General features: G+C 60.0%; 55 protein-coding genes and 1 tRNA gene. 36 read left to right on the forward strand and 20 right to left on the reverse strand.

The genetic code is table 11. From position 1 onward, the window contains the following. The first annotated feature begins 352 nt into the window (after positions 1-352). Together rpsN and NW804_RS03550 are read left to right on the forward strand one after the other, a co-directional pair. Positions 353-658 carry a 30S ribosomal protein S14 gene (gene rpsN / locus NW804_RS03545; RefSeq protein WP_414406312.1) on the forward strand — a complete coding sequence of 102 codons (306 nt, stop codon included), beginning with the start codon at positions 353-355 and terminating at the stop codon, positions 656-658. A gap of 74 nt (positions 659-732) precedes the next feature. After that, positions 733-1,365 (forward strand): ribonuclease D, encoded by a 633-nt coding sequence (locus tag NW804_RS03550; RefSeq protein WP_414422879.1) that lies wholly within the window; start codon positions 733-735, stop codon positions 1,363-1,365. Positions 1,366-1,380: 15 nt separating this feature from the next. Here NW804_RS03550 and ald read toward each other — a convergent pair whose 3' ends face one another. Then, positions 1,381-2,472, reverse strand: coding sequence for an alanine dehydrogenase (gene ald, locus NW804_RS03555; RefSeq protein WP_414420828.1), 1,092 nt, complete (start codon positions 2,470-2,472; stop codon positions 1,381-1,383). A gap of 75 nt (positions 2,473-2,547) precedes the next feature. Between ald and NW804_RS03560 the strand changes: the two genes are divergently transcribed. Next, the gene (locus NW804_RS03560; protein ID WP_414422880.1) at positions 2,548-4,434 is read left to right on the forward strand and encodes an AMP-dependent synthetase/ligase; all 1,887 of its coding nucleotides are present in this window, start codon (positions 2,548-2,550) and stop codon (positions 4,432-4,434) included. A 10-nt stretch (positions 4,435-4,444) separates the two neighbouring features. Here the strand turns inward: NW804_RS03560 and NW804_RS03565 are convergent, their stop codons facing one another. Next, the gene (locus tag NW804_RS03565; RefSeq protein WP_414420826.1) at positions 4,445-4,765 is read right to left on the reverse strand and encodes a hypothetical protein; all 321 of its coding nucleotides are present in this window, start codon (positions 4,763-4,765) and stop codon (positions 4,445-4,447) included. Positions 4,766-4,917: 152 nt separating this feature from the next. Between NW804_RS03565 and NW804_RS03570 the strand changes: the two genes are divergently transcribed. From NW804_RS03570 to NW804_RS03600, 7 genes are all read left to right on the forward strand, one after another. Continuing rightward, entirely contained in the window at positions 4,918-5,811 is an 894-nt protein-coding gene (locus NW804_RS03570) for a radical SAM/SPASM domain-containing protein (RefSeq protein WP_414411107.1), read from the forward strand. 14 nt (positions 5,812-5,825) lie between these two features. Beyond that, entirely contained in the window at positions 5,826-6,599 is a 774-nt protein-coding gene (locus NW804_RS03575; protein ID WP_041436669.1) for a hypothetical protein, read from the forward strand. Positions 6,600-6,863: 264 nt separating this feature from the next. Next, positions 6,864-7,415, forward strand: a complete 552-nt coding sequence (locus NW804_RS03580; protein WP_414422881.1) for a phytanoyl-CoA dioxygenase family protein — start codon at positions 6,864-6,866, stop codon at positions 7,413-7,415. Next, positions 7,412-8,200: a TylF/MycF/NovP-related O-methyltransferase gene (locus NW804_RS03585; RefSeq protein ID WP_414422882.1), complete on the forward strand. Its 789-nt coding sequence runs from the start codon at positions 7,412-7,414 to the stop codon at positions 8,198-8,200. Before NW804_RS03580 ends, NW804_RS03585 begins: the two co-directional genes overlap by 4 nt. 9 nt (positions 8,201-8,209) lie before the next feature. Next, entirely contained in the window at positions 8,210-9,433 is a 1,224-nt protein-coding gene (locus NW804_RS03590) for a class I SAM-dependent methyltransferase (protein ID WP_414422883.1), read from the forward strand. Continuing rightward, positions 9,430-12,123 (forward strand): tetratricopeptide repeat protein, encoded by a 2,694-nt coding sequence (locus tag NW804_RS03595; RefSeq protein ID WP_414422884.1) that lies wholly within the window; start codon positions 9,430-9,432, stop codon positions 12,121-12,123. Before NW804_RS03590 ends, NW804_RS03595 begins: the two co-directional genes overlap by 4 nt. A 168-nt stretch (positions 12,124-12,291) precedes the next feature. After that, on the forward strand, positions 12,292-13,629 hold the full coding sequence (locus tag NW804_RS03600) for a (Fe-S)-binding protein (protein ID WP_414422885.1): 1,338 nt from the start codon (positions 12,292-12,294) through the stop codon (positions 13,627-13,629). Here NW804_RS03600 and NW804_RS03605 read toward each other — a convergent pair whose 3' ends face one another. Both NW804_RS03605 and dnaK read right to left on the reverse strand, forming a co-directional pair. Next, complete coding sequence (locus NW804_RS03605; protein ID WP_414395011.1) at positions 13,630-14,574, reverse strand: DnaJ C-terminal domain-containing protein; 945 nt, start codon at positions 14,572-14,574, stop codon at positions 13,630-13,632. A 140-nt stretch (positions 14,575-14,714) separates the two neighbouring features. Beyond that, on the reverse strand, positions 14,715-16,607 hold the full coding sequence (dnaK, locus tag NW804_RS03610) for a molecular chaperone DnaK (RefSeq protein ID WP_414409726.1): 1,893 nt from the start codon (positions 16,605-16,607) through the stop codon (positions 14,715-14,717). A gap of 630 nt (positions 16,608-17,237) precedes the next feature. On the opposite strand from dnaK, the gene speA reads away from it, so the two are divergent. Next, entirely contained in the window at positions 17,238-19,163 is a 1,926-nt protein-coding gene (gene speA, locus NW804_RS03615) for a biosynthetic arginine decarboxylase (protein ID WP_414405228.1), read from the forward strand. A gap of 261 nt (positions 19,164-19,424) precedes the next feature. Here the strand turns inward: speA and NW804_RS03620 are convergent, their stop codons facing one another. The 3 genes from NW804_RS03620 to NW804_RS03630 all read right to left on the reverse strand — a co-directional run bounded on the left by NW804_RS03620 (position 19,425) and on the right by NW804_RS03630 (position 21,680). Beyond that, positions 19,425-19,670: a GlsB/YeaQ/YmgE family stress response membrane protein gene (locus tag NW804_RS03620; protein ID WP_414420824.1), complete on the reverse strand. Its 246-nt coding sequence runs from the start codon at positions 19,668-19,670 to the stop codon at positions 19,425-19,427. 341 nt (positions 19,671-20,011) lie between these two features. Next, the gene (locus NW804_RS03625; RefSeq protein ID WP_414405229.1) at positions 20,012-21,316 is read right to left on the reverse strand and encodes a metallophosphoesterase family protein; all 1,305 of its coding nucleotides are present in this window, start codon (positions 21,314-21,316) and stop codon (positions 20,012-20,014) included. 40 nt (positions 21,317-21,356) lie between these two features. Continuing rightward, positions 21,357-21,680 carry an RNA recognition motif domain-containing protein gene (locus NW804_RS03630; protein WP_414412443.1) on the reverse strand — a complete coding sequence of 108 codons (324 nt, stop codon included), beginning with the start codon at positions 21,678-21,680 and terminating at the stop codon, positions 21,357-21,359. A gap of 295 nt (positions 21,681-21,975) precedes the next feature. On the opposite strand from NW804_RS03630, the gene NW804_RS03635 reads away from it, so the two are divergent. From NW804_RS03635 to def, 4 genes are all read left to right on the forward strand, one after another. Beyond that, positions 21,976-22,152: an NblA/ycf18 family protein gene (locus NW804_RS03635; RefSeq protein ID WP_414395003.1), complete on the forward strand. Its 177-nt coding sequence runs from the start codon at positions 21,976-21,978 to the stop codon at positions 22,150-22,152. A gap of 6 nt (positions 22,153-22,158) precedes the next feature. Continuing rightward, positions 22,159-22,473: a DUF2499 domain-containing protein gene (locus NW804_RS03640; protein WP_414395001.1), complete on the forward strand. Its 315-nt coding sequence runs from the start codon at positions 22,159-22,161 to the stop codon at positions 22,471-22,473. Positions 22,474-22,476: 3 nt separating this feature from the next. After that, on the forward strand, positions 22,477-22,782 hold the full coding sequence (locus tag NW804_RS03645) for a DUF3593 domain-containing protein (RefSeq protein WP_414395000.1): 306 nt from the start codon (positions 22,477-22,479) through the stop codon (positions 22,780-22,782). A 101-nt stretch (positions 22,783-22,883) separates the two neighbouring features. Further along, a complete protein-coding gene (gene def, locus NW804_RS03650) occupies positions 22,884-23,480 on the forward strand; it encodes a peptide deformylase (protein ID WP_414409728.1) in 597 nt (198 codons plus the stop codon). A gap of 1 nt (position 23,481) precedes the next feature. Here the strand turns inward: def and NW804_RS03655 are convergent, their stop codons facing one another. Then, the gene (locus tag NW804_RS03655) at positions 23,482-23,835 is read right to left on the reverse strand and encodes a hypothetical protein (protein WP_414394997.1); all 354 of its coding nucleotides are present in this window, start codon (positions 23,833-23,835) and stop codon (positions 23,482-23,484) included. Positions 23,836-23,929: 94 nt separating this feature from the next. On the opposite strand from NW804_RS03655, the gene cbiD reads away from it, so the two are divergent. The 3 genes from cbiD (at position 23,930) to fmt (ending at position 26,849) form a co-directional block, all read left to right on the forward strand. Further along, a complete protein-coding gene (gene cbiD, locus NW804_RS03660; RefSeq protein ID WP_414422886.1) occupies positions 23,930-25,057 on the forward strand; it encodes a cobalt-precorrin-5B (C(1))-methyltransferase CbiD in 1,128 nt (375 codons plus the stop codon). Between the two features lie 64 nt (positions 25,058-25,121). After that, positions 25,122-25,832 (forward strand): hypothetical protein, encoded by a 711-nt coding sequence (locus NW804_RS03665; RefSeq protein WP_414405234.1) that lies wholly within the window; start codon positions 25,122-25,124, stop codon positions 25,830-25,832. 24 nt (positions 25,833-25,856) lie between these two features. Then, on the forward strand, positions 25,857-26,849 hold the full coding sequence (gene fmt / locus NW804_RS03670) for a methionyl-tRNA formyltransferase (RefSeq protein WP_414422887.1): 993 nt from the start codon (positions 25,857-25,859) through the stop codon (positions 26,847-26,849). Between the two features lie 17 nt (positions 26,850-26,866). Here the strand turns inward: fmt and radC are convergent, their stop codons facing one another. Next, positions 26,867-27,598: a RadC family protein gene (radC, locus tag NW804_RS03675; RefSeq protein WP_414395154.1), complete on the reverse strand. Its 732-nt coding sequence runs from the start codon at positions 27,596-27,598 to the stop codon at positions 26,867-26,869. A 288-nt stretch (positions 27,599-27,886) separates the two neighbouring features. Beyond that, positions 27,887-28,057, reverse strand: coding sequence for a hypothetical protein (locus tag NW804_RS03680; protein ID WP_414420817.1), 171 nt, complete (start codon positions 28,055-28,057; stop codon positions 27,887-27,889). 72 nt (positions 28,058-28,129) lie between these two features. On the opposite strand from NW804_RS03680, the gene NW804_RS03685 reads away from it, so the two are divergent. Next, positions 28,130-28,675, forward strand: a complete 546-nt coding sequence (locus tag NW804_RS03685) for a pentapeptide repeat-containing protein (RefSeq protein WP_414420816.1) — start codon at positions 28,130-28,132, stop codon at positions 28,673-28,675. 204 nt (positions 28,676-28,879) lie between these two features. On the opposite strand, the gene NW804_RS03690 is transcribed toward NW804_RS03685, so the two are convergent. Together NW804_RS03690 and NW804_RS03695 are read right to left on the reverse strand one after the other, a co-directional pair. Then, the gene (locus NW804_RS03690; protein ID WP_414422888.1) at positions 28,880-29,941 is read right to left on the reverse strand and encodes a CIA30 family protein; all 1,062 of its coding nucleotides are present in this window, start codon (positions 29,939-29,941) and stop codon (positions 28,880-28,882) included. Positions 29,942-30,060: 119 nt separating this feature from the next. Next, on the reverse strand, positions 30,061-31,230 hold the full coding sequence (locus NW804_RS03695; RefSeq protein ID WP_414422889.1) for a lipid-A-disaccharide synthase-related protein: 1,170 nt from the start codon (positions 31,228-31,230) through the stop codon (positions 30,061-30,063). 96 nt (positions 31,231-31,326) lie between these two features. Between NW804_RS03695 and NW804_RS03700 the strand changes: the two genes are divergently transcribed. From NW804_RS03700 to NW804_RS03730, 7 genes are all read left to right on the forward strand, one after another. Further along, positions 31,327-31,632: a hypothetical protein gene (locus tag NW804_RS03700; RefSeq protein WP_414422890.1), complete on the forward strand. Its 306-nt coding sequence runs from the start codon at positions 31,327-31,329 to the stop codon at positions 31,630-31,632. A 63-nt stretch (positions 31,633-31,695) separates the two neighbouring features. Then, positions 31,696-32,742: a thiamine phosphate synthase gene (locus tag NW804_RS03705; protein WP_414405240.1), complete on the forward strand. Its 1,047-nt coding sequence runs from the start codon at positions 31,696-31,698 to the stop codon at positions 32,740-32,742. A gap of 153 nt (positions 32,743-32,895) precedes the next feature. Further along, positions 32,896-34,419, forward strand: coding sequence for an AAA family ATPase (locus NW804_RS03710; RefSeq protein WP_414405306.1), 1,524 nt, complete (start codon positions 32,896-32,898; stop codon positions 34,417-34,419). Between the two features lie 131 nt (positions 34,420-34,550). Next, on the forward strand, positions 34,551-36,623 hold the full coding sequence (locus tag NW804_RS03715; protein WP_414422891.1) for an NAD(P)/FAD-dependent oxidoreductase: 2,073 nt from the start codon (positions 34,551-34,553) through the stop codon (positions 36,621-36,623). Positions 36,624-36,692: 69 nt separating this feature from the next. After that, a complete protein-coding gene (locus NW804_RS03720) occupies positions 36,693-37,034 on the forward strand; it encodes a histidine triad nucleotide-binding protein (RefSeq protein ID WP_414394984.1) in 342 nt (113 codons plus the stop codon). A gap of 292 nt (positions 37,035-37,326) precedes the next feature. Beyond that, on the forward strand, positions 37,327-37,977 hold the full coding sequence (locus NW804_RS03725) for a precorrin-8X methylmutase (RefSeq protein WP_414409859.1): 651 nt from the start codon (positions 37,327-37,329) through the stop codon (positions 37,975-37,977). 202 nt (positions 37,978-38,179) lie between these two features. Then, positions 38,180-38,437: a hypothetical protein gene (locus NW804_RS03730; RefSeq protein ID WP_414422892.1), complete on the forward strand. Its 258-nt coding sequence runs from the start codon at positions 38,180-38,182 to the stop codon at positions 38,435-38,437. A 3-nt stretch (positions 38,438-38,440) separates the two neighbouring features. On the opposite strand, the gene NW804_RS03735 is transcribed toward NW804_RS03730, so the two are convergent. Further along, entirely contained in the window at positions 38,441-40,171 is a 1,731-nt protein-coding gene (locus tag NW804_RS03735; protein WP_414422893.1) for a diflavin flavoprotein, read from the reverse strand. Positions 40,172-40,294: 123 nt separating this feature from the next. Further along, entirely contained in the window at positions 40,295-42,025 is a 1,731-nt protein-coding gene (hflX, locus tag NW804_RS03740) for a GTPase HflX (RefSeq protein ID WP_414422894.1), read from the reverse strand. A 158-nt stretch (positions 42,026-42,183) separates the two neighbouring features. Here hflX and NW804_RS03745 point away from each other — a divergent pair, with 158 nt between their 5' ends. Then, on the forward strand, positions 42,184-43,458 hold the full coding sequence (locus tag NW804_RS03745) for an amidohydrolase family protein (protein ID WP_414422895.1): 1,275 nt from the start codon (positions 42,184-42,186) through the stop codon (positions 43,456-43,458). A gap of 2 nt (positions 43,459-43,460) precedes the next feature. Here NW804_RS03745 and NW804_RS03750 read toward each other — a convergent pair whose 3' ends face one another. From NW804_RS03750 to NW804_RS03765, 4 genes are read right to left on the reverse strand one after another with little or no spacing between them, the layout of a single operon-like run. Continuing rightward, positions 43,461-43,919: an FxLYD domain-containing protein gene (locus NW804_RS03750; RefSeq protein WP_414405246.1), complete on the reverse strand. Its 459-nt coding sequence runs from the start codon at positions 43,917-43,919 to the stop codon at positions 43,461-43,463. Positions 43,920-43,944: 25 nt separating this feature from the next. After that, complete coding sequence (locus NW804_RS03755) at positions 43,945-44,559, reverse strand: 5-formyltetrahydrofolate cyclo-ligase (protein ID WP_414409741.1); 615 nt, start codon at positions 44,557-44,559, stop codon at positions 43,945-43,947. Positions 44,560-44,572: 13 nt separating this feature from the next. Beyond that, positions 44,573-45,046 carry an FKBP-type peptidyl-prolyl cis-trans isomerase gene (locus NW804_RS03760; protein ID WP_414409742.1) on the reverse strand — a complete coding sequence of 158 codons (474 nt, stop codon included), beginning with the start codon at positions 45,044-45,046 and terminating at the stop codon, positions 44,573-44,575. Positions 45,047-45,088: 42 nt separating this feature from the next. Continuing rightward, on the reverse strand, positions 45,089-45,745 hold the full coding sequence (locus tag NW804_RS03765) for a hypothetical protein (RefSeq protein WP_414422896.1): 657 nt from the start codon (positions 45,743-45,745) through the stop codon (positions 45,089-45,091). 56 nt (positions 45,746-45,801) lie between these two features. Between NW804_RS03765 and cobJ the strand changes: the two genes are divergently transcribed. The 5 genes from cobJ (at position 45,802) to NW804_RS03790 (ending at position 50,424) form a co-directional block, all read left to right on the forward strand. Further along, positions 45,802-47,673: a precorrin-3B C(17)-methyltransferase gene (gene cobJ, locus NW804_RS03770; protein ID WP_414422938.1), complete on the forward strand. Its 1,872-nt coding sequence runs from the start codon at positions 45,802-45,804 to the stop codon at positions 47,671-47,673. Between the two features lie 205 nt (positions 47,674-47,878). Continuing rightward, positions 47,879-47,950 (forward strand) — tRNA-Cys (locus NW804_RS03775). 30 nt (positions 47,951-47,980) lie between these two features. Then, positions 47,981-49,141 carry a pyridoxal-phosphate-dependent aminotransferase family protein gene (locus NW804_RS03780; protein WP_414405250.1) on the forward strand — a complete coding sequence of 387 codons (1,161 nt, stop codon included), beginning with the start codon at positions 47,981-47,983 and terminating at the stop codon, positions 49,139-49,141. Positions 49,142-49,283: 142 nt separating this feature from the next. Beyond that, positions 49,284-49,952, forward strand: coding sequence for a PHP domain-containing protein (locus NW804_RS03785; RefSeq protein WP_414422897.1), 669 nt, complete (start codon positions 49,284-49,286; stop codon positions 49,950-49,952). 247 nt (positions 49,953-50,199) lie between these two features. Then, positions 50,200-50,424 carry a DUF2997 domain-containing protein gene (locus NW804_RS03790; protein WP_414405253.1) on the forward strand — a complete coding sequence of 75 codons (225 nt, stop codon included), beginning with the start codon at positions 50,200-50,202 and terminating at the stop codon, positions 50,422-50,424. A 17-nt stretch (positions 50,425-50,441) separates the two neighbouring features. On the opposite strand, the gene NW804_RS03795 is transcribed toward NW804_RS03790, so the two are convergent. Both NW804_RS03795 and petE read right to left on the reverse strand, forming a co-directional pair. Beyond that, on the reverse strand, positions 50,442-50,669 hold the full coding sequence (locus tag NW804_RS03795) for a hypothetical protein (RefSeq protein WP_414405254.1): 228 nt from the start codon (positions 50,667-50,669) through the stop codon (positions 50,442-50,444). Between the two features lie 184 nt (positions 50,670-50,853). After that, a complete protein-coding gene (petE, locus tag NW804_RS03800; protein ID WP_414394956.1) occupies positions 50,854-51,264 on the reverse strand; it encodes a plastocyanin in 411 nt (136 codons plus the stop codon). A 1,033-nt stretch (positions 51,265-52,297) separates the two neighbouring features. Here petE and NW804_RS03805 point away from each other — a divergent pair. The 4 genes from NW804_RS03805 to NW804_RS03820 all read left to right on the forward strand — a co-directional run bounded on the left by NW804_RS03805 (position 52,298) and on the right by NW804_RS03820 (position 54,755). Further along, positions 52,298-52,696: a hypothetical protein gene (locus tag NW804_RS03805; RefSeq protein WP_414409746.1), complete on the forward strand. Its 399-nt coding sequence runs from the start codon at positions 52,298-52,300 to the stop codon at positions 52,694-52,696. 62 nt (positions 52,697-52,758) lie between these two features. After that, positions 52,759-52,977 carry an NAD(P)H-quinone oxidoreductase subunit O gene (ndhO, locus tag NW804_RS03810; RefSeq protein WP_414394954.1) on the forward strand — a complete coding sequence of 73 codons (219 nt, stop codon included), beginning with the start codon at positions 52,759-52,761 and terminating at the stop codon, positions 52,975-52,977. Between the two features lie 31 nt (positions 52,978-53,008). After that, positions 53,009-53,830 (forward strand): cell division protein FtsQ/DivIB, encoded by an 822-nt coding sequence (locus NW804_RS03815; RefSeq protein ID WP_414422898.1) that lies wholly within the window; start codon positions 53,009-53,011, stop codon positions 53,828-53,830. 166 nt (positions 53,831-53,996) lie between these two features. Continuing rightward, entirely contained in the window at positions 53,997-54,755 is a 759-nt protein-coding gene (locus tag NW804_RS03820) for an energy-coupling factor ABC transporter ATP-binding protein (protein ID WP_414420801.1), read from the forward strand. The last annotated feature ends 224 nt before the right edge of the window (positions 54,756-54,979 follow it).

Raw genomic sequence — 54,979 nt, forward strand, 5'->3', positions numbered from 1 at the left:
AGACGGAGCCAACTTTAGCCTAGGCAAAGTGCCTACCAGAAAAGATGTACTCGCAAGCCTACTCGCTCAGCCCATCTACGTCGAGGCAGAAGGTTGGTTATGCCACAAAGTGGCCAATTGTCCGGTGAATCAAGGACTAGAGGAGAACCCCGCCTGCAGTACCAGCTCCATCCCTGCTAGGTAATGGCGTAGCATCCGCCAGCACTTCGCGGCCAGCAGCAGCGGTGGCTTGCAAGCACCACGCAGGCGGCAATACTAGCGTGCCCCTAACCCATAGGCAGGCTCCCCTTGCTGCCAGTTGCCCCTGCTCGTTATCCTAGTAGAGCTGAAAAATTGGGGAAACAGGTGAGCCGTGGCTAAAAAAAGCATGATCGAGCGGGAGAAAAAGCGCCAGCGCTTGGTTGAAAAATATCGCGAAAAGCGCCAGCAATTGAAGGCAGCGCTGGCTGATCCCAACCTCGACCAGGCCACCCGCATGGAGCTGCATGCCCAACTGCAAAAGCTGCCGCGCTCCAGCTCGCCCACCCGCCTGCGTAACCGCTGCTGGAAAACGGGCCGTCCCCGCGGTTACTTCCGGGATTTTGGCCTCTGCCGCAACAGCCTGAGGGAGATGGCTCACCGCGGCCTGCTACCTGGCGTGGTCAAAGCCAGCTGGTAGCCCAGATGGGCTGGAGGCTGCTGGCAACTGCTCTGGAAAAGCAAGCACCTTCTCTGCCCTGAGGGGAGCTCCCCGTGGCCCTGAAGCCCTTCCAGATTTGCGACGACGATCTCACCCCCGACCTGGTCAAAGCCCTGGCCGGAGAAGCCTACCTGGCGGTGGACACAGAGACGATGGGCTTGATCCCGCAGCGGGATCGACTCTGTGTTGTGCAACTTGCCAACGCTGCCGGTGAGGTGGTGCTGCTGCGGTTTAGCCGCGGCGTCAGGCAGGCCCCTCTCCTAGCCAAGCTGCTAACGGATCCCGGCATCGAGAAGATTTTCCACTATGCCCGTTTTGACCTGGCCATGCTGCGCTACCACCTGGGGATCCAAGTCTGGCCGGTCTTCTGCACCAAGATTGCCAGCAAACTGGCTCGCACCTACACCAGCAAGCACAGCCTCAAAGATGTGGTGAGCGAGCTGTGCGGGGTCGAGTTGAACAAGGCAGCCCAGAGCTCTGACTGGGGAGCTGTCCATGCCCTCTCGGCGGAGCAGTTGGAGTACGCAGCTAACGACGTCCGCTACTTGATCCCGGTGCGCCACAAGTTGGCCCAGATGCTGCAGCGAGAGGAGCGCTGGGAACTGGCGCAGCGTTGCTTCCAGCACCTTCCCACCCTCGTCGAGCTGGATCTGCTGGGGTATAGCAACGTCTTCGAGCACCAGTAGTGGCAGCCTCTAAAGCTAGTTGGCCAAGTCGGGGAAAGTAGCCCGCACGGCGGGGTGGATGAGCTTGCCGGAGCGAATGTTAAGCCCTTTGGCCAAAGCTGGATCTTGTTCCAGGGCAGCGGCCAGGCCAAGGTTGGCCAGCTTGAGAATGTAGGGGAGCGTGGCATTGACCAAGGCTTGGGTTGAGGTCCAGGGAACAGCCCCTGGCATGTTGGGAACGCCGTAGTGCAACACGCCGTAGGCTTCGTAAACCGGCTGGGCATGGGTGGTGGCCCTAGTGGTGGCAATGCAGCCTCCCTGATCCACCGCGACGTCCACAATCAGGGATCGGGGCCGCATCTGGGCCACCAACTCCTCCCTCACCAAAATCGGCGCCCGCCTGCCCGGCACCAGCACCGCTCCCACCACGAGATCGGCCTTGCGAACGCACTCCTCGATGGTTTGGGGGGTGCTGTAGAGCAACTCCACTCGCGATCCAAAGATGAGCTCCAGCTCGTTGAGCCGCTGCAGGTTAATGTCCAAAATCTGCACCTGCGCTCCCAGGCCAACGGCCACTTTGGCCGCCTCTGTACCCACGGTTCCTCCGCCCAAAATCACCACTCGTCCCGGTGGCACACCTGGGATCCCGCCCAGCAGTACGCCTCGCCCCCCCTCTTGGCGGGTGAGGTAGTGGGCACCAAATTGCACCGAGAGCCGCCCAGCAATCATGCTCATGGGCATCAAAAGAGGCAGGGAGCCATCGGCCAGCTCCACTGTCTCGTAAGCCAGGCAGGTGGCCCCCGAACGCAGGAGGGCTTGGGTGAGCTCGCGGCTAGCCGCCAAGTGCAAGTAGGTAAATAGGATCAGATCCGGATGGAGCAGCGGATACTCTGCAGGCAGGGGCTCTTTCACCTTCACCACCAACTGCTGCTGGTAGATCTCCTCAGGAGTAGCAGCCAGCCTGGCCCCCGCCTTCTCATAGTCCTCGTCAGTAAAGCCGGCTCCCTGGCCCGCTTGAGTTTCCACCCACACCTGGTGCCCCTGCTCAGTCAAGACCCGCACCGCCGCTGGTGTTAGGCCGACGCGGAATTCCTGCTCTTTAATCTCCCTGGGCACGCCAATGCGCATAGGGATCCCTGGAGGACTGCCTTCGAGTTTGTGCGCGCTCTGTTAAAGTGTAAGCGTGATTTACGGCCCGGATCTGTGACCGTTGTCTCCGCTGCTGCTACACCCGCTGCCCCAGAGACGACTCTACTCAACGTCTGGCAAGTCCTAGCCGAGAAGTTTGCTGACCAGCCTGCCCTCAGGGATCCCCATGCCCAGCCGGTCTTTGAGATTTCCTATGGGGAACTGTTCCGCCGCATTCAGACGCTGGCTGCTGGCTTACAGGCTTTGGGCATTCGCCCTGGGGATCGGGTAGCCATTTTTGCCGACAACTCCCCCCGCTGGCTGATGGCGGATCTGGCCACGCTGTTTACAGGAGCAGTCAATGTGCCGCGCAGCGCCGTAGCGGATCCAGCGGAGCTGGGCTACATTTTGCGTCATTCTGGGAGCACCGCTTTGATTGCCCAGGATGTGAAGACGCTGGCACGGGTTCGGTCAGTTGTGGAGGAGCTGGGTCTAGAGCGGCTGCTGCTGCTTTCGGACGAAGAAGAGCCAGGAGTAGTGAATTTTTCTCAGTGGCTGCAAACAGGGCGAGAACACCGCTACGAGCCCCCCAAGTTGGAGCGATCCCAGTTGGCCACCATCATCTACACTTCCGGCACCTCCGGTCAGCCCAAGGGGGTGATGCTCAGCCACGGCAACCTCATGCACCAGGTGGAGAACTTGGGCGCGGTCGTACAGCCCCAACCGGGGAACAAGGTGTTGAGCATTCTGCCCACTTGGCACTCTTATGAGCGGGCTTGCGAGTATTTTCTCCTTAGTCGCGCCTGCACGCTGGTCTATACCAGCCCCCGCTTTATCAAACAAGATTTTCAACAGGAGCAGCCCCACTATTTGGTGGCAGTGCCGCGCATTTGGGAAACCGTTTATGAAGGGATCCAGCGGCAATTCAAAGAGAAAAGCCCCCTCCTGCAGTGGCTAATCCGTGCTCTGATGGCTGTCAGTGAAAGCCATGTGCTCTCTGGACGGATAGCTCGCAACCAGTCAATTTTGCATTACGGAGTCAGCCCCTGGGTGCGCCTACAGGCTCGCTGGCAACATTGGCTGCTCTGGCCCCTGCATCGGCTGGCCGATTGGCTCATCTACCGCAAGGTGCGACAAGCACTAGGCCCCAATTTTCAACATGCTATTAGCGGCGGCGCATCCCTACCTGCCTATCTGGATCTGTTCTATGAAGTTGTTGGGATTTCCATCTTGAATGGCTACGGCCTCACGGAAACCTCGCCAGTGCTATGCGCGCGGCGTCCTGACAACAACGTGCGCGGTACGGCTGGCCCACCGCTGCCAGGGACGGAGTTTCGCATTGTCGATCCGGAAACCCGGCAGCCCTTGCCCCCTGGCCAAAAGGGGTTGATCCTGGCCCGTGGCCCGCAGGTGATGATGGGCTACTACAACAATCCAGAAGCCACCGCTAAAGTTCTCAGCTCTGATGGCTGGCTTGAAACCGGGGATCTAGGCTGGCTCACTCCCGACGGCCAACTGGTGATCACCGGCAGGGCCAAGGATGTCATTGTCTTGCGCAACGGCGAGAACATTGAGCCACAGCCACTGGAAGATGCCTGCCTGCAATCTCCCTACATCAGCCAGATTGTGATCGTCGGGCAAGACCAAAAAAAATTGGCTGCCCTCATCTACCCCAACCTCGACGCCCTCAAGGCCTGGGCTGCTGAGCAAGGGATCCCTACTGCCGAGACCGAGCTGCTCGTTCACCCGCAGGTGCGCCGCTTCATCTTGCAAGAAGTACGCCGCCGCATCCAAGAGCGCCCTGGCTATCGGCCCGACGAGCAAGTTGCTGACTTTCGCTTCTTGCCAGAGCCCCTGAGTGTGGAAAATGGCCTCATGACCCAGACGCTGAAAATTAAGCGCAACCCTGTGGCGGAGCGCTACGCTCACCTCATCGAGGAAATGTACCGATCTTTGAAGTAGGGCCAGCCTTCTAGGTTTGGGATCCCCGTTGTTGCTCCAGGTAACGCCGGAATTGCTCCGGCGGGATTGCCCCCCGGTAGGCCCCACAGTAGTAGAGCGTCAGCACTGCCTTGTAGGCCCAGTCGGTCGGCACCACGTCTGGGAAAGGGCTGGGCAGCGTATCGGCTTGGTTGGCGGCGCAGGCTTGCAAAATCCGCTCCGTGGTGAGCTGTTCTGCCAAGTCCGGAGGGAGCTCCCGCAGGTTAGCCTGGGCCAGAACCGCTCCCGGCAGGCACAAGCTGGCGAGGGTCGCCGCCCAAAAAGCGCGAGTGAAGAGGTGTTGCCAGTTCATGGCTCTCCAGAGGGAATAGTTCGGACAAGTTCTCTAGGTTAGAATTACCGCAGGCAGCAGCGTTCCTGCTAGGGGTGCGAAGCGCCCACACGGGGGAGCCTGTTGCAATGTTTTAATGAGTAGACAATTGCATGCTGCAGAAGGACAGTGAGATGAGCACAATTCCGCCGAACTTGCTGGACTATCAGCGCAGAGCTCTGGCGATGCGGGAGAGTTCATACATTGACTTTCCAGCTCATGTCCATCTGGAAACGATGGCACGTTGCAACGCTGCCTGCAACTTTTGTCCCTATTCTTCACTGGAAAGAAAGGGAGCAAAGATGGATGATTCTCTAATAGAAAAAATTGTCAATGACCTCAAAGACATTCCGCGTCTTCATCGCTTTCAATTAAGTCCTTTTAAGGTTAATGAGCCATTTTTGGATACACGGATCTTCGATTTGCTTACATATCTTCAGTCTGAGCTACCGCACGCTACCATCACCTTGACTACCAATGGCTCCCTCATCAACGAGCGGATTGTGGAACGATTAACACAGTTTCCCAATCTTGGTTACCTGTGGGTTAGCTTCAACGATCACCGCCCAGACGAATACGAGGCAACGATGAAGTTGCCCTACAGACGGACTCGCGAAAGCCTGGACAGACTTCACAAAGCAAAAGCTGAGGGACGCTTGCCAATGCGCATTGTGCTATCCCGTGTTGGAGACGGCACAGCAGCTGATGAGGATTTCATTACCTGGGTAAGGACAACGTATCCATTGTTCGAAGTTAGCATTTTTCCGCGCATGAACTGGCTTGGCCAGGTCGATGTGTCGCCTCCCACGGCACCGCCCATAGCCTGCACTCGCTGGTTTGACATATCAATCACGGCAACGGGTGTGGTAGCCCACTGTTGCGCCGATGGCCAGGCACGCTACCCCATAGGCAACGTTCGGGAGCAGCATGTCCTCGACATCTACAACAGCCCAAGCTATCGCCGACTGCGCGCGACGGTGGACAACCGTCTGCAGGTAGAGCCATGCCGCTGCTGCAACTTCCTTTAAACAAGGAGAGATCCATGGCTATCACTGCCATCGAATACGTTCTATTTAGCCAAATGCGGCAACAAAACGCTATTCCGCTTGGAGGCGACTGTTTGGAACTGGGCGAGGCCAACTGGTACGGCGACGTGGCTGTCGAGCAGCTTGGCCAAGACATTTATCGCTTTGCCAAAGAGGAAGAACGTACTGCCCTCTTCCGTCAACTTGATGAAATTACTCAGGCTAAGCGCCCTGGAATGCTGTTCGAGATCGCCAAGGTCTTTTGGCGCACCTTCTGGCAGCCACGTTCGATGACAGCGGTGGATCTTCATGGCACGGAGGCAGCTCTCAAGCTGGATCTCAATTTCCCTATCGAGTTGCCTCAGCGTTACCATGCTGTTTTTAACCTTGGCACAGCCGAGCACATCTTCAATATTGCCCAGGTGATGAAAACCATACACGACTACACGCTGCCTGGTGGCCTAATGATCCACGGTCTGCCATTTACCGGCTGGCTCGATCACGGTTTTTACAACGTGCAGCCGACCTTTTTCTGGGATCTAGCCCAGGCAAACAGCTACACGATAATGGCCTATCTCTACGTCGAGTATAATCCACTGAAGTTCGTACAGCTATGGAAACGCGAGGATATCCTCGAACTGGTCACTAAAAACCAGATTGGCCAAAACGCCTTGCTTTACTGTGTTCTGCGCAAGCCTGCTGAAGATCAACCGTTTTGCTTTCCGATTCAGGGCTACTATGCCGGCACTCTCTCCCAGGAGGCAGCAGAGGCTTGGAAGACTTTACGATAAGCGAGGGTGAAAATGAAGCGACTCAAGGAGCAATTTGCAGAACTTGGCTATTGCCATATTCCCCAGTTTGTTCCGCCTGTCTTGCTGAATGAATGAGCAGACGACCTGCACTGGCTGGTCGCTACCCAGCTTAAACGATTTGGCCTTGCAGCAAGTGAAGAAAGTGACCCTGTGCGTCGTTTGTCACGTTCACTGATCGCTCTCTGGAGAGCCAAGCCAGAGGCGCAGTCTTGGATTTACGAGGAGGTCAGTCGGCGGCCTTGGATGTTTGAGCTGGCAAGTAGCCGTTTGCTCACCAGTTGGGTTATGGAAGTATTGGGCAGCGAGCGCATTGCCATCCATCCCCGCCTGCTCATGATCATCAGCATGCCTGGCCACGAGTGGCATGTTGCCTACTGGCATCAGGATCGTTTCTACGGCCCACACGTACACGTAGTGGCCTACATTCCGTTACAGAATACCGGTGCCTTTAATGGCGGGTTGATGGTTGCACCTGGCGAGCACAAGCGAGGCCTGATGCCGCACGCCCACAATGAGGCACTGAGTGGAAAGAACAAGTGGATTACGCTTCCGCCAGAAGTCATTGCTTCGTTTAAGGAACAGCGTCAGCTCGAACTGATGGCGGGCGACCTGGTTCTTTTTGACGGACTACTGCCGCATTCGGCCAACGTGAACTACAGTGAGGATGTAAGGTTCGCAGTTACGCTGCGCTACACTGATCTGACCGATCCTTTCTTTATTGAACGAGGCTGGCGCTGGGAGGATTTGGCAGAAGAAGGACGGAGAGCACTTGCCAGAAAGGAGAACGCCCCATGAGCGGCAATGGCAATCCATTGAGCGGTATGATCCGTGAGTCATCTAACCAAAGCGAAGCCAATATCAGGTGCCTGGCAGAACTGGAGCGCTACTGGGCCGAAAGCCCGGGCAGTGCCAACGTCAAGCTGGAGAATTTTACCAAATATGTCACACGGGAAAGCCTGACCAAGTTTTTGGCGCGTGCCGAGGTGTTCCAAAAGCAATTGCATGTTCATGGCTCAGTGGTTGAGATGGGGGTTGCCCGTGGCGCCAGCCTCATGACGTGGTATCACCTAAGCTCAATCTTCGAGCCAACCAATTACCTGCGCGAGATCATCGGCTTTGACACCTTCACTGGCTTTCCAGAAGTGTCCGAAGTCGATTTAAGAGGCCAAGCAGTCTCTGAACATACCCGCGTCGGTGGCTTCGCCGTCGAAAGCGGCATGGCCAACGACATTATGCGTGCCGCGTCCATCCATGATTTGACGCGCTTTCTAGGGCACATACCCAAACTAAAGCTGGTTGAGGGCGATCTGCGTGTTACATTGCCCAAGTATCTTGAAGATAACCCCCATTTGGTTGTCTCTTTGCTGCATCTCGATGTCGACCTCTACGAGCCGACAAAGCTAGCGCTGGAGTTGCTTGTGCCACGCATGCCAAAGGGAGCTGTGATCTTGTTCGATGAGCTCAACATGCGTCAGTTTCCGGGTGAAACACTGGCAACGATCGAGGTGCTGGGCCTCCGCAATCTCCGTCTCTTTCGCTTCCCTTACGCGACGAGCATGTCTTATACTGTGCTTGATTAAGTGTAGAGCATGACTCCTCTTTATACGGATCCCTGTCCTGCCTGTGGCGAATCAGTGGCTCACCCTTTTTTTGACGGAGGGGCTGCGCCACTTGCCATATTGGGCTGGCCACGTACTGAAGAGGAGGCACGGGCCATGCCCCCCTATCGGCTTGACTTTGTGCAGTGCCTCGCCTGTGGCCATGTCTGGAATCGCGCCTTCCGCTATGAGGATGTCCCGTACGGCAGTCAGCCGAACCTCATGTTCAACGCCGGGGTCTTGTGGAACCGGCATCTGGCGCAACTGGTCGATGAGGTGCTGACCCGCCTACCTGAGAACCCAACCGTGGTTGAGATTGGCTGCGGTTGTGGTCACTTTCTGCGGTCTTTGGCTGCTCGCCGGCAAGGGCGGTACATTGGATTTGACCCTCACCAACCGGACGACTTCCCCAGTGAGTTTCAATTTGAGGCGCGGCTTTTTGACCCTGTTGAAGATCTGCTGCACCTCCAGCCGGATCTGGTGGTGATGCGTCATGTCCTGGAGCACTTTAGCCAACCAGCAGCCTTCCTACAGCAGTTGGCATGGGCTGCAGGTTGCTGTAGAAAGACTGTGCGCCTGCTTGTTGAAGTGCCCTGTATCGACCGGGTCTTTACCACAGGGCGACTGGTGGATTTTTACTACGAACACCCCCAGCAGTTTAGCACTGAGTCGCTGCGTGCCCTGCTACAGCGCGTCGGTGCAATTGTGAGCTTGTGGCACGCCTACGATGGGGAAGTGGTGTTGGCCATCGTTGAGCTGCAGCTACCGCTAGCCTGGCGGCTCCGGGCTGAAGCAGCAGCCAAATTTGAGCAAGGCAGCCAAGAGGCTCGCCGCAAAATTGCTGCCCAGCTTCAAGAGCTGGCTAACAGTGGCCTGCGAGTTGCCCTCTGGGGAGGCACGGGGAAAGGGGCAGCCTTCATGCACCACTTTGGGGTTAAGACCAATTGGCTTACCTGGGTTGTCGATTCCGATCCAAACAAAGTTGGCACCTATGTTGCCGGCGTTGGCCAGCAAATTGTCAGCCCAGAGGAGCTGAAAACGCAGACCCCAGACGTGGTCATCATCCCAACCCAATGGCGCGCCGCTGACATTGTTGCCGAGATGGCTAGGCTTGGGATAGAGCCCAAGCAGGTGCTTATCGAGCACCAAGGGCAACTAGTCGACTACTGGCATTCTGCTCATCCCTATGCCTTGCCCAAACTAGAGGGCCGATGATGGAGCTAAGCAACCTTCTGCAGCAAGCTATTGACCACCACCAGCAGGGGCACCTGGAAGAAGCAGAGCGGCTCTATCGGGCCATCCTGCAGGTTGCCCCCCGCCACCACTACGCCCACCACCTTCTGGGCCAACTTGCCCGTCAGCGGGGGCAGCCCCGGTCGGCACTGTCCCATTTGATGACGGCAGTCAGCGCCAATCCAACGGTTGGTCAATATTGGCTAGCTTTGGTTGAAGCCCTGCTGGAGTGTGGTGAATACGGGGAGGCCGAGCGGGTTCTTGCCGAAGCGTGCGCCCACGGTTTGGAAGGGCCCGCTGTTGTCGAGCTAACTGCGCGGCTAGCGGCCGCCACCCTGAAGGGAGAAGCTCCCTCTCCTGACCCTCTGCCAGCAACGCAGCCCCCCACCGAGGAAGAAGCCAGCGAGCTACAGGAAGCAGCAGCTGCCTGCAACAGTGGCAACCTAGCCCTTGCTTTGGAAAAAGCCCAGCGGCTACTTGCCAAAAACCCAGGTCTTGCCCTGGCCTGGGCCATTATTGCCCGGGTGCGCTGGGCACAGGGGGAGGCAGTGGCAGCGGAAGAGGCAGCTCGGCGGGCTCTTGCCATTGAGCCCAATCAGCGCGAGGCCCTGCTTGCCCTGGCCCTATCTCTTTATGCCCAAGAGCGCTATGAGGAAAGTGAAGCTCTCTTCCGGCAGGCACTGCTGGCTTATCCCAAGGATGCCGAGATATACAGCAGTTTTTCAGCTCTGTTGCAAAAGATTGGCAAATGGCCTGAAGCGCAAGCGGTTGCCTTGCGGGCAATTGAGCTTAACCCAACCTATGCCGACGCTTGGGTCCACTATGGAAGTGCGCTGTTGGGAAGTGGCGAAAGGGAGCGAGCTGCAAGCGCCTACCAAGCGGCACTGCAGTTCAACCCACAGCGGGTAGAAGCACTCTACTGCCTTGGACGATTGGCCGCAGATAACTATGACTTTCCCAAGGCGCTGGATTACTTTGACAAAGCCCTAACCCTTTGTCCCCACTTTGTTGAGAGCCTCCTGACAAAGGCAGAAGTCTACGAGCTTTTTGACCAACTCCAAGAAGCAGAAAGCTGTGCGCGCCTTGCCCTGCAGAAAAAGCCGCACCACTTCGACGCCCATCTAGCTTTGGCCTTTGCTTTGGCAGCTCAAGGAAAGGATGGGGAAGCTGAGGAAGTGTTACAGGCGGCCCGCCAATGTAGACCCCAGCCCTCCGATGCGGCCGAGCAGATCCTTGCCACCCAGATTGCGGGTCGGCTTTACTTACCATCCATCCCCGAGTCCCAAGCGGCCATTGCCCACTGGCGAGCTCGCTATCGGGAGGGCCTTAACGCTCTGCTGGACCTGCCTGGAACCTTGACCGACCCAACCCAATACTTCAGCGGCGGCTTTCGTTCCTTCTACCTTGCCTACCACAACGCCGACGACCGAGCGCTCATGGAAGGTCTCTGTCGGCTCTTTCGGGCTAAGGCGCCGCAGTTGAACTTTGAAGCGCCGCATGTTGCCCGCTGGCAGTTCCCTACAGGTCGGCGCATCCGGGTTGGCTTTTGCTCCCAGTTGCTTGTCAACCACACCATCGGCAAGCTCTACCAGGGCCTTCTGGTTCAGCTTGACCGTTCCCGCTTTGAGGTCATCCTCATCTACCCACCACAAGCCGGGCGTGACCAACTGCGAGCTAGGTTGGAAGCTGCTTGCGACCGAACGGTGACCCTCAGCGGTCGACTTCCCCAGTGGCAAGCACAAGTTGCAGCCCTTGAACTCGATGCCCTCTTCTACCCCGACATTGGCATGTGGCCATCCACCTACTTTCTGGCCTATGCGCGGCTTGCGCCTGTGCAGATGGTTAGTTACGGCCATCCGGATACCACCGGCATCGATACAGTTGATTACTTCCTAGGGGGAGATGCGCCGATGGAACCGGAAGGAGCAGAAGCCTACTACAGTGAGCGCTTGGTGCGTTTTACCCGCCTCCCCTTTTGCTACCAACTTTTCAGCTTGCCAACGTCAATTCCCTCCCGCACAGAACTGGGCCTGCCAGAGCACGGCCGGCTCTACGGCTGCCCTCAAGCTTTGTTTAAGCTGCACCCTGACTTCGACGCGGTGCTAGCAGCCATTGCTGAGGGCGACCCCGAGGGCCACATTGTCATGATTGAGGACCCCACCAAGGCTTGGAGCGAGCAGCTCAGGGCGCGCTGGGCAAAGAGTGCCCCTATCCTCAACGAACGGGTCTGCTTCCTGCCGGGCCAGCCGCTTGATCGCTTCATGGCTTTGGTGGCCCACTGTAATGTTTTGCTGGATCCCATTCATTTCGGCTCAGGCAACACTCTCTACGAGTCCATGGCTTACGGCAAACCAATTGTCACCTGGCCTGGGCGCTTTGCCCGTGGGCGTTTTGTGGCAGCAGCCTACGAGCAGATGGGGATCGCCGAGATTGCGCCTATTGCCCCCTCCATCGAGGACTATGCGCCCACAGCCCTTGCTTTTGCTCGTGACCAAGAACGCTGCCTCGCTTTTGCCAGCAAGGCTGTAGCAGCAGCCAAAACGCACCTGTACTGCGACCTAGGGGCGGTGCGTCAATTCGAAGCCTTCCTCCTAGCGGCGCTGGAAGCGGCTGCCCAGGGCGAGAAGCTGCCAAGTGGCTTCCGGGTGCCGCCTCCCAAGGGCGGGAGCTGACCTTTTTGGGAGGCTCTGGCCAGGCCTGGCAGCTTTGCTCTGCCGTGGGATGTAATCAGCCCCCTCACTCTGGGATTAAGATGCAGAAAAACTGCAGGCAGGATCGCAAGCTGCCAATGGTCTCCCTGCATGGCCATGTAGAGCTGAGAGCGCGATAGGTCGAAGCCAATGAGTTTATCGCAAGGGCCGGGTTTTGATGGGGTGGATCCCCCGGATCCGAAGCTGATCGATGCCTGTGTGCATTGTGGGTTTTGCCTGACCACCTGCCCCAGCTATCGCGTCCTCGGCAAGGAGATGGACTCACCTCGGGGCCGCATCTACCAGATGGACGCCCTCAATCAGGGCCAAATCTCTCTCTCAGCGGCAGTGGTTTCCCACTTCGACACGTGCCTGGGCTGTTTGGCCTGTGTAACGGCTTGCCCCTCGGGGGTGCGCTACGACCAGCTGATTGCCGCTACCCGACCTCAGATTGAGCGCAACTACCGCCGCAACCTCTGGGATCGACTGTACCGCCAGTTGATTTTTTTCCTCTTCCCCTATCCGGAGCGGCTGCGACCGCTGCTCTGGCCCCTCTGGCTCTACCAAAAGATGGGGATCGGCGCCTGGATCCGCAAGGGGCTGGAAAAAATCTCCCCGCGGCTAGCGGCCATGGAATCGCTGCTGCCCCCTTTGCAGGTGGAGCACCTTTTGCCCAAGCGCTATCCGGAGCGGATCCCGGCGGTGGGCGAGCGCCGCTTTCGCGTGGGGCTGATTCTTGGCTGTGTGCAGCGCCTGTTTGCCCCCCAGGTAAATGAGGCCAGCATGCGCGTCTTAACCCACAATGGCTGTGAGGTGGTGATCCCACCTGCCCAGGGCTGTTGCGGAGCCTTGCCCCACCACCAAGGGCAATTGCAGCAGGCGAAAACTCTGGCCCGCCAGATGGTGGATGCTTTTGCCGGCTACGAGTTGGATGCCATTCTCATCACTGCCTCTGGCTGCGGGCATACGCTGAAGGAGTACGGCAACATCCTGGGTAAGGATCCCCACTACCAAGAGAAGGCAGCCCAGTTTGCGGCCAAAGTCAAGGACATCCAGGAGTTTCTTGCTCAGGTGGGGTTGACCGCTCCTCTCCATCCGCTGCAGCCGGATCCCTTGGTGCTGGTCTATCAGGATGCCTGTCACATGCTGCACGGGCAGCGCCTTAGCCAGGAGCCGCGCCAACTGCTGCGGCAGATCCCGGGCCTAGAGCTGCGGGATCCCGTCGATGCTGCTCTCTGCTGTGGCAGCTCCGGCGTCTACAACCTGCTGCAACCCGAGGTAGCGGACGAGCTGGGATCCCAAAAGGTGGCCAACCTCCTCAACACCGGCGCCCAGGGGATTGTCTCCGCCAACATCGGCTGCCGCTTGCAAATCCAAAAGCACCTGCGCCTGCAAGGCAAGGCTGGGATCCCCATCTACCACCCCATGGAGCTCTTGGACCGGGCTCTCCAACCGCCCACTCCAGAGCTAGCCAAGGCAACTGCCTAGCTAGAGCTTGAGAGCGGCGCGGGGATCGTAGGACTGGATGCGCTGCAGCTTTTCGTAGAGCTCTCGTTCCTCCTCCGAAAGCCGCGTGGGCAAATAGATCTGAACTACCGCGTAGAAGTCGCCTCGCTCCCCGTTGCCCTTGGGAAAGCCCCGCTCTGCCAAGCGCAGCTTCCGCCCTGGTTGCGTCCCTGGCGGGATGCGCAGCTTCACCAGCCCGTCTAGCGTGGGCACCTCCACCTGGGCGCCTAAGACCGCCTCGCTGGGACTAAGCGGCAGGTCGCAGTAGACGTCAAACCCCTCTAGGCGGTAGAAGGGATGCTCCTTCAGCTCGATCTTGAGGTAGAGATCGCCAGCACCCCCGTTGGGTTTGGGGTGGCCCTGGCCGCGCAGGCGAATCCGCTTGCCCGGCGTGATTCCCGGTGGGATGCTCACCTCAAGCACGCGATCCCCGCCCACCCGCAGGCGGCGCTTTCCCCCCTCAAACGCTTCCGAGATGGAAAGGTGGAGGGTGGCCTCCGCGTCGTAGTTGGCATTGGCCGAAGGACTGCTGCGGTCTTTGCCAGAGCTGCGCACTCGCCCTAGCAGTTGATCGATAAAATCCTGAAAGTCTTCAAACTGGTCGAAATCGACGCCCCCTCCCCCCAAGCCAAAGTCCTCGCCAAAGGAGCTTTCGCCAAAGGGGCTGCTGTAGGTCTCTCGCCGGTAGCGAAAGCCACCCTGCTGGTGGTACTGGCTGAATTGGTCGTACTGCCTGCGCTTGCTGGGATCGGAGAGAACCTCGTAGGCTTCGTTGATGTCTTTGAACTTTTCCTCAGCAGTTTTGTCGTTGGGGTTGACGTCTGGGTGGTATTTCCGCGCCAAGCGACGATAGGCCTGCTTGATCTCCTCAGCAGTGGCTGTCTTGCTAACCCCCAGAATTTTGTAGTAGTCCTTGAAGCTTTGCATGGAGGCATCCGCAGGCAGAGGGCTACCAACCCCGAAGAAGGAAGGAGGCGGGCTAGTGACCCTTGCCCATTCCCTCCCTCCTCCTGTTGAAACTGGCACCAGAAGCCGGATCCCTCCTTCCTAGAGGGATCCCGCAGGGGTTACTTGGCCTCAGTGAAATCGGCGTCAATGACGTCATCGCTGCCGCCGGCAGTCTTCCCTGCGCTAGCAGTGGAGCTAGAGGAAGCGCCAGCTTGCTGATAGAGCTCGCTGCTCATGGCGTAGAGAGCCTCCTGCAGCTCCCGCTCCTTGCTTTGGATGGCGCTGTCGTCATCGCGCTGGATGGCCTCCCGCAGCTCCCGCACCAGGGTTTCGATTTGGCTGCGCTTGCTGGAGGAGATCTTGTCTCCCAGCTCCTTCAACTGCCGCTCGGCCTGGTAGGCCAGAGAGTCGGCCTTGTTGCGGCGCTCGATTTTCTCGCGGCGAGCGCGGTCTTCGGCGGCGTATTTTTCCGCCTCGGCAATCATCCGCTCCACCTCTTTGCTATCGAGCGTGGAGGCGCCGGTGATGGAGATGCTTTGCTCCTTGCCGCTCCCCCTGTCTCTAGCCGTTACCTTGAGGATGCCGTTGGCGTCGATATCAAAGGTCACCTCAATTTGGGGCACACCCCGAGGAGCGGGTGGGATCCCTTCCAGCCTGAAGCGGCCCAGCGATTTGTTGTCGCGAGCCAACTCCCGCTCCCCTTGGACCACGTGGATTTCCACCGAGGTCTGCCCATCTTCCGCTGTGGAGAAGATCTCCGACTTGCGGGTGGGAATGGTGGTGTTGCGCGGGATCAGCTTGGTGGCGATACCGCCCAGGGTTTCTACCCCCAGCGACAGGGGAGTGACATCCAAGAGCAGCACGTCTTTGACCTCGCCCGCCAGCACCGCGGCTTGGATGGCAGCGCCGACAGCCACCACCTCGTCGGGGTTGACGGTTTGGTTGGGCTCCTTGCCCAGCAGTTCCCTCACCAACCGCTGTACCGCCGGAATGCGGGTGGAACCACCCACCAGCACCACTTCGTTGATGTCAGCCTTGGTGAGCTTAGCATCCCGCAGGGCCTGCTCCACCGGACCTTTGCAGCGCTCTAGCAGGTCGGCGCAGAGGTGCTCAAAGTGGGCGCGCGAGAGCTTCAGCTCCAGGTGCTTCGGACCGTCGGCGGTGGCAGTGATGAAGGGCAGGTTGATGGTGGTCTCCAAGACGCTGGACAGCTCAATCTTGGCTTTCTCCGCAGCTTCTGTTAGCCGCTGCAGAGCCTGCCGGTCTTGCCGCAGGTCGATCCCTTCCATGCGCTTGAACTCTTCGGCCATCCAGTCGACGATCTTCTTGTCGAAGTCGTCGCCGCCCAGTTGCGTGTCGCCGCTGGTGGCTTTCACCTCAAAGACCCCATCTCCTACCTCGAGAATGGAGACGTCGAAGGTACCACCGCCCAGGTCAAAGACAAGGATGGTCTCGTTGGTGCGCTTATCCAAGCCGTAGGCCAAGGAAGCCGCTGTCGGCTCGTTGATGATGCGCAGCACCTCCAAGCCAGCAATGCGGCCTGCATCTTTGGTGGCCTGCCGCTGGGAGTCATTAAAGTAGGCAGGCACGGTAATAACGGCTTGGGTGACCTGTTGACCCAGGTAGCGGCTGGCATCTTCGACCAGCTTGCGCAGCACCATGGCCGAGATTTCCTCGGGGGCAAATTCCTTGTTCATGCGGGGTGAGTACAACTTGACATTGCCCCGCTCATCCCGCCGCACCTGGTAGGGAACCCTCCTGGCCTCGGCGCCCACCTCGTCGTACTTGCGCCCGATAAACCGCTTGACGGAGTAAAAGGTGTTCTCGGGGTTGAGCACTGCCTGGCGACGAGCCATCTGACCCACCAGGCGCTCCCCATCCTTGGTAAAGGCAACTACCGAGGGTGTGGTGCGGCTCCCCTCGGCATTAGCAATAACCGTGGGGACACCCCCCTCCATTACGGCGACAACCGAGTTGGTTGTGCCCAGATCAATTCCTACAACTTTTCCCATCGGCTCCTTCTTCTCCTCTTTGTGTGTACAGGACTTCGGTTACCGCCGCCAGCCCATCCGCTTGTGGGGTAGCTTGGGCAGCCAACTTGCGAAAATCTGGCAAAGGCTTAGCCATTTCCTGAGCCGATCTTAACCAGGTGGTTGGCAACGCTAGGGCGAGAATGCCGCCCATTTCTGGGGGTTGAAAAGCCGACCTATTACGGATCTCCGTACCTGCGGGGTTGGGGAGTCGAAGCTTCGGGGGTGGGGAGAAAAACTCATCCAGGGCCGCCACCGCAAGAGTTGCAGGCCCAGACCAACTTCACGTCGCCAATCACCCCTTTGCTGAGGAGCAGCCAGGCGTTCGTGCCCTTCCCCGCAGGGTTACAGCGGGGATCCATCGAGGCAAAAAAGAGCATTAGTGAGAAAGACTAAGAAAAACAGCAAAAGAAAGAGAAAGAGAGAGCTTGCCGCTAGAGCCTTTTTCAAGGAGCTCTCAAGCCCAAAGCCTTATCTGGCAAGGCTTAGGCGGTTTCCGGCACAGCGTCCCTGCTTGAGAAAAATCTTGACGCCTTCTGAAATAGAGCAATATATTGTGGATTCTGTGCGGAAATCCTGCGCTGTTCACATCTCGGTAGCTGGGGGACTGCTATGCCGACTTTGACTCGTTCTCCCTGGACACTGCGAGACAGCGAAAAGCTCTATCGCATCTGCTACTGGGGGGAGCCCTACTTCCGTATCAACGCCGCCGGTCATGTGGAGGTAACCCCACAGGGCCTACAGCAGCAGGAACCGGGCATTGACCTGTACCACCTGGTGAAGGATCTGGTGGCGCGGGGTTTGCAGTTGCCGTTGTTAATTCGCTTTCCCGAGATTGTGGCTGACCGCATGCGGCAGCTTTGCCAGAGCTTTCAGCAGGCCATTGAGCGCTTTGGCTACCCCAATGTCTATCGGGGGGTTTACCCGGTCAAGGTGAACCAGCAGCGCCACCTGGTGGAAGAGGTGGTGAAGCACGGTCGCGCCTACCATTTTGGCCTGGAAGCGGGATCGAAGCCGGAGCTGTTGATTGCCCTAGCTCTACTGGACACTCCCGGGGCTTTGCTAATCTGCAATGGCTACAAAGACCGCGACTTTATGGAAACGGCCCTCTTGGCCCAGCGGCTGGGGCGCACGCCCATCATCGTCCTGGAGCGGCTGCAGGAGCTGGAGCTGGTGCTGCAGGCTGCCGAGCACCTGGGCATTGATCCCATGCTGGGGGTGCGGGCCAAGCTTTCTACCCAAGGCAGCGGGCGCTGGGGCACCTCGGCCGGGGATCGGGCCAAGTTTGGCCTTACAGCGACGGAGATTTTGCAGGTGGTGGAACGGCTGCGGGAAGTCGGCAAGCTGCACTGTCTGCGCCTGTTGCACTACCACATCGGCTCGCAGATCTCGATGGCGAGTGTGCACGGGCGGGCTGTGCGGGAGGCCAGCCAGATCTACATTGAACTCGTCAAGCTGGGGGCGCCGATGGGCTACCTGGATATCGGCGGCGGCTTAGGGGTTGACTACGACGGATCCCAGTCCGCCAGTCATTTCTCCCAGAGCTATAGCGTCGAGGACTACGCCGCCACCGTGGTACAGACAGTGCTGACCACCCTGCAGCCGCATGGGATCCGGCCACCGGTGCTGGTTACCGAAAGCGGGCGGGCCTTGATGTCCCACCAGTCGGTGTTGGTCTTTGACGTGCAGGATGTCAATGTGGCTAGCCCCTACCCCATGCCTACCCACCTCACCTCCAATGCAGAGGTGATCCAGAAGCTAAACCAGCTTTACTACGAGATCCGGCCCGATACCCTAGTGGCCGATTATCGCCGCTGCCAGGAGCTAAAAGAAGCTGCCCTGCGCCAGTTCATCGAGGGATCCCTCAGCTTGCAGGAGCGGGCCGAGGTGGAGCGGCTGTTTTGGAACTGCTCCGACAAGATCTGCACCTTGGCCTACGAGCAGTACCAGGCAGGACAGCCCGTGGCTGTAGATCTCCTGGAGCTGGACGAGATGCTGGCCAGCATCTACTACGGCAATTTCTCCCTGTTCCAGTCCCTGCCGGATAGCTGGGCCATCGGCCAGGTCTTTCCCATCATGCCCATCCACCGTCTGGACGAGGAGCCGCGCCAATGGGCTACCTTGGCGGATCTAACCTGCGACAGCGACGGCAAGATCAACCGCTTCTTTGGCGAAGACGGCCAAATCACCTCGGTCTTGCCGCTGCATGATCCCGACGGGCAGCCCTACCTGCTGGGGGTGTTCTTGGGGGGTGCCTACCAGGAGATCCTGGGGGATCTGCACAACCTCTTTGGCGACACCAACGCGGTGCATGTCCGCACCCGTCCTGGCGGCTATCACGTCTCCCAAGTGATCAAGGGAGACACGATTGCTGAGGTGCTGAGCTGGGTGCAATACACCAGCGAAGACCTGGTGGAAGCCCTGCACCACGCCACTGAAGCCGCTCTACAAAGGGGGCAGATCACTCTAGAGCAGGCTAGGGCGCTGCAGCAGCACTTTGAAGACAACCTGCGGGCCTACACTTACCTGCACCGCTAGCTGCCCCTCTGCCATCCCGGCTTTAGCTCGTGGGGGTGGTGGGGGTAGCTGAGCCCTGCGCTGTACTCAGTGCCGGGAGTAGGTCACGGAAGAGGGGTGGGCTCTATGGCCCCCTTTTTTTAATGACAGCTTCCGGCCTGAGCAGAGGTGCTCCTTACCCGGCAATCTGAACCAGACACGGGTTTGATCCACAGCCAACCAAAAAAAGCAGCGTCACGTCAGCCATCCCTGCCCGCTGGCGACGTACCCCCCTTGGAGAAGTTAAGCCCGGCGAAGAAAGTTGAGCAACGCCAACAAAACCAGAGCCCCAACGGTTGCCATCACCAAGTTCCCCAGCAGACCCGTAGTCCATAAGCCGAGCAAGTTGAAAAGGTATTCTCCCACAACTGCTCCGCAAATGCCGACAATGATGTTACCGATCAGGCCAAAACCGTAGCCGCGCTGGATAGACCCTGCCAGCCAACCGGCAATTGCCCCGATCACTAGAGATCTCAGTACGCTTTCCATGCCCTTTGCTCCTTCTTTTCTCGAGACAAATCCACTCCACCTCCAGCTTCTTTCGAAGTCGAGGCGGAGCCTGGCAGTGACATGATAACTGCAGGGATCCCTTGCTTTCCACGGCTCCCCAGCTCTACAAAAGGAAAGACTGGCAGGGTGAGATCTGCCAGCCTAGGTTAGTTCCCTGGAAGTGAGCTGAGAGCGTCGTTGCCAACGACTTCAACCCAGTTCCAGTCTCTGCCGTTTCCCCCCCCTCCCGAAGTGATCCGGATCACGCGGCAAAGGTTCTTTAGAAGCGGCCCTGCTCCCCACCTCTGACCGACAAAGGTCAAAGCAATGGAGGCAGAGCCCTAGAACAAGGGCAATTGCTGCTCTTCCCAGTCGGCGGGGCTTGGAGGATCCACCTCCTCCTCGTTGGCATTCCCTTCCGGCAAGGGATCTGCTGCTTCCGCCAGCAACTGACGGGCAGCCGCCAGCAACTCGTTGCGCAAAGGGGCCAGATCGCTGCGGTCAGCTAGATACTGCTCCAGAGCCGTCAGGGGCTCTAGATGTCTGGGATCCAAGCCCGGCAAGCGGATGCGGCCAGGGCTGACCACTTCTGGGGCAATGGTGTAGCTGAAGGCAGGGGCAAGGGCTTGGTGCAGAGCCCGCTCGTCAATGCCATCGAGCTGGTCGGGGCGAAGGCGGTAGATGAGGCGTAGGATGGAGCCGGCTACAGGGGCCTTGGCAATGGCCTCCAGGAGTTTGGCTTGCACTTCTTGGGGGGGATAGGGGGTGAGATCGAGGCGGATGGTGTGAAAGGCGCGGGCGGGCAAGGGCAAAAATTCGTAGCTTGCTCCTGTGGCCGTAACCTCTGCCACTACGCAACCTTTTTCCTCTTTTTCCTCCCCGAAGTCCACCCGCTCGATGCTGCCGGGATAGATCACCAAGGGATCCCGACAGAGCACCTGGTGGCAGTGCACATGCCCCAAAGCTACGTACTGGTAAGCTGGCCGCGCCAGCAACCAGAGGGGCACCGTCAGGCCTTTGCCTACCGAAAGATGCCGCTCGGCCCCGTGGCGGGCTGTATCTACCATTACATGGGCTAGTAAAATTGCCGGGATCCCGGGCCGTAACCTGCGGGCCTCCCCTTCCAGCGCCAGATCCAAGCGCTGTAGCAGCTTCTGGGTCAGCCCTTCAGGGTCAAGGCCCAAGCCCTCTTGGCGGGCCAGTAGGGTGGAGCGGTTTAGCCAAGGCAGGGTGGTCACCTGGACTGGGCCGCTGCGAGTTTCAATCCAATGGGTCTGCAGCCGATCCCCGACGACAAACCCCGCCACCCCTAAGGCCCGGTAGATGGCTAGGCTGTTGCCCTCCTGGCCCTGTCCGTATTGGTCGTGGTTACCCACCAAGAGAACGGTCGGGATGCCGGCATCAGCCAACCGGCGAAACTGCTGGGCAAAGAGTTCTTGGTGCCGAGGGGGCGGCGTCGCATCGGGAAAGGCATCTCCCCCAAACAGAACTAAGTCCACAGCTAGATCGAGGGCAAGGTCAATGCACCGCTGCAAGGAAGCCACAAAATCCTCCAAGCGGGTGTTCAGTCCCGTGGCCGGGTTGATGGAGCCGTAGGCTAGACCACTGCCCAAATGGACATCGGAAAAATGCAACAGCCTCACCATCTCAGCCGCCCTTCTCTAAATTCCAGGCCCAGCCTGGGATCTAAGTCTCTCGGCGCGGCCGGGCCCACTCTAGCCGCAAGGGCCGACCCATAAATTCCTGACCGTTGGCAACGTTAATGGCTTCTTCTTCCTCCGCCTTGGTGGCCAACTCCACAAATGCAAAACCCCTTGTCTGGCCGGTTTCTCGGTCTCTCGGGATCGTAACCGACTTAACGTTCCACCGCTGCTGGAAGAAGGCTTTGAGCTCTTCAGTTGAAGCTTTATAGTTTAGGTTTCCCACAAAAATGGTCATAGCAATGTAAGAAGGCAAGGCACAGGTCAGGAGGAGCAGCAGCCCCAGCTCAAGGTACTTCACTTCTACCATGGCGCCTTGCTCGCTTGCCCAAAATAACAAGACGTAAAGGGATCCCTGCTCAAAAAGCTTCGCATCTCCCTATCCGAAATGCGCCCTCGTCAAATCTGTAGAACTGGACTTTTTCTGCTACTTCGTTGAGATCTCCCTCCCCCACCTAGCTACCAGGACTTGGCATCTTATTGCAGCTTGTTAAGGGAGATTGTTAAGATATGTGTTATCCTGACTGCGTCGCGCGTCAGGGGCAGGTTTGGAATAGCCCAAAGCAAGTCTCTGACCTACCCCCAAGCCTCTCGAGGTGACGATAATGGAGGAAACGCCAGGTCTTTCTTTGGAACAAGAATTTCGCCAGCGGGCTTTTGAGATGCTGGTGGCTCGCATGAGTCCCGAGCAAGCTAAGGACATCCTGGTCAAGCTGCACAAGCAAATGCTGCTGCAGGAGGCCACCTATCGCCAGTTGCTGCGCCAGTTCCTCAACGCCTAGGGGTGTATGCATGCCCTTTCATTTCCCACCTGGTGGATTCACGTGGCCAGCGTCTTGGAGTGGCTGGCGGCCATCGTTTGGGTGTGGCAGTTTGGGGAGCGAACGGGGCGCCCCGAATGGCGAAGCCTGAGCTGGGCGATGCTGCCGGCGCTGGTGGGAGCCATGTGTGCCATTACCTGGCACTGGTTTGACAACGACCCCAACTTGGAGGGGCTGGTGACTGCTCAGGCTGGGTTTACCCTGCTGGGCAACTGTACGCTGGCGTGGGCAGCCTACCGCATTTGGCGAGCCGAGCAGGCGGAGGAACGAGATCCCAGCTAAGCAATGAACAGCTTGTTTGCTCTCTCTCTGTTTCCCTACTTGCTCTTTTTGTTCTTCCTGTCGCGGCTGCGCCGGATCCCGCGCTTGGCGGTGGCGGGCTTTTGGCTGCTGCTGCTTTTTGTTGCCGTCAGCATCCCAGCAGGGTTGTACGCCCAGAAGCACTACGGCACTTCTTTAGCCAATGTGGATCCCCTCCATGGAGGGGCAGAGGCTTTTCTCACTCTCTCCAACATTTTGGTGGCCTTGGGCTTCAAGCAAGCCCTTGACCAGAAGGCCCAGGGATCCCCGAACAGCCCTGAGCAGTCGTGAGTCCTCAGGCCTAACTTCCAGGCGTCCCCGGGGTTTGAGCAAGTGTAGAATGAGGGGACCAGCTAGACAAGCTGATGTTTGTTTTGTAAGAGACCTGCCCGATGGTGGCCACGCTTTCTGTCCCCAAAGTTAAACTCAAAAACCCACCGCTGCGCATCTATCGCATGGGGGACAAGGTGCTGCGGCAACCGGCCAAGCGGATTAGCCAAGTCAACGACGAGATCCGCCAATTGGCGCGCGATATGCTGCAGACCATGTACAGCGCTGATGGCATTGGTCTGGCAGCGCCACAGGTGGGCGTTCCCAAGCGCTTGATTGTGGTGGACATCTATCCCGACAAGCCAGAAGTGCCGCCGCTGGTACTGATTAATCCGGAGATCCGCGAGTACCTTGGCGAAACGGTGGCTGCTCAGGAGGGTTGCCTAAGCATTCCAGGCGTCTTCTGTGAGGTTCTACGCGCCCAGGGAGTGGTGGTGTCGTTTAAGGACGAAAGCGGACGGCCCCGCACAATCCAAGCCGATGACTTGCTAGCGCGAGTCATCCAACACGAAATCGATCATCTCAACGGTGTGCTGTTTGTTGATTACGTGGAAAACGAACTGCTGCTGGATCAGGAGCTGCGCAAGCATGGCTTCCAGATGCAGGATGTGCAACGCAGAGCTAATCCCCTTGCCGCTCCTGCCCTGAAACCTCGCTAGGTTATTTGCGCAGGCGCTGGGCCAAGAGCTGCTCCTCCAGGGCGGCAATGCGGTTGTAAGCAGCAGTTAGCTGCGCGCTCAAGCGCTGGATCTGAGCCTCAGGGGCAAGATCATAGGTCGGCTGGCGGTTGCCGACTACAGGCGGATCCTCCTCCAGCAAAAAGTTATGGCTCCCATCTCCAACCAAGTCGGCGTTTAGGGTGCTATAGCAGGAGGAGGCGGGCACAGCTTTTTTGGCCTCTTGCCGCGCCAGCAGGGCAGCGGCCACCTGCTCTGGCAGCCGTTCAATGGCAGCTTTTAGCTCCTGAATTTGCCCCTCCAGACGCTCAAAATAGTGCTGCAAGGTTTCGCTCATAGCTGCCCCGCTCTTAACTCTTTACTCCCATTGAAAGAGACAGGTTTCTATCCCTCCCTCCCTTCGCCCAGATCATTTAACGATTGAACAAAAAATGCAGGATTCCCTCCCCTCCTCCCCTCAGCGAGGTTACACCTTGCCCGTGTTTGCAGTGGCTGCTGCCAAGGCAGCCTTTCATCACCTCCTCAAGATTCCCTTGCCCCAGGAGGGTGGTTGTCCCGTCGTGGCAGTGCAGGTGGAGCCTGAGGTGGGATCGGTCAGGATCCCGGTGGAGCAGGTGGCCACGTTGTCGGAGAACACCGCTTTAGCCATCACCCGCTCGGATCCCGGCCCTCACCTGGATCTCACCCGCAACACGCCGGTCTGGGGGTGGGTGGCTCTGGAGGAAAGAGATCCCACCGCTCCCCCTTTGCTTCTAGAAGCTGGCGAGGGGCTAGGGCGACACGCTGACGGCAGCCCAGCCATCTATGCCTACGCCCGGCATCTGTTTGAGGTCAACCTTTTGGCAGGGATCCCGGAGGGTTATCGCCTGCGGGTGCGCATCATCTTGCCGGAAGGCAAGCTGCTGGCAGAACGCACCTCCAATGCTGCTTTCGGGGTGCTGGAGGGGCTAGCGCTGGTGGGGACACGGGCGGAGGTGGAGCCTTCTGCCAGTGCCGAAAGTCTGGAGCAAGCCCGGCAAGAGCTGCAACAGAAGCTCGAGCAGCACAGGCGGCTGGCCTTTTGCCTAGGCAGCCACGGGCAACAGGTAGCCCTGCGGCAAGGGATCCCGGCAGAGCAAATCCTGCGGGTAGCCAATTGGGTAGGGCCGCTGCTGGTGGAGGCGGCGCTGCGGGGGGCGGAGGCCGTTCACTTGATTGGCTACCACGGCAAACTCATCAAGCTAGCAGGCGGCATCTTCACCACCTCCAGCCATGTAGCCGATGCCCGCCTGGAGATTCTGGTGGCAGCCTTGATCCGCTGTGGGGGAGCAGCCGAGCAGGCGCGACGGCTGTTGGAGCTGGGAACGGTGGAAGCAGCAGTGCAGTACCTAGAAAGCCTGGGTTGGGCAGAGCCGGTGCTACAGGCCCTGGCTTGCCGAATCTGCGAGCGGGCAACAGCCTATGTGCAAAAGTACGCCGGCCGATCCCTAGCGTTGGCGGTAACGTTGTTTGATCGACAAGGGCAAGTTTGCGTGCAGGCGGGGCAGGGACTTAAACCTCAGCCTGCTCAAACCCTCTAGTGGTTTTCAGCAACTCTAGGCGCTGAGCTAGGTTGGATCCGAAGCTACCCAGGGATCTCCACCAGTGGCTACTTCTTCTGCAGCTTCTCCCCAGCCTCCTCTGTCGGAGAGGGTGGCGCGCCTGCAGGCAGCCCTGAGTGCCCTAGGGTTGAGCTCTCTCCAAGTCCAGGCGCGTCTTTCCGGCCACCGCCTGTTGCTGCGTTTAGAAGGGGAGCCCCTCCCGGATCCGGACTGGCTGCTGGAGAGCCTCCTGCCAACCCTAGAGGAAATGGCGCTGAGCTACCGGCAGCGCCAGGTGGAGCTGTTCGGCTTTCCCCCCAACGAAGGGATCCCGGAATGGCACCGCGAGTGGCGCTACCAGCCGCCGCCCAACCCCAACAGCCCCTTGTACCGTGCCCGGCAGGGGGATGAAGAGGCCCTCCAGGAGGTGCTCAACTACTTGCTCCACCCAGAAGGAATCCGCGCTCGGGTTCACCTGCATCCCAAGCTGGGCTGGCTGCAGATTAACTTGCAGGCTGCAGAGGCGCCGGATCCGGCCTGGGCCAAGGATTTTGTGCGGCGGGTTCTAACGCGCTTAGAATTGACCTTTGTGCAACGGCTGCGGCTTTCTGGGCAAAAGCTGAGCTCTTTCTTTCCAAGCTGGAGCCAGGAATTCGATCTCAAACAGCCCACCTTTTGGCAGGCTCCCCCAGGCAGGCTTTCTCCCTTTCCTTCTCCAGCAGCCGACGCTGCCGATGGCGAGCCCCCTCGGCCTTCCCCTGCCGCTCTAGACTAAAGGGCAGGGCTTAGGGGGTCGGCCATGCGGGTTGTCTTCTTTGGCACGCCGGAGTTTGCTCTACCTTCGCTCCAGGCTCTCCTGCAGCCGCCGTCTCCTTTTGAAGTAGTAGGATTGGTCTGCCAGCCGGATCGGCCCCAGGGACGAGGACAGAGGGTGCTTCCTCCGCCCACCAAGATCCTTGCCCAAGCCCAGGGGATCCCCGTGTGGCAACCTGTCCGTTTGCGGCGGGATGGGGAGGTGCTGGCGGCGCTGGCGGCTCTGGCTGCCGATGTGTTTGTGGTGGTGGCCTACGGCCAAATCCTGCCACCGGCGGTGCTGCAGATGCCCCGGCTGGGCTGCGTCAATGTCCACGCCTCCCTCCTGCCGGCCTACCGCGGCGCTGCCCCCATCCAGTGGGCTATTGCCAACGGCGAGACCGAGACCGGCGTCACCACCATGCTCATGGACGAGGGCCTGGATACAGGAGCCATCTTGCTGCAGGCCAAGCTGCCCATCGGGCCGGAGCAGACCGGCTTGGAGCTAGCCTCCCAACTGGCCCAACTGGGGGCAAGTCTGTTGGTGGAGACGCTGCTGAAGTTGGAAAAAGGAGAGCTGACCCCCATTCCTCAGGATGACTCGCGGGCCACCTACGCCCCCCTGCTCAAAAAACAGGACTTCCAGCTTGATTGGCGGCGCTCGGCCCAGGCTTTGCACAATCAAATCCGCGCCTTTTCCCCCAACTGCTTTACCGGCTTGCAGGGGCAGCGGATTAAGATTGTCCGCTCCGCCTCTCCTCAGTTGCACCCGCCACCTAATCCTCTTCCCCAGGGCAGCCCTGGAGAAGTCGTGGGACTGGCCAAGGGAGAAGGGGTGTACGTGGCTACCGGCGAGGGATCCCTCCTAATCCGACGGGCCCAGCTGCCTGGCAGAAAAGAACAATCGGCCTGGGATCTGGTCAACGGCGGCCAGCTCAGGGTGGGCATGCGCTTTGAGCCGCTTTTGGAGACCGATAGTTCCTCTCCCCAGGGAGAGTAGGTCAGGGGGGTGGGGGTTTATTCTGGCTGGGGAAACTCCTGCCAGAGGTTGGTGTGTTGGCGCAGGCTGAGGAACTGACCACCGCCCAGGATGAGGTGATCCAAAACTGGGATCTGCAGCAGTTGTCCCGCCTGCAGCAGTTGCCGCGTGAGAGCCAGATCCTCGGGGCTGGGATCCAAGCTGCCAGAGGGGTGGTTGTGGGCCACCAGGATGCGGCTGGCTCCCTGCTTGATGGCGCTGCGGAAGGTTTCCCGGGGGTGGGTGAGGGTTTCCGTGGCGGTTCCCCGCGTTACGATCTGCTGGCCGATGAGGCGGTGCTTGATATCCAGGTGCAGGACGGCAAAGTGCTCTTGGGCCTCCCACATCAGGTCGGCGCTTAGGGCCATGGCCGCCTGTTCTGGCGATTCAATCACCGTCAGCTCAGGTGGTCGGGCCAAAAAGATCCGCCGCCCCAGCTCAATGGCTGCCAGCACCGTTGCCGCCTTGGCCGGGCCGATGCCCTCAATTTGAAGCAGCTCCCCGGCCTCCACCTGGCGCAACTGGGCAAGGGGATCTCCTTGCGCTTCCAGTTTTTTGAGGAGCAATTGAGCTAGGCCCAAGGCAGAGAGCTTGCCCGGCCCCTGGCCTGTGTTGAGCAAAATGGCCAACAGCTCGGCGTGGGAGAGGCTTTTGGCCCCTTGGCTGAGCAGTCGCTCGCGCGGGCGGTCCCGAAGGGGAAGGTCGCTAATACGCAGCACATACTGGCCCATATTCTTCAACAGCCAAAAGGGGCTGCTACAGGCTGGGATCCCAGGTTACCAAGCAGTCGGGTATCGCTAGCCAGACAGCTCCCTCAAGGGCACCCAAAAATAGGGTACAAACGAGCGAAGCCTGTGGAGGCCAACCCCTATTCTGGGCCGGCAAGCTGCTGGCAAAAGTGGAGGGCTCTCCCCTGGATATGCTGCAACACCCGCCAGCATCAGGAGCAAAGCAGGGCCACAGGTGAAGAAGGATTAAAAGAGAGCCAAGCTTCTAGGAGAGGAGAAAGGACAGGACCGTCACGAAGAGGAAGCCAACGGGATCCCTTGAATCCACTGCAACGCCGCACGCAGCTTGGCCAGGAGAGCGGTGGCCACCCAATCCACTGCCTGGACACCTGCTGGATCCCTGCCAACAATAAGGACACGGGGCTGCCGCGTCTGGTAAGGAGATAGAAGGTCTACCTCCACACTCCCCCAGCGCGTAGCGCTAACGGGTATCCCGGCGGACTAGCTAATGTCTCACTAGGAGGCAGTGCGGTGATGGAAAACTTCAATCCCGGCTTGGGCGGACAAGGGCCTAGTGGATTCGATCTGGCCATGGGTGGCCTGGTGGCTGTTCGACAAGCCCTGGCCAGGCCGGATCCCCAAGTGAGAATCCGAGCTCTCAAAGATGCTCTCCAACATGGGGAAGAAGGGGCCCAGCTTCTCCTGAAAGCACTGCAGGAGGACAAGGAGTGGGAGGTAAAGTTCGCTGCTTGGGAGACGTTCCTGAAATCCGACAATCTCCACCACGTGCAGGCAGCAAAGGCATATCAGATCCCCCTACGTCAGGTTGGGGATATTCGAGGAAAGTATATAGCTGGCGAGCGAGACTTTCGCTGGGCTGACTTGAGGAAGGCCAACCTGAAGAAGGCTGACCTGAGCGGGGCTAACCTGATCGGGGCTAAGCTAAGCGGGGCCAACCTGGAGGAGGCCAACCTGAGCGGGGCCGAATTGTTCGGGACCGACTTGAGGGGAGCTGAACTGACAGGTCCTCAGCTCAGAGGGGCCAACCTAAAAGGTGCCAAGCTCGATTCTGAGATTTGACGAGCACAATTCTTCCCGATGGGACGCGCCATCCTTGACTTCGTAGCCCCAAGGTCTGTGGGGTCTCGAAGAGGTCGGAAAGCGGGATCCTCCCAGCCAGGGCAATAGCAGCCAGGACGCCCAGAGCCCTCCACCCCTGACCGAGATGCCCGATCCAACGAGCCTCGTCGGCAGCCCAAAGGGATCCCAGCAGTGGGTCAAAGCTTAGCCAGGGAAAGCTTCTAAAGGCACCACCCGGCCCACACTTTCGGGCGAGCGCAAAAGGCGCAGCAGGTGAGCGGCTAAGGTAGATCCCTCGATCCCGGCGGGAATTTCCACCCCACACCAGCGGCTGGAGCTCTCCTGCAGAGCCGTCACCCACGCGGGCGACAGGGATCCCTGGGCCACCCCAATCAGTTGCGGCAGGGGGTCGCTGCGGTAAAGCCCAATCCAGCGCAGGCCCAGTTGGAAGGGCCCAGGCCGAAAACGAGGGTTAGGGCTGCCGTCGGCTTCAAACTTGCTCAGCATTAGCTGCAGCGAATAGATCTGGCGGGTATTCAAGGGGGTAGCGGCAACCCGGCGGGCGCGAAAGGTGGGCACCATCTCGGCAAAAGGAACCTGGACGGTCTGCTCCTCCCCAGGGGTGGTGTCGAAGGCGTAGGCGTAGGCTGGGCTGTCCCAGCCGCCTTGATCCCTGAGCAAAACCTTGTAGCGCTGTCCATCGCCCCGCAGCCGCAGCTCCAGGCCAGCAAACCCTGAGGCGTCCAAGGGAGGCTGCCAATTGCGCGTGCGCGTGGAAACAAAGCCGCCGAAGTTGGCCGTGGAAACCTGGCCCGTAAACAGCAGCTCGCCCTCTCCCCAGAGCAGTTGGCTCTGGCTCACCCCACCCATTACCACATCGTCCAAGATGCCCCAGAACTGGTTCAACTGGGGGTTGGGCTGGCGGAAGTCGAAGAGCATCTGTTCCGTTTGGCCGCTGCAGCGCAGCCGTTCCAGGTGGGCCCTGGCCACCTCTGGCGCTCCCAGCCCTAAGATCACCCTGGCTGTCACCCAGTCCTGGCTCTGCCCCACCTCCGCCCCTTGCTGGCGCAACGCCTCTGTCAAACCTTCGGGCAGGCCATCGCCCAAAAGAACCAGAGGAAGGGAAGTGGCTGGCGTCAGAGAAGGAGGCATAAAGGGAACTTCTGGGCTTTGAAAGCCATTCTGAAGCCAGCGCCAGAAGCTGGCAAAGGGTAGCACCTCGTAGTAGGTGAGGGTGTTCCAAAATCGCCCTAAGTCCCAGGTCATCTCTAGCTGCTCCAAAATGCCCTCCAAGTAGGCAGAACCGGCTACCTACCCAAGGGATCCCCTTCTCCAGCGTAGGCAAAGGGGCAAGGGTGCGGCAGCAGTTGGGGAACCGCCACAGATTAGTCCCGGGGACCGGCAAGCAAGGCTGTGATCTGGTCGGCAATGCGCTGGGTGGCCCCAGGGGATCCCATGCGCCGTTGCCCGTGGGCCCGCAGTTGGGCGGCGTAATCGGGATCCCTGGCTAGGCGGTCCAGAATTTGGCAGAGCACGGCGGGGGCCTGCTGGGGAGAAGTGAGGTGGACAGCAGGTCCAAGAAGGCGGGTCTGGGCTTCGGCAAAGCGCGGGGTAAATTGTGGCCCCTCTCCTGGCAGGGTGACCACTGGCTTTCCTAGGCCGACGCATTGTTCCGTGGCCGTCCCCGCCATGGCCAACACCACCGTAGCTCGGTGAGCACAGGTGCCGAAATCTCCCCACACCAGCAGCAGGTCGCGGCGCCGCGACGGGATTTTCTCCTGAAGGGGATCCCGCTCCAGGTTGGGGCTGAGGGCTGCATAGACTTGGATTTCCGGCGGCAGTTGCTCTACCACCTGCATCATCAAGGCCCAGTTGCGGTAGGCTTCCGGAGGACGGGATCCCGGCAGCAACAGCACCGCAGGCCGGCTGGGATCCAAAGGCAATTCCCCCCGCGGCTCTAAGTCGTCCATCATCGGGTTGCCCAGGTAGAAGGCCCTTAGGCCCCGTTGCTGCAGGCCAGTTGCCGTCAGCTCATCCCGCAGAAAAGAACCCAGGCAGCGCCTGTGGGCCATCAGCCAGCGCTCCCAGGGCAAGTAATCGGAAGCCGGCTGGCCCAGCCAAGGGCGGCGGTAGGGCCCCCGCTCATCCCGCCAGTAGTAGTCCGACTTGGCCGTGCCCACGAAAACGTAGGGGATCCCGCTCCACCAGGCCATGGCTAGGGGCACAATGTCTCCCACGGCTAGCACCAGCTCCACCTGCTTGGCTAGGCGGCGCACCAGAGCCAGTTGCTGCCTCGTCAGGCCCAACAAGCCAGCGCGCAGATCCCACCACAGCTGCCGCCAATCCTGGTAGATAAATCCCCCCGAAGGCATTACCTGGGTCAGGGGCAGCAGCGGGATCCCTCGCCGTCGATACGCCACCCCTTCCCCCACAATCGGCAGGGCCTGCACTGGGATCCCTCGTTGGGTGAGGGCTGAGGCAATGCGGCTAGCCACCTCATCTTCTCCGTGGCCATTGCTCAGGCACAGCACCCGCGCCAGATTTTGGGAGTTCATTGCTGGGGGAGGTTGTCGTCTCCAGCCAGACTAAACGAGCCTACCAAAGCCTACCGAAATTAAAATAGGGCCAATCTGAGAGAGAAAGCCGGGGCGATGATCCGAGATGAGCGACAGCGAGCTGAGTTTATTGCAGCGGTGGAAGCCTTGCGCCTGGAAGGGCCCTACTTCGTCGAGACCCGTCTTAGCCGTCAGCGGGGGCCTTTTTGGCGGGCGGTGAAGGATGTGGCCGCCGGCCAGCCCTGGTGGGAGATCCGCTACTTTCCTGCCTGTGAGCGCTACGCTTGGGCCTACCTGCCAGAAGGAAGCGGCCCCCGTGAGTTTGCCTGGGGACACACGCCCCAGCAGGCTTTCCTCAACGCCCTTTGGCAACAGCCTGCCTCCTCTTCGGACAAGGGCTAGCCCAGGTGCCGGAGAGACTATTCCAGTTTAGAGTAAGGATTAAAACTCCCACGCGCAGGGGACATGAAACCACAAGCCGTCGCCCGGATTCTCGATGCCAACCTTGACCGCGCTCGCGAAGGGCTCCGGGTATTGGAGGAGTGGTTTCGCTTTGGCCTGGAGAACGGCGAGCTGGCTAGCGAGTGCAAAGCTATGCGCCAGGCCCTAGCCCGTTGGCACAGTAACCCACTGCGGTTGGCCCGCGACACCCCTGCTGACCCCGGCACCCAGCTCTCCCACCCCCAGGAGGAGGAGCGGCGGGATCTCAGCCACCTGTTGCAAGCCAATTGCAGCCGCGTGCAGGAGGCGCTGCGGGTGCTGGAAGAATACGGCAAGCTGGCCGAATCCCAGCAGTGGGTGGCCCCTGGCCTGGCCAAGCTGGCCAAAGACATGCGCTACCACCTCTACGTTCTTGAAAGTGAGCTGTTGGGCAGATCCCTGCGCCGACGGCTGTTGGCAGCCCGTCTTTACCTGGTCACCAGCCCGGTGCCCCACTGGCTGGAAGTAGTGGAAAAGGCGCTGCGGGGCGGGGTGACCTTGGTCCAGTACCGCCGCAAGAACCTGGCCGACAGGGAGATGCTCTGGGATCTCAAACAGCTGCGGCAACTGTGCGACCGCTACCAGGCGTTGATGATTGTCAACGACCGGGTGGACTTGGCCTTGGTCAGCCAGGCGGATGGGGTACACCTGGGCCAGACGGATTTGCCAGTTGCCCAAGCCCGACAACTGCTGGGATCCCAACGCCTGATTGGCCTGTCCACCACCAACGCTGAAGAGTTGGCCCAAGCCCTCGCCAGCGACGTGGATTACATTGGCGTCGGCCCTGTCTACGCTACCCCCACCAAGGCGGAAAAACCGCCTGCGGGCCTGGAGTACGTGCGCCTGGCTGCCGAGAAGGCCTCTCTGCCCTGGTTTGCCATTGGCGGCATCGATCTCCACAACCTGCCGGAGGTGCTGCGGGCAGGCGCCAGTCGCGTAGCCGTGGTGCGGGCCCTGATGGAGGCGGCGGATCCCACCCAGACCGCCCGTGCCATGCTGGCCGAGTTGCAAGGGATCCCTGCTCTATCCTGAAAGAGGAAGAGCCTACTTTTCATCCCCCTGATGGCAGAGTCGGCAAAAGAACTCAGAGAGCTCACGGATCGCAACCAGAAAAGCGGCGGAGATCCCAGCCTGAGCGGGATTGCCACTGAGGTGCAAGGGGAGCTGATCCAGGAGCTGGATCTGATGATCCGGGCCCGCTACCCCCTGATCTACCTGGTCTCCCCGGAAGAGGAGCCGGCCGATGCCGTGCTCGTGCAGGTAGCCAAAAGAACCGATCCGCCGCGGCGGCTGCTGTTTTGGGACGTGGTACGGGGCTGGCAGGATAGCGGCGAAGACCGGGGTTCCCTCATGGCCGCCCTGGGGCGGGTGTGGCGCTCAGCTCCCCAGGAAGACACCCTGTTTGTGCTGCGGGATCCGCACTTTGTGTTGCGCAACGCCACCAGCGACAAAAACGCCCCCATCCTGCGGGAGCTGAAAAACCTTAGCCGCGAGCTCAAGCGCACCCGCAAGACCTTGATCCTGCTCAGCCATACTCTGGAGGTGCCCAGCGACCTGGCCGAGGAGGTCACCGTTGTCGATATTCCCTTGCCCAACAGCGAAGAGATTAGCCGCCTCATCCAGCTCTATGTAGCTCCCGAAAAACTTAAGCTCAGCCCCTTGGGTCGCGAGCAGCTGGTCAAAGCCTGTCAGGGGCTAAGCCGAGAGCGCATCCGCCGCGTTTTGGCCCGCGCCCTGGCCGCCAAGCAGGAGGTCAACGAGGCCGATATCGACCTGGTGTTGGAGGAGAAGAAGCAGGCCATCCGCCAGACGGGCATTCTGGAGTTTTTCACTGCCCGCGAGACCCTGAAAAATGTGGGTGGGCTGGACAATCTCAAGGCTTGGGTGCGGGTGCGCCAGGAAGCCTTTACCGAAGAGGCGCGGCGCTACGGCCTGCCCAACCCCAAGGGGGTGCTGCTGGTGGGGATCCAGGGCACCGGCAAGTCCCTCTCGGCCAAGACCATCGCCAACGAGTGGCGGCTGCCCCTGTTGCGGCTGGATGTTGGGCGGCTGTTTGCTGGGATTGTTGGCGAGTCGGAAAGCCGCGTGCGCCAGATGATCCAACTGGCGGAGGCCATGGCCCCCTGTGTGCTCTGGATTGACGAAATTGACAAGGCCTTTGGCAACATCACCAGCGGCGCCGACGGGGACTCGGGCACCAGCCGCCGGGTGTTCGGCAGCCTCATTACCTGGATGCAGGAGAAAACCAGCCCGGTCTTCATCGTGGCCACTGCCAACAACGTGCCCCTCTTGCCGCCGGAGCTGTTGCGCAAGGGCCGCTTCGACGAGATCTTTTTCCTTAACCTACCCACCCACGCCGAGCGCAAGGAGATCTTCCGGGTACACCTGCAGCGGCTGCGCCCCAACCGCCTGCGGGAATTCGACCTGGACGCTCTAGCAGCCGCAGCTCAAAATTTCAGCGGCGCCGAGATCGAGCAGGCTATCGTGGACGCCATGTACAACGCCTTTGGGGGCAGTGGCAGTGGCGCTCGGCGAGACTTCACCCAGGAAGACATCCTGCAGGCCATCCGCGAAACCGTGCCCTTGGCCTCCATTGCCCGCGAGCAGATCGAAAGCCTGAAGTGCTGGGCTGCCCAAGCCGGCGCTAGAGTTGCCTCTCAAGATGCTCAGGTGCTGCAGGAGATGAAGCAATGTTTTGCGGCTTCGTAGAGCCCCTAGGCGGGGGTTGAGGCCCTGGAGTCGGCTCCCACCAAGCGGCTTACTGAGGCATTGGGAACCTAAGCGCTCCTCCCCTCGTGTCACAATGGGTAAAGATTGGCTTCTTTTTGTGTCTTGGCCCTGTGCTCAAGCCTCTGTACTACCGCGAGATCCCTTGCCCAGAGACCGCTCAAGTGCTGCGCTGGCTGCAGGAGCACCTGCCTTTGCCTACGGGCAGCCAAAAGGTGCTGACTCCTACCGGCCTGCGCCTACAGGGATCTGGAGCGGAGCTGGCCGTTTTCCTCTGGTCGGGGCTAAACACCACCTATCTCAAGATCTTCCAGTGGTCAGAGCGGCCTTTTCCCCAGCAGGGCCGCTGGCTAAAGGAAGTGGAAAAGGCTATCCAAAGCCAGTTTCCCCACCGCTACCCGCAGCTGCCCCCTATCGATCTCAGCCAGGGATCCATCTTTGAGCAACTGGAGCCCTTTTACCCGCAGACGGTAAAGTATTTCCGCCGCATCCCCAACGGCGAGTTTGACCTGCAGCGGGTTTACTGGTGGGAGAGGCGCTGGCGGGAGGAGGTACAGTCCCCTCCTGCTCAGCGGCCACCGGTGCTGTTGCGTCAGCCTGCCCCCCAACCTGCACCCTTGGAGTGGGACTTGGTGGTGGTGGGCGGAGCCCTGGGAGCCATCTACGGCGCGGCCATGGCCCGCCTGGGCTACCGTGTGGCCTTGGTGGAACGGCTTCCCTTTGGCCGCATGAATCGGGAGTGGAACATCTCGCGGCGGGAGCTGCAGACGCTGGTGGACTTCGGCCTCCTCAGCTCTGAGGAGATGGAGAGCCTGATTCTGCGGGAATACACCGATGGGTTCAACAAGTTTTTTGATGGCAACAGCCCTGTACGCGCGCCCGTCCTGCACACGCCAACGGTGCTCAACCTGGCCATCGATGCCGAAAAACTCCTGCAGCTCTGCGGCCAGATCCTAAAAGCCTGCGGCGGCGCCATCTACGAGCGCAGTGAGTTCCAGCGGGCCTATATCGAGGAGCAAGGCGTCACGGTGGTGGTTAGGGACTTAACCACTCAAGAAGAGTTCTGCCTGGGAGCCCGCCTGTTGGTGGATGCCATGGGGACGGCCTCCCCCATTGCCCAGCAGCTCTACGGCCGCCGCGCCTTTGACAGCGTTTGCCCCACGGTGGGAGCTACCATTGCAGGGGGGTTTGAGCTGGGAGTTTGGGATCCCCAGTTTGGCGACATCCTGGCCAGCCATGGGGACATCAGCCGCGGTCGACAACTGATCTGGGAACTGTTCCCTGGGCCAGGGGAGGATCTCACCTTCTACCTGTTCTACTACCACCAAGTACACCCGGAAAACCCGGGCTCCCTCTTGGAGTTGTATGAAGACTTTTTCACCATCCTGCCTGAGTACCGCCGCTGTGACCCAGAGCGCCTGCAGTGGAAGAAGGCCACCTTTGGCTATATCCCCGGACGCTTTGGCCGGCAGCCAGCTCCCGCAGAGCCCTTCGACCGCGTTCTCTTGATTGGGGATGCGGCAGCCCTGCAATCGCCCTTGAGCTTTACGGGGTTTGGATCCCTGGTGCGCAACTGCCCCCGCCTTTGTGACCTACTGGACACAGCCTTGCGCCATGATCTGCTCAAAGCGGCCGACCTAGCCCAGATCCGCGCCTATCAGGGCAACTCGGCGGTGACCTGGCTGTTTTCTCGCGGCATGATGGTGCCCACCGGTAAGGTGCTGCCGCCCGAGCGCATCAACGCCATCCTCAACAGCTTCTTTGGCATTCTCACTACCGAGCCGCCAGAGGTGGTGGACGACTTTATCAAAGACCGGGCTGGCTGGCTGGCCTTTAACCGCATGGCCATCAAGGCAGCTCTGCGGAACCCACGGCTGCTGCTGTGGATTTGGGAGGCGGTGGGGGCGGAAGGCTTTGCCCAGTGGCTACCCACCTATTTCGGCTACACCGGCCTGGCCTTGCTCTCGGCCTTGCTGGGGGGCTGGTTCCCCAAGCTGCTGCGGCGCCTGCAGCTCTGGCTGGAGCCTCGCTACCCGCGCCTCTGGCTGCGCTGCCTAAGCTGGAGCTACACCCTCACTTACGGTGTCGGCCGGCCGCGCCTCGAGTTCCACCTTCCTGCTCCTAGTTCTTCTGCTAAGCCAAGCGTCCAAAATCCGATACCGAGCTGGATAGAAGAAAGAGTCTAGCTCATGCAGCCACGGCAGTTTAGAGTCACAAACAGGTAGGCTAAGGGCAGAACTTGTTTGTCACCACCCATGAGCGACACGGTTTTCAGCAAGATCATCCGTAGGGAGATCCCCGCCCAAATTGTCTACGAAGACGAGAGGGCAATTGCTTTCAAAGACATTGCTCCCCAGGCCCCTGTCCACATCCTGGTGGTGCCCAAGGAGCCCATTCCCCGGATTTCCCAGGCCAAACCTGAGCATGAGGCGCTGTTGGGGCACCTACTGTTGACAGCCCAACGGGTGGCTGCTGCAGCTGGCCTAGACAAAGGCTACCGCTTGGTCATCAACGACGGAGAAGACGGTGGCCAAACTGTCTTTCATCTCCACATTCACGTTCTCGGCGGTCGACCCATGGGCTGGCCTCCCGGCTAGACGACGGTTTTGCCGCCAATGGGGGGCTTTATAGAGCGCTCCGCGCTGCCAGGGCGAGAAGGTGCAGACGTGTCAACCGGTGTCGAACGCGCTTGGGCAAGCGCTGTAGAGGGCAAATTTTGCCAACTGCGGGCATCGGCTGGCAGAGAGTTTACCCAAGGGCACTTAGCGGGGCTGGAGAGACAAGCACCTCTAGCTCTGTGGAGGCCCCGCCTTTAAGCAGGAGGCAGGGGAGGACGTCAAAGATACAATGCTGCTGTTAAGGGTAGCCGGCGGGCGAGGTCTAAAGCCGATGGAGTGGCATGTCACCGATGCGGAAAGCCTGATGATTATCGACCAAGAGGTGGGCAAGCATGGGCTTTCTCCTGCCGAATACGAGGTGGTGCGTCGGGTAATTTACGCTACCGCAGACTTCGAGTATCTCCACCTCATCCGGTTTGCCAACGAGGCTCTGCAAGCAGGGGCGGCAGCCCTGGCAGCGCGCACCACCATCGTGGTGGACGAGCCAATGGTGCAGGTGGGCATTGCGCGGGCTGTGCAGAACACCTTTTCCAACCCCATCTACTGCGGCAGCGAAGCTGTCACCCGCCCCCAGAAGGACAAGACCCGCTCTGCCTGGGGCCTGCAGACCCTGGCTCAGCGCTACCCGGAGGCCATCTTTGTCATCGGCCAGTCCCAGACTGCCCTCACCACCCTAGTGCAACTGATTACAGCGAAGGAAGTAGCCCCCGCCCTCGTGATCGCGACGCCGGCTGGGTTTGTGAACGTGGTGAAAGCCAAGCAGGAGCTGGCCGATTCGATGGTACCCCACATCCGCACCGAGGGACGTAAAGGCGGTCCCGCTGTAGCAGCGGCGGTGTTGGATGGACTTTTGGATCTGGCCTGGCAGGCCTACACGCAACCTGGCCGTGGGGATCGCCCAGGTAAACCTAGCCCTGGATAAGCCAAGATCACAAACGCCCTGGGATCCTGGTCACACCTTTCTAGGTTTCGTCTTGGCAAGCTGGGAGCTGCCTTCTTGGAGTGCAGCAGGGCGCCTAGTTATGCAACATTTCCGGCATTTCACTGGTTTTTGGAGGATCAGTTGCCTTCTGGCTGTAGCGTTTGGGCTGAGAGGGTGGGCCTATCCCGAGCAGGTGGCCGCTTTGCCCCTGTCTTCCCTCGCCGCCTCCCTAGATCTCAGCTTGGAGGAAGCCCAGCTCAACCCCTACCAGCGCTGGCAACAGCAGCATGCACCTTCTGCCGTTCCCTCTGCGGGTAGCAGCTTCTACCGCCTATCCCAACAAGCAGAGCAAGAAGCCCCAAAGCTGCCTTTTCCGCTCAAGGCAGAGGGGATTCCCTTGGGACAAGACAGCTCTTTTGTCTTGCATCCCAGCGGTCTAGGGTATCGGCTGTCTTATTGACGATCAGTAGTGATTCCCCACCTTTCGGTGGTGCACCGCAGTGAGGCCCTCGGGACTGGAGACCCGCCCTGCCTCAAGGATGCTGTAGACCACCCAGTGGTCACTGGTTTCTAGGCGGCTGGCCACGCGGCACTCCAGGTAGGCCAAGGCATCGGCAAGGATAGGGGATCCGTTGGCGGCAGGGTAGGTCTTGACGCCAGCAAAGCGGTCGGCCCCTGGAGGAAACCGCTTGAGAAAGTGGCGCATCAAGGACTGGTGATGGCCCTCCTGCAGCACGTTGAGGACAAAGGTGTCTCCCACTTGCAGGAAAGACTCGATGGCCCGATCCTTGGCCACCGCAACGCTGATCCCCGGCGGATCAGAGCTGGCCTGGGCTACCCAGGAGGCGAGCATGGCGCTAGTGGCCTGCCCTTTGCGGGCGGTGAGGATGTAAAGGCCATTGCTGATGCGACCCAGAGCGCGATCCAAGTCGGCGTCTAGGGCTTTCATCTGCTGAATGCTGCGATCCCGGGTCAGCCATTGCCCTAGGTCGGTGCCAGCCTCTTCCGCCAGTTGCAGCAGGGTTTCGTTCACAGGCTGCTTGAGGAGGATGGGCGGAAACACTTCCTTGGCACCCAGCTCCTGCAAAGTGTTGCGGCAGAGGTAGACCGACTCGTCGTCTTCTCCCCCCGACTCAAACAGGCCAAAGCCCTGCTTGCTGTGGGCAGCAGCCAGAAGAGTTTTCAGCAGCATCTGCGTGGTGGCTGCCTCGGGCCCCGATTGGGGGGGCATGCCGATCACCACACCGGCAGCCAAGCTGGTTAGCTCCCGCACCTCATGGGCATCCAGCAGCCGCAGATCCGCCAGCTCTACGGCAACGCCGGTTTTTTGGATCCCGCGGGCAATGGCTTGAGCCAGCGTTTCCGCCTGGCCATATCCCGACAGGTAGAAGACGGCCACCAGCCGTTCGGCTTTGGCCTGCTCTAGACTCCAGCGGCGGTAGTGCTCTACCCACTTAGACAAGTGATGCCGTAGTAGGGGGCCGTGGCCGGTGGCAATGGCCGCAATGGGAGGTAGGGCTTCCATGCGCTTGAGAGCCGAGAGCACGGAGCGGGCGTTGGGCGCCATGAGGCAGTCGTAGTAGAGCTTAAAGTCGGCCTGCAGCAGGTGGGGATGCTCATCCCAAGCCAAGTCGTCGCAGTAGTGCATCCCAAAGACGTCGCAGGTGTAGAGGATCTGGGTGCCGTGGTCGTAGGTGAGGATGGTGTCGGGCCAGTGCAGGTTGGGAGCCGAGATAAACTCCAGGACATGCCCCTTGCCCAGATCCAGGCGATCCCCCTGCTTCACCACCAGGTGCCGGAAGGGCCGATGCACCAGGTTTTCTAGAAATTGCACGGCCACTTTAGAGGCCACCACCGTCAGCTGGGGCGCCAGCTCCAACAGGTCCCCCACTAGGCCGCTGTGATCTGGCTCGGTGTGGCTGACCACCAGGTAGTCGATTGTGGCGGGATCCAGGAGGCCTCGCAGCAGATCCAAGTACAACTGCCGAAACTTCTCGTGGGAGGTGTCAATGAGGGCCACCTTCTCGCCGCGGATCAAAAAGGAGTTATAGGTGGTGCCATTTTCCAGGGCAAATTCGATGTCAAACCGATCCCGATCCCAGTCCTGGGAGCGGATGGCAAGGGTATCGGCGCCAATAGGCAGCGTCTGCAGTGTGAGATGCGCCGAGCGCGGTGCAACTGCCATAGCGGCCATGTCCTCCCCCTCTGCCAGACGGCAACTTGGCGTGTAACTGAACCTAATTGCAATGTAACTGAATGTTGAGGCAGGGGGAAGGGAGAGGACAGCCGGCAAGTTTGGATTTTCTAATGGAATGCTTTAGGGATCTGCCGCCAAGGAGCCGGAGCCAAAGGCAGCCGCAAACTGGGCCAAGGTGTGGCGCAACTGATCCAGGTTTTGGCCAGTGGCAGCGGAAACAAACAAAGCCTTGGGGTAGAGCAGGCGGACATCTTCCACCCACTCGGGATCCAGGCGGTCAATTTTGTTGAACACCAATTGTCGGGGACCGGTGGTCAGGGGCATCTGGTCCAGCAATTTTTCCACCGCCTCGATTTGCCCTTCCCAGTTGGGGTGGGAGAGATCCACCACGTGCAGCAGGGCATCGGCCTCCGTCACCTCCTCCAGCGTGGCCTGGAATGCCTCTACCAATTGCTCAGGCAGCTCAGTTAAAAATCCCACGGTGTCGGTCAAGAGCACCGCCTGCTGACCGGGCAGCTCCAGCCGCCGCGTGGTGGGATCCAGGGTGGCAAAGAGTTGGTCAGCCACGTAGACCTGGGCGTGGGTGAGGGCGTTGAGAAGGGTAGATTTACCAGCGTTGGTGTAGCCCACCAGGGCCACCACAGGAATTTGGGATCCCTCCCGCCGTTGGCGCAGCCGCTGGCGGTGGCGGCGCAGCTCTTCCACTTCCTGCCGCAGCTTGCTGATGCGCCGCTGGATGGCCCGCCGCTCCGTTTCCAACTGGGTTTCCCCCGGGCCGCGGGTGCCAATTCCACCCCCCAACCGCGACATGGTGCGACCGCGACCGGCTAAGCGGGGCAGCAGATACTGCAGTTGTGCCAGCTCCACCTGCAACTTCCCGGCCCGGGTTCTGGCCCGCTGGGCAAAGATATCCAGGATCACCTCGCTGCGATCCACCACTCGCACCCCCAGGGTCTCCTCTAGGTTGCGCACCTGGCTGGGGGTGAGCTCGCGGTCGAACACCACCAGGTTGGCCCCCAAATCCTGCACCAGCAAGGCCAACTCCTGGACTTTACCCGAGCCGATGACCGTGGCAGAATCGGGGCTCTCCCGCCGCTGCCAGATAGTTTGGAGCACCTGTCCGCCGGCGCTCTCCACCAAGCGGCCCAGTTCCGCCAAGGCGTCCATGAGATCCTCGTAGCTCTGGCCCGGCCCCTGCAGCCCCACTAGGATGGCCCGCTCCTGCTTGGGATCCACCTGGCGGGCAGTTGCTTGGCGCCGAAAGCCATCTTCTAGCTCCGTCACCAGCTCCTGCAGATCTTGTTCTGCCAGGGTCCCCAACGGCAAAGGCTCAGAAACCTGCCAACGGCGCCCTTCCTCCGGCACCAGATGGGCCAGGTAGGCGCACTTGACAAAGCCCGTGGTCCCTCCGCCGCGGCGCAGCCGTCCCTCTAGGGGAGAGACCGAGAGGGTAATGAGGGCATCCAGCCGCTGGAGAGCCATAGCTGTCAGCGCTTTTTGGCTAGGACCCCCTGGGCCCACTTGGGTGGTGATGCAGCGGATCCCGGACAGGCGCTCCGCCCCCTGGCGCGGCAGCTCCCAAGCCGGGATCTGCGTTTCAAAAGGGGATCCCAGCCCCACGCGAATCACTTGGCCCCGCCGATTGAGGTAAACACTGATGGGCTGGCTTTCCAGATCTTGAGTGAGGGCTCCCAGCCTTTGGGCAAACTCCACCGTCACCAGCCGATTGGGGGGCAGTCGCAGTTGGTAAAGACGTTGCAGTTGCTTGCGCTGATAGGGTTTTAGCCCCTTGGCCTGGGCAAGGCTCAAACCAAGGTCGGTCTGCTGGCGAGAGGCGCTAACCCTGGGCATAGGGAGGGGGAAGGACCCGAAAACAGGCTTTCCTCTACCATATACGTTAGTGGCTACCAGGAACTTGAGGGCAAACCCTAGGGAATCTCGGAGCAAGGCTGCTTTTGAGAAAGCTGCCGCTAGCAAGAAAAGGGTCAAGCTGGCTTGGGAAGAGGGGGATGGATTTAATCTTGCGCCGGGCCAATTTGCCGGATGGCCGTAAGGGAATCGACATCGGCATCGAGGGGGAGCGCATCGTTGCCCTGGAGGCAAATCTGCAGGCTACTGCTCCCCAGGAGATCGATGTGAGCGGCCGCTTGGTGTCGCCCCCCTTTGTGGATGCCCACTTTCACCTGGATGCTGCCCTCACCTACGGGATCCCGCGTGTCAACCAATCGGGCACCTTGCTGGAAGGGATCGCCCTCTGGGGAGAGTTGAAGCCACTGCTAACTCCGGAGGCGGTCATCGAGCGGGCTCTAACCTACTGCGACTGGGCAGTGGCGCGCGGGATCCTAGCCATCCGCGCCCATGTGGACGTGTGCGATCCCAACTTGTTGGCGGTGCGGGCCTTGCTGGAGGTCAAGCAAAAAGTATCCCCCTACCTGGATTTGCAACTGGTGGCCTTTCCCCAAGATGGCTACTACCGCTCGCCGGGGGCGGTGCAGCTTTTGGAGAAGGCTCTGGATTTGGGGGTGGAGGTGGTGGGTGGGATCCCCCACTTCGAGCGGACAATGGCCGAAGGAGCTGCTTCAGTGCGGGCTCTGTGCGAGATTGCAGCCGCGCGGGGCCTCCGGGTGGATCTGCACTGCGACGAAACAGACGACCCCCTCTCCCGCCACGTCGAGACCTTGGCCTATGAGACGCTGCGGCTGGGCCTGCAGGGTCGAGTGACGGCCTCCCACCTCACCTCGATGCACTCGATGGACAACGCCTACGTGAGCAAGCTAATCCCCCTAATGGCCGAGGCAGAGCTGGGAGTGGTCGCCAACCCGCTGGTCAACCTGGTGCTACAGGGCCGCCAGGACACCTACCCCAAGCGGCGGGGACTGACGCGAGTGCCAGAGCTGATGGCCGTCGGGCTGACGGTGGCTTTTGGCCAGGACTGTGTGATGGATCCCTGGTACCCTTTGGGCAGCGGCAACATGCTGGAAGTGGCCCACATGGCCGTCCACGCTGCCCAGATGACAGGCTATGAGCAGATGCGGCAGTGCTTCCTAGCGGTAACCGAAAACCCAGCCCGCCTGCTGGGCCTGGAGGGCTACGGGCTCCAGCCTGGCTGCCGCGCCGATTTGGTGGTGCTCCAAGCTGCCGATGTCGTCGAAGCCATTCGCCTCAAGCCACCCTGTCTGTATGTTTTCCGCCGGGGCCGCCTCATTGCCCAAACCCCGCCGGTGGTTGCCCAGCTCCATCTTCCAGGGCGCCCAGCCCAGGTGGAGTTTACCCGTCAGCTTTAAGGCTAACGGCGCACGGTGCCGCTGAAGCCGCTGGCCTTAAATTGCTCCAGGGTCAAGGGCAGGGGGCTGGTCACGGGCACGGAGATGCGAATGGAGAAGGGGCTTTCCCCAGGAGGAACTTCGGCAATTGCCCCCAGGCGGGTGCGCTCCGGCAGAACTTCGTTGCCGTTGGCATCATAGAGGCGACCAAAGACGTCGGCATTCAGCACGGTATTCTTGGAGCGGTTGACAACTGTGCCCTCGATAAACAGGCACCTGGCCGGTATGGGGTTGCCGTTGCTGGTTACCAGGTTGGTGTATTCAGGGGTATCGGGGCAGGAGGTGACGTGGAGATCCTTAAGTTGCAGCGGGATCTTCCCAAAACCCGCTAGGAGCGCCGCCAAGACCACCCAAGCCAGACTCCAAGCAAGGGAAGAGAACCTTTGGGCTAGACGCTGCCTGTGCTCCCAAACTTGGCTCATGCTCTCTCCTCCAAGGCCTACCCCCTTAGTCTAGGGGATTCCTTGCTGGGTAAAACCCCTCTTCGGTTTGGATCCCGTCCAGGCGCTGATCCCAGGGATCGCAGGGGAGGGGCTGCTCCAGCAGACAGGCCTGCGGGACAATGCCCCACTTGGGCACGGTGGGATTTGGTAGGGAGGCTAGAAACCAGTCATAGTATCCTCCTCCGTAGCCTAAGCGCCTCCCCCAGCGATCGCAGGCCAGGGCAGGCACGAGGATTAAATCCGCCTCGCCCGGGTCGACAACGGGGCTGGTGGAGGAGGGTTCCAGCAAACCCCAGCGGTTGGGGACTAGCTCAGCCGGATTGTAGCGGTGCCAGCGCAACTGCCGCTGGGGCAAGCAGCGAGGGATCCCCCACTGCTTCTCTGGAAAAAGGACAAATAGGGATCCCAGATCCACCTCTGAGCCGAAAGCCACATAAGCCAGGATGGTTTTGGCGGCCAGGATTTGGGAACAAGAGGCCAAATGAGCCACGATCTTTTGGCTGATAAGAGCTCGATCCAACCCCTGCCGTAGCTGGCGAAAGTGCTGGCGCAGATAGGCCTTTGCTGAGGCAGGATCTGCTGCAGCCTCAGGAAGCTGAGGGAGAGAAAGTTGCTGCACAGGCCCAACGAGATTACTGGATGGCCAGCAACTCCACCTCAAAGTCTAGGGTGGCGTTGGGAGGGATCACGCCGCCAGCACCGCGGCTGCCGTAGGCCAACTCCGGCGGGATGCGCAAGTACCGCTTACCCCCCACGCGCATCGTGGCCAGACCTTCTTCCCAGCCAGGGATCACCTGCCCTGCCCCGTAGGTAAAGGTAAAGGGTTGATTGCGCTTGTAGGAGCTATCGAAGACCGTACCATCCTGAAGTTTGCCCACGTAGTTCACCACCACCTTTTGCCCTGGCTGCGGGGAAGGCCCTGTCCCTTCCACAATGTCGTAGTACTGCAAGCCCGACTCGGTAGTGATGAAATCCTTGGCTTGGGATGGGGCGGTAACTGCCGGATTGTCTTTGGCTCGGGACAGAGCTGTTGCTGGCAGTCCAATCCCTGCCCACAGGCAAAGCAAGGCCAAGCCCACCAGCAGCACCCGTTGCGTTGCTTTCATCGGCGTTTCCTTAGCTGTTGCTGTTATGGTACCAGGATTGCCTCAGCTCCTCAGCTCGGCAAATTCGATGATTTGGCCTTGCGGATCCCGCACCCAGAAAACCAAGGGCTTCTCGGAGCGGACACTGTTGCGGATCCCTTGTTTGTTAATCCGCCTCAGGAGGGCCTTGAGGGCCTCCCGCTCATAGCTGGCGTGGCGATAGCGAGCGCTGCCGCTGCGGCCTGCCGCCGTCCCGTAGGTTGACAAAGGCCTGGAGGAGCCACTGTAGGGGGTAGCAGCCGCATAGGGATCCGTAGAGCCAGGGATCACGTGCAGTTGCACCGCGTCAGAGAGTTGGTACCAAAGGCCAGCAGTATCGAGGGTTTTCGAGGCGGGCTGGCCCTTGGCGTCAAGGCGGGAGCCAAGGCCAAGATCCCCCGGGAAGTAGACGGAGCCCAGGCTAGAGCTGACGACGCTTTGCTCATAGCCGTAGTAGTACTGCAACGGCAGCTCCGCCTCCGGCAGCTTCAACACCTTCTCGTAGAACCCCCTTGCCTGCTCCAGATCGGGCACGATGATGGTGTAGACCCGCGGTGCGCCGCTCAAAAATGTCCACATCGCCCCGCCATAGGCTGAAAGCAGTAAAAACATCAGCCCCTTTGTGGAAAGCAAAGCCTCCAGCGGAATGAGGGGCAGCAGCAGTCCAAGGGGGCCCAACATCGGCACTGTCCGTGGGTGACTCTATAGTCCAGTATAGGACTCTCCCCTCCCAGGTGATGAAGCTTGCCCTGTTTGCCCCTACTCCCCGCGGTCGCCAGTTGGCCCAGCCTTTGCTGTCGCTGCTGCCGGAGGAGTGGATCTGCTGGAGCAAGGCCAACTCCCAAGGAGAGCCCCTGCCTCCGCCCTGGCAAGCTTACGGGGATCCCCTACCCGGATCCCTAGCGGCAGCAGTGGCCCAGAGCTGGCCGCAGGTGCAGGGCTGTATCTTTGTCTTGCCCGTTGGGTCGGTGGTGCGGCTCATTGCTCCCCTCTTGCGGGACAAATACCGGGATCCGGCAGTGGTGGTGGTGGACGAAGCTGGCCGCTGGGCCATCAGCCTCTGTGGCGGACATGTGGGGGGAGCTGATGCCTTGGCGCGGCGGGTGGCGGCTGCTTTGGGAGCCGAGCCCGTCCTCACCTCCGCCTCGGAGGGGCTGGGGATCCCGCCTGTGGATTTGCTGGGGGATCCCTACGGTTGGCGGCGGGGCGCTGGCGATTGGAACGAGGTGGCTGCTGCTTTGGCGCGAGGAGAGCCAGTGGCTGTTGAGCAAACCTGTGGCATGCAGCTCTGGCGGCGGGCTTGGCCGGCAGATCACCCTCTCTTGAGCACTGCTCCTAGCCAGGCGGTGGCCCAGATCCGGATCAGCGAGTATTCAACTTCTTTGGACAAGAACAAGATCCCCACCGTTCACTGGCATCCGCGGGTGCTGTGGGTGGGGGTGGGCTGCGAGCGGGGCACTAGCCGCGCCTGGCTAGAGGGATCCCTGCGGCGCCTGTTCCAGAGCCAGGGGCTGGCTTTCGAGGCCATTGCTGGCTTGGCGACCCTAGAGCTGAAACGGGATGAGGCGGGACTTGTGGAGCTGGCCCAAGCCTACGGCTGGCCCATTCAGTTTTTCTCGGCCGAGGCCCTGGCGGGGATCCCGGTTCCCCACCCTTCGGAGGCGGTGCAACAGGCGGTGGGCACCCCTTCGGTAGCGGAGGCGGCTGCCCTTTTGGCGGCCCAGCGCTGCTCAGGGGATAGCGATCCAGCCCCAGGGAGAGCTACTCTCCTCTGCCCCAAGCAGGTCTTTGCCTCCGAAAGCGAGGGAGCTTGTACCCTAGCCATTGCCCGCGCTGCCCGAGAGTATTCGCCTCGCGCCGGGCACCTGTGGCTGATTGGCACCGGCCCTGGGGATCCCGCCCAATTGACGCTGGCTGCCCGGCTGGCTTTGGCCCAAGCCGACGCGGTAATCGGCTACCAGCTCTACCTGGACTTGGTGGCGCCCCTCCTGCGCCCCGGCCAGATTTGCGAAGCCTTTCCCATCACGCAGGAGGTGCAGCGAGCGCAGCGAGCCATTGCCCTGGCCCAGCAGGGGCTGCAGGTGGCGGTGATCTCTTCGGGAGATGCGGGGATCTACGGCATGGCTGGGCTGGTGCTGGAGTGCCTGGCCCATGCCGGCTGGGATGGGATCCGCCCCTCTGTGGAGGTGCTGCCGGGGATCTCTGCGCTTCAGGCTGCTGCTGCCCGGCTAGGGGCACCCCTGATGCAGGACTTTTGCGCCATTTCCCTCTCGGACCAGCTCACTCCCTGGCCGACCATCGAGCAACGCCTGCAGGCCGCTGCCCAGACTGACTTTGTGGTAGCTCTGTATAACCCTCGCTCGCCGCAGCGCTTGGATCCCTTTCTCAAGGCGCTGCAGATCTTTCGCCGAGCCCGCTCTGCCCGTACCCCGGTGGCAGTGGCCCGCAACCTCTACCGCCCCGGCGAGACCCTCCACCTCACCACGCTGGGGGAGGTAGATCCCGAGGCGGTGGATATGTTCACCCTGGTCTTGATCGGCAACTCGCAGACCTTTCGCTACGGCAGGTGGCTAATCACCCCCCGCGGCTACCCCTTGGGTAAGACTTAAAACACCCTGAGATGCCGAGGATTCAACTGCAGCCACCGGGGAAGCTCAAGCCGCCTTTTGGTTTGGCAACGTTTTCGGGCAGTTGCCAGCGAAAAAAGTATGGGCGAGGGTGTCGATGCCTAGCCGAACCGAGAGCTGCTACCATTGACGGCGGCAAGTGGAAGAGGGATCCCCTTTTCGGATTACGATAATCTATGAGCAGTAGGGTGGCGTAGCCAAGTGGTAAGGCAGAGGTCTGCAAAACCTCTATGCGCCAGTTCGAATCTGGCCGCCACCTCTTGAAGCTGACCTCCCCAGCGGGACACGCATGAAAGACAAGTTAATGTTGATGATCCCGGGCCCCACTCCCGTTCCCGAGAGTGCGCTGCTGGCCATGGCGCGGGGGCCCATCGAGCACCGCAGCAAAGAGTTCACCGCCATTCTGGAAGAGGTGACGGATGGGCTGCGCTGGCTGCACCAGACTACTTCGGATGTGTTTGTCTTTGCCTCCAGCGGCACCGGGGCGATGGAAGCCGGGATCCTCAACACCCTCAGCCCTGGGGATCGCGTCTTGGTAGGGGTCAACGGCAAGTTTGGCGAGCGCTGGGCCGAGATGTCGGAGCAATTTGGCCTGCAGTGCGAGCGGATAGAAACCCCCTGGGGCGTGCCCTATCCCGTCGAAGTCTTCCAGGAGAAGCTGGCTGCTGACCGGGAGAAGACCATCAAGGCGGTCATCCTCACCCATTCAGAAACCTCTAGCGGCGTGGCCAACGATGTGCAGGCCATTGCGGCTGCCGCCCGCGAGCATGGGGAAGCCTTGGTAATTGTGGATGCCGTCACCAGTTTGGGAGCCATGCCGGTGCCCATGGACGAGTGGGGCTTGGATGTAGTGGCCTCTGGATCACAGAAGGGCTACATGATCCCGCCAGGGCTGGGGTTTGTAGCTGTTAGCCCGCGGGCCATGGCTGCTGCCGAGCGCTCTCGCTTTCCCAAGTACTACTGGAGCTTTAAGCTTGCCCAAAAAGCCCTGCGCCAAGGCACCACTCCCTTTACGCCGGCAGTGAACCTGTTCTACGCCCTACAGGTTACCCTGCGCCTAATGCGGGCCGAAGGATTGGAGGCCATCTACCGCCGCCATGCCCGCTTGGCCCAGGCCACCCGCGCCGGTGTCAAGGCCCTGGGGCTGAAGCTTTTGGTCAACCCCGAGTCAGCAGCCAGCCCCTCGGTAACAGCCGTGCTGGCTCCGGAAGGGATCAACGCCGACACCCTCCGCAGCACCCTGAAGAAACACTTCGACATTGCCCTTGCTGCTGGCCAAGATCACCTCAAGGGCAAGATCTTCCGCATCGGCCACCTGGGCTTCGTGAGCGAGCGCGACATTCTCACAACCCTGGCTGCTCTGGAATCGACCCTGCACACCCTGGGCTACAGCGACTTCTCTCCTGGAGCAGCTCTCAAAGCGGCCGAAGAGATCTTGGCCAACCCCTAGGGATCCCTGGCCCATTCTGTAGCTCTTGACACCTAGCGACCCTCCCTTGCCCTGGCTAGAATGGGTGAACCTGCTTAACAAAAGATAAAACTCCAAAGTTTACTGCTCTGGAGAGATGCCTGGTTGAGACTCAAGGGCTGTCATGCTGATTAGTTTGCAACGGGATCCCTGTCAAACTGCTTCGGCAGCAGAGTTGCGGCGAGTGCTGCAAGGGATCGGCCCCCTTTCTTGTCCCTGGCAGTACAACTTTCACCTGCACACCCGCTGTTCGGATGGGCAAATGGATCCGGTGGAACTGGCGGAGCAGGCGCGCCGGCATGGCCTCCAGGGCCTGGCCATCACCGATCACCACACCCTGAAGGGTTACCAACAGGCCCGCGCCCACCTGGATCGCCCCGATGATCCCATCCTCTGGTCGGGGATCGAGATTACAGCCAACTTGCTGGGCTGCGAGGTGCATATTCTTGGCTACGGGTTTGATCCTGCCGACCCCGCTTTGGATCCCTACATCCAAGGCGAGCAAGTGCCCGGCCTGGGTGCTGCTGAGGCCATTGGGGCCATTCAAGCGGCGGGAGGGTTGGCGGTGTTGGCCCATCCCTTTCGCTACTGGCTGCCTGCAGAAGTCCTCGTCCCGGCAGCAGCGGCCCTAGGAATCGACGGCCTCGAAGTCTACTACGCCTACAAGAATCCGGAACCTTGGGCTCCCAGCCCAGAAGAGACGGCGATCGGGGAGGAGTTGGCCCAGACCTACGGACTCTTGAAAACCTGTGGCACCGATTCCCACGGTTCCAGCATCCTCAGGCGTATTTAGCCGGCTCCACCTAGGGGCGGGGATAGAGCAACTGGCCCAGGCGGCGCAACTGCTTGGCCGTGCCCATACACTGATCCCCTGGTTGCAAAAAGGTGCTGCCGCTGGGTTCGCCAAGAAGCTGGCCGTCTGCTCCATAAAAAGCTCACAGGGCTTAGGGTGATGAGCTCCCACCCATTGCCACTGCTTGCAAGGGGGGGGACGCACCGAGGCCATGGAGCCAATACAATGGGGAGGAGGAAAAGGGTTGTTGAGCAGGCAGATGCCCGAGTACGTCAAGATCGAGTATCGGATCGACAAAAATGGGCAGGTAACGGAGACCGTGCTAAACGGTAACGGCTCCAGTTGTACGCTAGCGACTGCGGAGCTGGAAGCAGCCCTTGGAACGGTGCAAAAACGAGAGCTGCTGCCTGAGTTTCATCAGCCGGCAGAAACTGAGATAGAATCACGGGTTTCTTTGCAACAAACCTGCTGAGTCCCACCTCTACCTGCTCATTTTCTCTTCTTGCCCCTCTTGCCGGCGTTGGCAGCCCGCGCCGCCTCAACTGCTCCTTGGAACAGCCAAACGGCTAGGGGAGCGGCCACGATCAAGATGATGCTAGTGGGGCCAACGCCAAAGTCCGGCTCACCAGAAGCCAACTCGAAGATTGAGCCCACAGCGGCAATGGCGCTGACGCAGGAAACCGCTAGGAGCAGGTAGCTTTTGACAGGGGTGGTCATGGGGAACCCGTCTGGAGACTACAGCTAGGGGCTAGGGCCTGTCCAGCCTAAGAGCAAGCCGGCTAGACTTCTCTTCGCAAAAAAGCCCCCTCCTCCTTGAGAGGGCTAGCTTTTTTTCTATACTACTACGGGTAGGGCTCCGCCCCAGCAGGCCGAAGTCGGGGTTGCTAGCCTACAGTTCGATTTACCCCTTGACAATGATCTTGCCAACCATTCCGGCTCCCCGATGGGGCGTGCAGTAGTAGGTGTACTCGCCCGGTGGGACATCGACAAAGGCCGTCTCGACCACTTGGCTGGGAGCAGTGAGCAGGGCCTTGTGGGAGAGCTTGGCTGCCAGGGCCGCATCGCCACCGGGTACTTTGTCGAAAACGATGTTGTGGGGATAGACCTTGTTGTTGACCCACCGAACAGTATCCCCTTGCTGGATGGTGAGGACAGGGGGATCGTAAATGAGCTGGGCCTTATCGGAGCCCATTTTGACCGTGTAGGTTTCAGCAGCAGCAGGGTTGGACAAAAACGCCCCTGCAGCCATCCCGAGCACAAGGGTGAGGAGAACAAGCTGTAGACGCTTTGCCAGGTTAAAAACAAACAACATGGATCTCTCTCAAAACGTAACAGCACCTACTCTTCTGCTGCTTGGCCACCGCTTTCCAAGCTGTGAAGCGTGCCTGGTCATGCAGGAGGAGTGACAGCTCTATCTTAACCCAACTTTAGGCATCTTTAAGCATGGAAAGCATCTTTTTTGCCAGAACCAGAATCAGTTAAACTACGCGGTGGGACATCCCGGGTCTGCTCGCTGACGGCTCTTGCGAAAGCTCCCCGTTAAAGCGAGAAGCCCACGCTGCACCTACCTACAGGATCAGCGCTGGGAGTATGTCACGTGTAGGGCGGCCATGCCTCAGATTGCCCCTGCGTTCATGGCCAGCTTCCAAGAGGCTTCTGGCAAAATCTGGACCTGCCCCATTAGCACTGCCCTAAGCTTAGGCAGACTCCTCAGGCTGGAGGTGCGCTACTAGCAGAGGTGAAGGTTCTTCCCAGCGGCTTTGTAGCAGCTCTTTGGCTTGAGAGGGATCCGCCGCCTCCCCTAGATACCCACCACCTATACCTAGACTGGTATTGCAGGTTTTTAGGGCCAGAGGTGGGCAATTTCCCGAAGCCTAACCTCGTTCAGGAAAGCAATGCTAAAGTGCCGCTTGCGCAGCAGGCTATTTGAGGTAAATTGGCGGATTCGTAGGACTTCCTCAACAACGGACTGAATAGTGATAGCTTTTGTCAGATTGAGTTGGATCGAATGCTGTTTAACTGATTTCGAGAGTTAAGGCCTATCTCTAGAAGAAAGCCAGAACGGTTTTTTTGGCAGCATACGGACCAGCCGCTGGGGTCCCTAGGGCTCTAGAGTAGGCTGGCTGTCCTCAAGGGGCCATTGGGTTAAAAGTTCTTTCCTGGGAAGGTCTTCCCAGCTTGAGCGCTTGAGTAAGCAATCCTTGCTGTAGGTAGGAGGCGCACTAGCCCAAGTTAGCTTAACATGGTTTCAGAGGTGGGCCAGGCGTTACCTTACGTAACCGCAGCTAACTGACCCAGCCTCTAGAGATTGGCTCCTCTTTCCTTGCACTGCAGGCAAAAAGACAATGGTAGGCATCTTCAGGCGCTTTTTCGGCTCTCGTGGTCGAGCAGCTTCCCAAAGCTTATCAGAAACGGTTTCCCAGCCGGCCAAAAAGAAAGACAACACCTTCTTTCTCAACCCGGATGAGGCCAAGACCCTTGGCAACATCGAATACATGCGCACTCCTAGAACTGTGAAGCACACCTTCAAAGACTTTGGCTCTGGCGGCAAGATAGAGGTGGTGGAGGAGGTGTCTTCCTTGAGCAAGGTTAAGTTGACTGAAGAAAAAAGCAAAGCTCCTGAACCTGTTGCCGAACAGGGCTCCCCCACCTCCAACAGCGGCAGCGGAGTGGCCTCACGCCGCGGAGGAGGATCTGACCTAGATAGGTTCCGCGAGATGGCTCGCAGCTTACGGAAAAAGTAGGCTAGCCGCGAGTGGACTAGCGCCCAGATTCAACCCATCAATCAGCACCGAAGGGAAAGACAATGGCAATCAAGCGAGGCACCCTGGTAAGAGCCATCCGTGAGAAGCTGCAGGGCAGCTTGGAAGCCCAAGCCAGTGATCCCATGATCCCCAACTACGTCTTTGACACGGCTGGAGAAGTGGTGGAGATTAAGGGAGACTACATCCAGATTAAGTTTGGAGCTGTTCCCACCCCTCCGATCTGGCTGCGGGTTGATCAGGTCGAGGAAATTGCCGGTTAGGTTGCTCCCTGCCGGAAGAAAGAGGGAGGCAATGGTATCTCTTGCTCCGCCCAGCCGCGAGCAACTTTTGCGACGGCGGCAACTTCTGCGCCAAGAGCGGCGTCGCCGTTTTTGGCAGGGATCCTGGCGCTTGGCCAGTTCCACAGCTCTCCTGCTACTGCTGGTGCAAAGCCTGCAGCGGCCCTACTGGCAAATTCGTCGACCAGAGCAGATTCAGGTCAGCGGTAACCACTGGGTGGATCCCGACTGGATCCGGGGGCAATTGCCTCTGACCTATCCGATAAACATCTGGCAGGTGCAGCCAGCAGCGTTGGAAAAAGCCTTGCTGGGATCCCCGGCTTCCCCTTTCCAGAGCGTCCAGGTGCGGCGGCGGTTGCTGCCAGTGGGAGTTGTTGTCCAGGTGCAGGAACGGCAGCTGATTGCCCGTGCTCGCCGAGGCGACCAAACGGGTTGGGTGGATCGAGAGGGCAACTGGCTGCCCCCGGATCCCTACCGTTTCCTTGAGTCCTTGCCCGAGTTGGAGGTGCTGAGCTGGGAGAGCCACCCACCCGAGCAATGGGCGCCACTGCTCGAAGCCCTGCAACTGTCTGAAGTTCCAATCAGGGCAGTGGATTGGCACGCCGGCGGAGGGATTACCCTACACACTGAGCTGGGCAATGTTTATCTGGGGCCGCTTTCTGACCGCCTGCCCTTGCAAATTCAAATCCTCAACCAAATGCGGGATCTGGGCCGCTACTGCGAGTGTACGCCCGAGGAAATTCTCCAGATTGATCTAAGCAGCCCCAGCGTGCCCACCTTGCAGCTTACCCCCGCCGCCATGCAGAGGCGCCAGAAGGATCTGGAGCAACGCTAGACTATTCCCTTGGCTAAAGCCAACTCCATCCCGCAGGTGTGAAGGTAGCTCTGTCCCTGGCCTTGGCTGCCTGCGCTGGGGGGCTAGCTTGCAGACCAGGGTCAGAGTTTGCTGCATAGTAGTGTAGTCGTCTTACGTTGGAGGGCGGCTAGATCCTGGGGCTGCCGTGCCGCGTTTTTTTCTGATGAAGACAAGGCCAGCGGTGGAGGTTAGCCAGTTGTGGGTCGCCTACCCTGGTTGCCCACTGGTTCTGCAAGGGGTGGATCTCAGAGTTGAAGTTGGCCAGCGGGTGGGGGTTATCGGCCCCAATGGTGCCGGCAAAACTACCCTGTTCCTTGCTCTTGCGGGTCTCTTGCCCCTCCGCGCTGGGCAGATTACGTTGTTTGGGGAGCCGCTGCAACCTGGCCAATTTCGGCCTGAGGTGGGGCTAGTGTTTCAGGATCCCGATGACCAACTGTTTGCCGCCTCTGTGGCGGAGGATGTGGCCTTTGGACCGCGCAATCTCGGTTGGCCTGAAGCGGAGATTATCGCCGCCGTACAGTCAGCCCTGCAGAGGACTGGCACCCTGCATCTAGCCAATCGCCCACCCCACCGCCTCTCCAGTGGCGAAAAGCGTCTGATTGCCATCGCTGGGATCCTGGCGATGCAGCCCCAGTTGGTGCTCTACGACGAGCCGACCGCTAACCTGGATCTGCGGGCGCGACGGCAGCTAATCGCCTTTTTCCAGCAAGTAGGCCACACCTTTCTGCTGGCCTCCCACGATCTGGAGCTGATCCTTGAGGTGTGCGATTGGGTGATCCTTTTGGATCAAGGCCGCGTCTGGGCTCAGGGATCCCCCAGGCAGCTGCTAAGCCAAGCCGGCCTCTTGGAAGCGCATAGTTTGGAGGTGCCCCCTTCGCTGCGCTGTCAGGGAAAGAGTGGCTAAGCTGGTGACTCTGAAGAGAAGGAGTGTCAAGAACTGTTTGTTAACAGTTAACAACAGTCGTGCTTTCTTAATAAAAGCTATCACTCCAATTAAGAATATTGATTTTTATTCGGGATGATTGGGGATATCATTCTGCTTAGGTCGGAGATCCTCGCTCTGAGCTATCTCAGCCGAATTCTCTGTATGATTTCAGCAAGGGATAGGTTGAGCTCAGAGTTGATAGC

Source organism: Synechococcus sp. WC10meta, from assembly GCF_047461475.1.

Bases quoted from the DNA above. Each gene is read 5' to 3' on its own strand.
- NW804_RS03795 (WP_414405254.1), bottom strand. From the start codon at position 50,669: ATGACCACCCCTGTCAAAAGCTACCTGCTCCTAGCGGTTTCCTGCGTC.
- NW804_RS03805 (WP_414409746.1), top strand. From the start codon at position 52,298: ATGGTAGGCATCTTCAGGCGCTTTTTCGGCTCTCGTGGTCGAGCAGCT.
- NW804_RS03590 (WP_414422883.1), top strand. From the start codon at position 8,210: ATGACTCCTCTTTATACGGATCCCTGTCCTGCCTGTGGCGAATCAGTG.
- NW804_RS03630 (WP_414412443.1), bottom strand. From the start codon at position 21,680: ATGGTAGAAGTGAAGTACCTTGAGCTGGGGCTGCTGCTCCTCCTGACC.
- NW804_RS03640 (WP_414395001.1), top strand. From the start codon at position 22,159: ATGCATGCCCTTTCATTTCCCACCTGGTGGATTCACGTGGCCAGCGTC.
- NW804_RS03700 (WP_414422890.1), top strand. From the start codon at position 31,327: ATGATCCGAGATGAGCGACAGCGAGCTGAGTTTATTGCAGCGGTGGAA.
- dnaK (WP_414409726.1), bottom strand. From the start codon at position 16,607: ATGGGAAAAGTTGTAGGAATTGATCTGGGCACAACCAACTCGGTTGTC.
- NW804_RS03635 (WP_414395003.1), top strand. From the start codon at position 21,976: ATGGAGGAAACGCCAGGTCTTTCTTTGGAACAAGAATTTCGCCAGCGG.
- NW804_RS03585 (WP_414422882.1), top strand. From the start codon at position 7,412: ATGAGCGGCAATGGCAATCCATTGAGCGGTATGATCCGTGAGTCATCT.
- NW804_RS03745 (WP_414422895.1), top strand. From the start codon at position 42,184: ATGGATTTAATCTTGCGCCGGGCCAATTTGCCGGATGGCCGTAAGGGA.
- NW804_RS03595 (WP_414422884.1), top strand. From the start codon at position 9,430: ATGATGGAGCTAAGCAACCTTCTGCAGCAAGCTATTGACCACCACCAG.
- NW804_RS03620 (WP_414420824.1), bottom strand. From the start codon at position 19,670: ATGGAAAGCGTACTGAGATCTCTAGTGATCGGGGCAATTGCCGGTTGG.
- NW804_RS03815 (WP_414422898.1), top strand. From the start codon at position 53,009: ATGGTATCTCTTGCTCCGCCCAGCCGCGAGCAACTTTTGCGACGGCGG.
- hflX (WP_414422894.1), bottom strand. From the start codon at position 42,025: ATGCCCAGGGTTAGCGCCTCTCGCCAGCAGACCGACCTTGGTTTGAGC.
- NW804_RS03735 (WP_414422893.1), bottom strand. From the start codon at position 40,171: ATGGCCGCTATGGCAGTTGCACCGCGCTCGGCGCATCTCACACTGCAG.
- NW804_RS03765 (WP_414422896.1), bottom strand. From the start codon at position 45,745: ATGTTGGGCCCCCTTGGACTGCTGCTGCCCCTCATTCCGCTGGAGGCT.
- NW804_RS03575 (WP_041436669.1), top strand. From the start codon at position 5,826: ATGGCTATCACTGCCATCGAATACGTTCTATTTAGCCAAATGCGGCAA.
- cbiD (WP_414422886.1), top strand. From the start codon at position 23,930: ATGCAGGATTCCCTCCCCTCCTCCCCTCAGCGAGGTTACACCTTGCCC.
- NW804_RS03760 (WP_414409742.1), bottom strand. From the start codon at position 45,046: ATGAAAGCAACGCAACGGGTGCTGCTGGTGGGCTTGGCCTTGCTTTGC.
- NW804_RS03570 (WP_414411107.1), top strand. From the start codon at position 4,918: ATGAGCACAATTCCGCCGAACTTGCTGGACTATCAGCGCAGAGCTCTG.
- ndhO (WP_414394954.1), top strand. From the start codon at position 52,759: ATGGCAATCAAGCGAGGCACCCTGGTAAGAGCCATCCGTGAGAAGCTG.
- petE (WP_414394956.1), bottom strand. From the start codon at position 51,264: ATGTTGTTTGTTTTTAACCTGGCAAAGCGTCTACAGCTTGTTCTCCTC.
- NW804_RS03565 (WP_414420826.1), bottom strand. From the start codon at position 4,765: ATGAACTGGCAACACCTCTTCACTCGCGCTTTTTGGGCGGCGACCCTC.
- NW804_RS03655 (WP_414394997.1), bottom strand. From the start codon at position 23,835: ATGAGCGAAACCTTGCAGCACTATTTTGAGCGTCTGGAGGGGCAAATT.
- NW804_RS03690 (WP_414422888.1), bottom strand. From the start codon at position 29,941: ATGACCTGGGACTTAGGGCGATTTTGGAACACCCTCACCTACTACGAG.
- NW804_RS03605 (WP_414395011.1), bottom strand. From the start codon at position 14,574: ATGCAAAGCTTCAAGGACTACTACAAAATTCTGGGGGTTAGCAAGACA.
- NW804_RS03785 (WP_414422897.1), top strand. From the start codon at position 49,284: ATGCTGATTAGTTTGCAACGGGATCCCTGTCAAACTGCTTCGGCAGCA.
- NW804_RS03710 (WP_414405306.1), top strand. From the start codon at position 32,896: ATGATCCGGGCCCGCTACCCCCTGATCTACCTGGTCTCCCCGGAAGAG.
- NW804_RS03580 (WP_414422881.1), top strand. From the start codon at position 6,864: ATGTTTGAGCTGGCAAGTAGCCGTTTGCTCACCAGTTGGGTTATGGAA.
- radC (WP_414395154.1), bottom strand. From the start codon at position 27,598: ATGGGCCAGTATGTGCTGCGTATTAGCGACCTTCCCCTTCGGGACCGC.
- NW804_RS03725 (WP_414409859.1), top strand. From the start codon at position 37,327: ATGGAGTGGCATGTCACCGATGCGGAAAGCCTGATGATTATCGACCAA.
- cobJ (WP_414422938.1), top strand. From the start codon at position 45,802: ATGAAGCTTGCCCTGTTTGCCCCTACTCCCCGCGGTCGCCAGTTGGCC.
- NW804_RS03600 (WP_414422885.1), top strand. From the start codon at position 12,292: ATGAGTTTATCGCAAGGGCCGGGTTTTGATGGGGTGGATCCCCCGGAT.
- def (WP_414409728.1), top strand. From the start codon at position 22,884: ATGGTGGCCACGCTTTCTGTCCCCAAAGTTAAACTCAAAAACCCACCG.
- NW804_RS03685 (WP_414420816.1), top strand. From the start codon at position 28,130: ATGGAAAACTTCAATCCCGGCTTGGGCGGACAAGGGCCTAGTGGATTC.
- NW804_RS03645 (WP_414395000.1), top strand. From the start codon at position 22,477: ATGAACAGCTTGTTTGCTCTCTCTCTGTTTCCCTACTTGCTCTTTTTG.
- NW804_RS03720 (WP_414394984.1), top strand. From the start codon at position 36,693: ATGAGCGACACGGTTTTCAGCAAGATCATCCGTAGGGAGATCCCCGCC.
- speA (WP_414405228.1), top strand. From the start codon at position 17,238: ATGCCGACTTTGACTCGTTCTCCCTGGACACTGCGAGACAGCGAAAAG.
- NW804_RS03625 (WP_414405229.1), bottom strand. From the start codon at position 21,316: ATGGTGAGGCTGTTGCATTTTTCCGATGTCCATTTGGGCAGTGGTCTA.
- NW804_RS03780 (WP_414405250.1), top strand. From the start codon at position 47,981: ATGAAAGACAAGTTAATGTTGATGATCCCGGGCCCCACTCCCGTTCCC.
- NW804_RS03695 (WP_414422889.1), bottom strand. From the start codon at position 31,230: ATGAACTCCCAAAATCTGGCGCGGGTGCTGTGCCTGAGCAATGGCCAC.
- fmt (WP_414422887.1), top strand. From the start codon at position 25,857: ATGCGGGTTGTCTTCTTTGGCACGCCGGAGTTTGCTCTACCTTCGCTC.
- NW804_RS03705 (WP_414405240.1), top strand. From the start codon at position 31,696: ATGAAACCACAAGCCGTCGCCCGGATTCTCGATGCCAACCTTGACCGC.
- NW804_RS03750 (WP_414405246.1), bottom strand. From the start codon at position 43,919: ATGAGCCAAGTTTGGGAGCACAGGCAGCGTCTAGCCCAAAGGTTCTCT.
- ald (WP_414420828.1), bottom strand. From the start codon at position 2,472: ATGCGCATTGGCGTGCCCAGGGAGATTAAAGAGCAGGAATTCCGCGTC.